The sequence below is a fragment of the Terrilactibacillus tamarindi genome, assembly GCF_009718825.1.
GTDB lineage: Bacteria > Bacillota > Bacilli > Bacillales > Sporolactobacillaceae > Terrilactibacillus > Terrilactibacillus tamarindi.
The window spans coordinates 1-57,671 of sequence record NZ_WNHB01000010.1 but is presented as its reverse complement, the minus strand read 5'-3'; the positions used below and the strand labels follow the sequence as shown (position 1 = coordinate 57,671).

The 57,671-nt window shown below is 37.2% G+C and carries 54 protein-coding genes, 1 tRNA gene and 2 pseudogenes; 16 read left to right on the top strand and 41 right to left on the bottom strand.

The annotated features are described in order from the left end of the window. The first annotated feature begins 71 nt into the window (after nucleotides 1-71). Nucleotides 72-971, top strand: coding sequence for an SDR family oxidoreductase (locus GMB86_RS07745; RefSeq protein ID WP_155218392.1), 900 nt, complete (start codon nucleotides 72-74; stop codon nucleotides 969-971). A 345-nt stretch (nucleotides 972-1,316) separates the two neighbouring features. On the opposite strand, the gene GMB86_RS07740 is transcribed toward GMB86_RS07745, so the two are convergent. After that, entirely contained in the window at nucleotides 1,317-2,504 is a 1,188-nt protein-coding gene (locus GMB86_RS07740) for an aminotransferase class I/II-fold pyridoxal phosphate-dependent enzyme (protein WP_155218391.1), read from the bottom strand. A 301-nt stretch (nucleotides 2,505-2,805) separates the two neighbouring features. Between GMB86_RS07740 and GMB86_RS07735 the strand changes: the two genes are divergently transcribed. Together GMB86_RS07735 and GMB86_RS07730 are read left to right on the top strand one after the other, a co-directional pair. Then, nucleotides 2,806-4,068, top strand: a complete 1,263-nt coding sequence (locus tag GMB86_RS07735) for an MDR family MFS transporter (protein WP_155218389.1) — start codon at nucleotides 2,806-2,808, stop codon at nucleotides 4,066-4,068. Nucleotides 4,069-4,826: 758 nt separating this feature from the next. Next, nucleotides 4,827-5,537, top strand: a complete 711-nt coding sequence (locus tag GMB86_RS07730) for a hypothetical protein (RefSeq protein ID WP_155218388.1) — start codon at nucleotides 4,827-4,829, stop codon at nucleotides 5,535-5,537. A gap of 202 nt (nucleotides 5,538-5,739) precedes the next feature. Here the strand turns inward: GMB86_RS07730 and GMB86_RS07725 are convergent. Continuing rightward, nucleotides 5,740-6,029: pseudogene (locus tag GMB86_RS07725) on the bottom strand (IS3 family transposase); the annotation flags it as partial. Then, nucleotides 6,019-6,905: pseudogene (locus GMB86_RS07720) on the bottom strand (IS256 family transposase); the annotation flags it as partial. The pseudogenes GMB86_RS07725 and GMB86_RS07720, both read right to left, overlap by 11 nt. Nucleotides 6,906-7,074: 169 nt before the next feature. Here GMB86_RS07720 and GMB86_RS07715 point away from each other — a divergent pair. Continuing rightward, the gene (locus GMB86_RS07715) at nucleotides 7,075-7,365 is read left to right on the top strand and encodes a S8 family serine peptidase (protein ID WP_329602823.1); all 291 of its coding nucleotides are present in this window, start codon (nucleotides 7,075-7,077) and stop codon (nucleotides 7,363-7,365) included. A gap of 842 nt (nucleotides 7,366-8,207) precedes the next feature. Here GMB86_RS07715 and GMB86_RS07710 read toward each other — a convergent pair. From GMB86_RS07710 to GMB86_RS07690, 5 genes are read right to left on the bottom strand one after another with little or no spacing between them, the layout of a single operon-like run. Continuing rightward, nucleotides 8,208-8,960, bottom strand: coding sequence for a glycerophosphodiester phosphodiesterase (locus tag GMB86_RS07710; protein WP_329602814.1), 753 nt, complete (start codon nucleotides 8,958-8,960; stop codon nucleotides 8,208-8,210). Between the two features lie 50 nt (nucleotides 8,961-9,010). After that, a complete protein-coding gene (locus tag GMB86_RS07705) occupies nucleotides 9,011-10,330 on the bottom strand; it encodes an ABC transporter substrate-binding protein (RefSeq protein ID WP_230459043.1) in 1,320 nt (439 codons plus the stop codon). Nucleotides 10,331-10,384: 54 nt separating this feature from the next. Continuing rightward, nucleotides 10,385-11,197, bottom strand: a complete 813-nt coding sequence (locus GMB86_RS07700) for a carbohydrate ABC transporter permease (protein WP_155218385.1) — start codon at nucleotides 11,195-11,197, stop codon at nucleotides 10,385-10,387. Beyond that, complete coding sequence (locus tag GMB86_RS07695; protein WP_155218489.1) at nucleotides 11,194-12,129, bottom strand: carbohydrate ABC transporter permease; 936 nt, start codon at nucleotides 12,127-12,129, stop codon at nucleotides 11,194-11,196. The genes GMB86_RS07700 and GMB86_RS07695 overlap by 4 nt, the downstream gene beginning before the upstream one ends. A 5-nt stretch (nucleotides 12,130-12,134) precedes the next feature. Continuing rightward, nucleotides 12,135-13,262, bottom strand: coding sequence for an ABC transporter ATP-binding protein (locus GMB86_RS07690; protein WP_155218383.1), 1,128 nt, complete (start codon nucleotides 13,260-13,262; stop codon nucleotides 12,135-12,137). A gap of 403 nt (nucleotides 13,263-13,665) precedes the next feature. Between GMB86_RS07690 and GMB86_RS07685 the strand changes: the two genes are divergently transcribed. Next, nucleotides 13,666-14,520 (top strand): GRP family sugar transporter, encoded by an 855-nt coding sequence (locus GMB86_RS07685; RefSeq protein WP_155218487.1) that lies wholly within the window; start codon nucleotides 13,666-13,668, stop codon nucleotides 14,518-14,520. A 135-nt stretch (nucleotides 14,521-14,655) separates the two neighbouring features. Here the strand turns inward: GMB86_RS07685 and ssuE are convergent, their stop codons facing one another. Then, on the bottom strand, nucleotides 14,656-15,213 hold the full coding sequence (gene ssuE / locus GMB86_RS07680) for an NADPH-dependent FMN reductase (protein WP_155218381.1): 558 nt from the start codon (nucleotides 15,211-15,213) through the stop codon (nucleotides 14,656-14,658). Nucleotides 15,214-15,883: 670 nt separating this feature from the next. Here ssuE and proC point away from each other — a divergent pair. Beyond that, a complete protein-coding gene (gene proC, locus GMB86_RS07675; protein WP_155218379.1) occupies nucleotides 15,884-16,687 on the top strand; it encodes a pyrroline-5-carboxylate reductase in 804 nt (267 codons plus the stop codon). A gap of 86 nt (nucleotides 16,688-16,773) precedes the next feature. Here proC and GMB86_RS07670 read toward each other — a convergent pair whose 3' ends face one another. Further along, complete coding sequence (locus GMB86_RS07670) at nucleotides 16,774-17,889, bottom strand: acetyl-CoA C-acyltransferase (protein WP_155218377.1); 1,116 nt, start codon at nucleotides 17,887-17,889, stop codon at nucleotides 16,774-16,776. A 169-nt stretch (nucleotides 17,890-18,058) separates the two neighbouring features. On the opposite strand from GMB86_RS07670, the gene GMB86_RS07665 reads away from it, so the two are divergent. Beyond that, nucleotides 18,059-19,456: a class I adenylate-forming enzyme family protein gene (locus GMB86_RS07665; protein WP_155218375.1), complete on the top strand. Its 1,398-nt coding sequence runs from the start codon at nucleotides 18,059-18,061 to the stop codon at nucleotides 19,454-19,456. Nucleotides 19,457-19,967: 511 nt separating this feature from the next. Here the strand turns inward: GMB86_RS07665 and GMB86_RS07660 are convergent. From GMB86_RS07660 to GMB86_RS07635, 6 genes are all read right to left on the bottom strand, one after another. Beyond that, the gene (locus GMB86_RS07660; protein WP_155218373.1) at nucleotides 19,968-20,372 is read right to left on the bottom strand and encodes a GNAT family N-acetyltransferase; all 405 of its coding nucleotides are present in this window, start codon (nucleotides 20,370-20,372) and stop codon (nucleotides 19,968-19,970) included. A gap of 255 nt (nucleotides 20,373-20,627) precedes the next feature. After that, nucleotides 20,628-21,038: a GtrA family protein gene (locus GMB86_RS07655; protein WP_155218371.1), complete on the bottom strand. Its 411-nt coding sequence runs from the start codon at nucleotides 21,036-21,038 to the stop codon at nucleotides 20,628-20,630. A 258-nt stretch (nucleotides 21,039-21,296) separates the two neighbouring features. Further along, on the bottom strand, nucleotides 21,297-21,587 hold the full coding sequence (locus GMB86_RS07650) for a hypothetical protein (RefSeq protein ID WP_155218369.1): 291 nt from the start codon (nucleotides 21,585-21,587) through the stop codon (nucleotides 21,297-21,299). 324 nt (nucleotides 21,588-21,911) lie between these two features. After that, nucleotides 21,912-23,168: a TolB family protein gene (locus GMB86_RS07645; protein WP_155218367.1), complete on the bottom strand. Its 1,257-nt coding sequence runs from the start codon at nucleotides 23,166-23,168 to the stop codon at nucleotides 21,912-21,914. Nucleotides 23,169-23,293: 125 nt separating this feature from the next. Next, complete coding sequence (locus GMB86_RS07640) at nucleotides 23,294-24,112, bottom strand: Cof-type HAD-IIB family hydrolase (protein ID WP_196220158.1); 819 nt, start codon at nucleotides 24,110-24,112, stop codon at nucleotides 23,294-23,296. Between the two features lie 30 nt (nucleotides 24,113-24,142). Beyond that, complete coding sequence (locus GMB86_RS07635) at nucleotides 24,143-24,898, bottom strand: DeoR/GlpR family DNA-binding transcription regulator (RefSeq protein ID WP_155218363.1); 756 nt, start codon at nucleotides 24,896-24,898, stop codon at nucleotides 24,143-24,145. A 351-nt stretch (nucleotides 24,899-25,249) separates the two neighbouring features. Between GMB86_RS07635 and GMB86_RS07630 the strand changes: the two genes are divergently transcribed. From GMB86_RS07630 to GMB86_RS07620, 3 genes are all read left to right on the top strand, one after another. Then, a complete protein-coding gene (locus tag GMB86_RS07630) occupies nucleotides 25,250-25,561 on the top strand; it encodes a hypothetical protein (protein ID WP_155218361.1) in 312 nt (103 codons plus the stop codon). A gap of 94 nt (nucleotides 25,562-25,655) precedes the next feature. Beyond that, a tRNA-Gly gene (locus GMB86_RS07625) sits at nucleotides 25,656-25,726 on the top strand. Between the two features lie 218 nt (nucleotides 25,727-25,944). After that, entirely contained in the window at nucleotides 25,945-26,556 is a 612-nt protein-coding gene (locus tag GMB86_RS07620) for a DedA family protein (protein WP_155218359.1), read from the top strand. Nucleotides 26,557-26,598: 42 nt separating this feature from the next. Here GMB86_RS07620 and GMB86_RS07615 read toward each other — a convergent pair whose 3' ends face one another. Next, entirely contained in the window at nucleotides 26,599-27,810 is a 1,212-nt protein-coding gene (locus GMB86_RS07615) for an MFS transporter (RefSeq protein ID WP_155218357.1), read from the bottom strand. Between the two features lie 427 nt (nucleotides 27,811-28,237). Here GMB86_RS07615 and GMB86_RS07610 point away from each other — a divergent pair, with 427 nt between their 5' ends. The 5 genes from GMB86_RS07610 to GMB86_RS15975 all read left to right on the top strand — a co-directional run bounded on the left by GMB86_RS07610 (nucleotide 28,238) and on the right by GMB86_RS15975 (nucleotide 31,758). Next, a complete protein-coding gene (locus tag GMB86_RS07610; RefSeq protein WP_155218355.1) occupies nucleotides 28,238-28,597 on the top strand; it encodes a winged helix-turn-helix transcriptional regulator in 360 nt (119 codons plus the stop codon). Nucleotides 28,598-28,819: 222 nt separating this feature from the next. Next, complete coding sequence (locus GMB86_RS07605; protein WP_155218485.1) at nucleotides 28,820-29,665, top strand: aldo/keto reductase; 846 nt, start codon at nucleotides 28,820-28,822, stop codon at nucleotides 29,663-29,665. Nucleotides 29,666-29,912: 247 nt separating this feature from the next. Further along, nucleotides 29,913-30,848: a DMT family transporter gene (locus GMB86_RS07600; protein ID WP_155218353.1), complete on the top strand. Its 936-nt coding sequence runs from the start codon at nucleotides 29,913-29,915 to the stop codon at nucleotides 30,846-30,848. Nucleotides 30,849-31,110: 262 nt separating this feature from the next. After that, the gene (locus GMB86_RS07595) at nucleotides 31,111-31,518 is read left to right on the top strand and encodes a pyridoxamine 5'-phosphate oxidase family protein (RefSeq protein ID WP_155218351.1); all 408 of its coding nucleotides are present in this window, start codon (nucleotides 31,111-31,113) and stop codon (nucleotides 31,516-31,518) included. A 111-nt stretch (nucleotides 31,519-31,629) separates the two neighbouring features. After that, nucleotides 31,630-31,758: a hypothetical protein gene (locus GMB86_RS15975; protein ID WP_268987302.1), complete on the top strand. Its 129-nt coding sequence runs from the start codon at nucleotides 31,630-31,632 to the stop codon at nucleotides 31,756-31,758. 153 nt (nucleotides 31,759-31,911) lie between these two features. Here GMB86_RS15975 and GMB86_RS15970 read toward each other — a convergent pair whose 3' ends face one another. Further along, nucleotides 31,912-32,043, bottom strand: coding sequence for a hypothetical protein (locus GMB86_RS15970; RefSeq protein WP_268987301.1), 132 nt, complete (start codon nucleotides 32,041-32,043; stop codon nucleotides 31,912-31,914). A gap of 169 nt (nucleotides 32,044-32,212) precedes the next feature. Between GMB86_RS15970 and GMB86_RS07590 the strand changes: the two genes are divergently transcribed. Then, complete coding sequence (locus GMB86_RS07590) at nucleotides 32,213-33,145, top strand: aldo/keto reductase (RefSeq protein ID WP_155218349.1); 933 nt, start codon at nucleotides 32,213-32,215, stop codon at nucleotides 33,143-33,145. A gap of 75 nt (nucleotides 33,146-33,220) precedes the next feature. On the opposite strand, the gene GMB86_RS07585 is transcribed toward GMB86_RS07590, so the two are convergent. From GMB86_RS07585 to pepV, 23 genes are all read right to left on the bottom strand, one after another. Next, nucleotides 33,221-34,156: a nucleoside hydrolase gene (locus tag GMB86_RS07585; RefSeq protein WP_155218346.1), complete on the bottom strand. Its 936-nt coding sequence runs from the start codon at nucleotides 34,154-34,156 to the stop codon at nucleotides 33,221-33,223. 61 nt (nucleotides 34,157-34,217) lie between these two features. Then, on the bottom strand, nucleotides 34,218-35,123 hold the full coding sequence (locus GMB86_RS07580; RefSeq protein ID WP_155218343.1) for a DMT family transporter: 906 nt from the start codon (nucleotides 35,121-35,123) through the stop codon (nucleotides 34,218-34,220). Between the two features lie 93 nt (nucleotides 35,124-35,216). Next, entirely contained in the window at nucleotides 35,217-35,954 is a 738-nt protein-coding gene (locus GMB86_RS07575) for a YwaF family protein (RefSeq protein WP_155218341.1), read from the bottom strand. Between the two features lie 104 nt (nucleotides 35,955-36,058). Then, the gene (locus GMB86_RS07570) at nucleotides 36,059-36,820 is read right to left on the bottom strand and encodes an IclR family transcriptional regulator (protein ID WP_155218339.1); all 762 of its coding nucleotides are present in this window, start codon (nucleotides 36,818-36,820) and stop codon (nucleotides 36,059-36,061) included. A gap of 69 nt (nucleotides 36,821-36,889) precedes the next feature. Then, complete coding sequence (locus GMB86_RS07565) at nucleotides 36,890-37,888, bottom strand: 5-oxoprolinase subunit C family protein (RefSeq protein ID WP_155218337.1); 999 nt, start codon at nucleotides 37,886-37,888, stop codon at nucleotides 36,890-36,892. Continuing rightward, nucleotides 37,885-38,634: a 5-oxoprolinase subunit PxpB gene (gene pxpB / locus GMB86_RS07560; RefSeq protein WP_230459042.1), complete on the bottom strand. Its 750-nt coding sequence runs from the start codon at nucleotides 38,632-38,634 to the stop codon at nucleotides 37,885-37,887. The genes GMB86_RS07565 and pxpB overlap by 4 nt, the downstream gene beginning before the upstream one ends. A gap of 142 nt (nucleotides 38,635-38,776) precedes the next feature. Then, a complete protein-coding gene (locus tag GMB86_RS07555; protein ID WP_155218334.1) occupies nucleotides 38,777-39,568 on the bottom strand; it encodes a putative hydro-lyase in 792 nt (263 codons plus the stop codon). A gap of 24 nt (nucleotides 39,569-39,592) precedes the next feature. Then, nucleotides 39,593-40,810, bottom strand: a complete 1,218-nt coding sequence (locus GMB86_RS07550; RefSeq protein ID WP_155218332.1) for an NRAMP family divalent metal transporter — start codon at nucleotides 40,808-40,810, stop codon at nucleotides 39,593-39,595. Between the two features lie 26 nt (nucleotides 40,811-40,836). Continuing rightward, on the bottom strand, nucleotides 40,837-41,601 hold the full coding sequence (locus GMB86_RS07545) for a LamB/YcsF family protein (protein WP_329602813.1): 765 nt from the start codon (nucleotides 41,599-41,601) through the stop codon (nucleotides 40,837-40,839). Nucleotides 41,602-41,724: 123 nt separating this feature from the next. Beyond that, nucleotides 41,725-42,129, bottom strand: a complete 405-nt coding sequence (locus GMB86_RS07540; RefSeq protein ID WP_196220157.1) for a hypothetical protein — start codon at nucleotides 42,127-42,129, stop codon at nucleotides 41,725-41,727. Nucleotides 42,130-42,313: 184 nt separating this feature from the next. Continuing rightward, nucleotides 42,314-43,543, bottom strand: a complete 1,230-nt coding sequence (locus GMB86_RS07535; protein ID WP_155218328.1) for a Zn-dependent hydrolase — start codon at nucleotides 43,541-43,543, stop codon at nucleotides 42,314-42,316. Between the two features lie 229 nt (nucleotides 43,544-43,772). Further along, entirely contained in the window at nucleotides 43,773-44,720 is a 948-nt protein-coding gene (locus tag GMB86_RS07530; RefSeq protein ID WP_155218326.1) for a DUF4003 family protein, read from the bottom strand. A 260-nt stretch (nucleotides 44,721-44,980) separates the two neighbouring features. Beyond that, nucleotides 44,981-46,153, bottom strand: coding sequence for a teichuronic acid biosynthesis protein TuaH (tuaH, locus tag GMB86_RS07525; RefSeq protein ID WP_155218324.1), 1,173 nt, complete (start codon nucleotides 46,151-46,153; stop codon nucleotides 44,981-44,983). A gap of 69 nt (nucleotides 46,154-46,222) precedes the next feature. Further along, on the bottom strand, nucleotides 46,223-46,984 hold the full coding sequence (gene tuaG, locus GMB86_RS07520; protein ID WP_155218322.1) for a teichuronic acid biosynthesis protein TuaG: 762 nt from the start codon (nucleotides 46,982-46,984) through the stop codon (nucleotides 46,223-46,225). A 3-nt stretch (nucleotides 46,985-46,987) separates the two neighbouring features. Continuing rightward, a complete protein-coding gene (locus GMB86_RS07515) occupies nucleotides 46,988-47,680 on the bottom strand; it encodes a hypothetical protein (RefSeq protein ID WP_155218320.1) in 693 nt (230 codons plus the stop codon). A gap of 208 nt (nucleotides 47,681-47,888) precedes the next feature. Then, complete coding sequence (tuaE, locus tag GMB86_RS07510) at nucleotides 47,889-49,388, bottom strand: teichuronic acid biosynthesis protein TuaE (RefSeq protein WP_155218318.1); 1,500 nt, start codon at nucleotides 49,386-49,388, stop codon at nucleotides 47,889-47,891. Nucleotides 49,389-49,426: 38 nt separating this feature from the next. After that, complete coding sequence (locus GMB86_RS07505; protein ID WP_155218316.1) at nucleotides 49,427-50,365, bottom strand: NAD-dependent epimerase/dehydratase family protein; 939 nt, start codon at nucleotides 50,363-50,365, stop codon at nucleotides 49,427-49,429. An 11-nt stretch (nucleotides 50,366-50,376) separates the two neighbouring features. Continuing rightward, nucleotides 50,377-51,714: a UDP-glucose 6-dehydrogenase TuaD gene (gene tuaD, locus GMB86_RS07500; RefSeq protein ID WP_329602822.1), complete on the bottom strand. Its 1,338-nt coding sequence runs from the start codon at nucleotides 51,712-51,714 to the stop codon at nucleotides 50,377-50,379. A gap of 49 nt (nucleotides 51,715-51,763) precedes the next feature. Then, a complete protein-coding gene (locus tag GMB86_RS07495; protein ID WP_155218312.1) occupies nucleotides 51,764-52,435 on the bottom strand; it encodes a sugar transferase in 672 nt (223 codons plus the stop codon). A 250-nt stretch (nucleotides 52,436-52,685) separates the two neighbouring features. Continuing rightward, complete coding sequence (locus GMB86_RS07490) at nucleotides 52,686-54,092, bottom strand: lipopolysaccharide biosynthesis protein (protein WP_329602811.1); 1,407 nt, start codon at nucleotides 54,090-54,092, stop codon at nucleotides 52,686-52,688. A gap of 13 nt (nucleotides 54,093-54,105) precedes the next feature. Beyond that, complete coding sequence (locus tag GMB86_RS07485; RefSeq protein WP_329602810.1) at nucleotides 54,106-55,332, bottom strand: glycosyltransferase; 1,227 nt, start codon at nucleotides 55,330-55,332, stop codon at nucleotides 54,106-54,108. A gap of 199 nt (nucleotides 55,333-55,531) precedes the next feature. After that, nucleotides 55,532-55,981 carry a hypothetical protein gene (locus GMB86_RS07480; RefSeq protein WP_155218308.1) on the bottom strand — a complete coding sequence of 150 codons (450 nt, stop codon included), beginning with the start codon at nucleotides 55,979-55,981 and terminating at the stop codon, nucleotides 55,532-55,534. Nucleotides 55,982-56,038: 57 nt separating this feature from the next. Continuing rightward, entirely contained in the window at nucleotides 56,039-57,454 is a 1,416-nt protein-coding gene (gene pepV, locus GMB86_RS07475) for a dipeptidase PepV (RefSeq protein ID WP_155218306.1), read from the bottom strand. Nucleotides 57,455-57,671: the final 217 nt, after the last annotated feature.

Sequence of the window (57,671 nt, the reverse complement as noted above, 5' to 3'; positions counted from 1 at the left end):
AACAATATAAAATCACACTAACAGCCCATATTGAATAGAGTAGTTTTATCCAGACAATGGGAGGTTTAATCATGTATCCAGAGTACCCCTATTACTCATCTACTGAAAAATGCGAAGAAGTTCCTTTGACTTTTCCACCACAACATCAAAATTACCAACCAGGCATGGAATATTTAATGAATCCTAAACCAATTTTTGAAAACCCAAATGTAAAAGGTTCCCAAAAATTGTTAAATAAAGTTGCGGTCATTTCAGGTGGGGATAGCGGCATTGGGCGCGCTGCAGCTGTAGCCTTTGCAAAAGAAGGGGCTGATGTCGCTATTATTTACTTAAATGAGCATGAAGATGCCGCCTTTACAAAACAACGCATAGAGCAACTAGGAAGAAGATGTTTGGCAATCCCTGCTGATCTTCAACGTGAAGCCAACTCTGTTCAATCCATTCAGCATGTTGTATCCACTTTTGGGCGGGTTGATATATTAGTGAATAACTGTGCTGTACAATATCCACAACGCAGTATTTTAAACATCTCAGAAGCCCAATTAGACCATACATTTAGAACGAATATCTATTCATTTTTCTTCTTAACAAAAGCAGCTCTTCCTTACATGGGACCAGGAAGTTCCATTATTAATACAACTTCAGTGAATGCCTATAGAGGACATAAAACCCTTCTCGACTATACATCAACAAAAGGTGCAATCGTTGGCTTTACACGTGCTCTTGCTTTGAATCTTGTTGAGAAAGATATTCGCGTCAATCAAATTGCACCAGGTCCGGTATGGACGCCTTTAATTGTTTCTTCTTTCTCAGCAGAAGAAGCTTCAAGTTTTGGGGCTGATGCTCCTATGAAACGAGCAGCTCAGCCATTCGAACTTGCCGATGCTTATGTCTACTTAGCCTCGGATTCATCGAGATATGTCACCGGTGAGTGCATTCATATTAATGGCGGTGGATTTGTTGGTGGATAATGTAGCGAGTATTTGGGATAGGGGGAGAATTATAATTATTCCCCTTATTTATTTTCTGTCACTTACCTAGTACATATAACAAGTAGCGGAGTATCATATGGATTCTCGCTCTCTTCGATGTAGAGCTTAATTCGTGAAGGGCATTGAGTATAATGGCCATTCATTAGCTTTTTCTCCTTTAAGAGGTTGTTCAAAAAGTCACCAAACCTTCCCCTCCTTAACTTAATATACTAATAAAAAGGGTAAAAACTTTCCAATATATATATGAATTGGATTGAATAGCAGTCGTAAAAAAACGCCCTGATTCAATGTAAATATCAGGACGTTACACATGTTCGTTTATTTTTAAGCAAGGGGGGTTGTGAAAATCCCCGTTTTCTTAATTCGATTGGCAGCTTCCCTTAAACGATCATCGTCTTTTAATAGGCTAAGACGTACATATTGACTGCCATTTTTTCCAAAGCCTTCACCTGGAGCAACAACGACTTGGACTTCATCTAATAAAAATTCAGTGAAGGTTCGTGATGTAAAACCTTCGGGAACTTTAAACCAGGCAAAGAAAGAGCCTTTCGGTGCAGAAACATCCCAACCAATCTCCCGCATACTCTGCACTAATACATTCCGCCTATGTTCATATAACTTAGCCAGTTCTTTAACTGAATCTTGATTCGATAACAAAGCCACAGCTGCTGCATCTTGAACAGCACCAAACACGTTGCTAAATGCATGATCATGAAAACGATCCAACGCATCAATAATAGAGGCATTACCTACGGCAAAACCTAAACGCCAGCCAGCCATGTTATATGTTTTCGAAGCTGTATAGGTTTCAACACCATACTCTTTACCACCTGGCATTTGTATTAAACTTAAAGGCTTATGACCATCAAATCCAAAAGCCCCATAGGCAAAGTCATGCATAATGGGTAGTTGATTTTCCTTCGCAAAGTCGATTGTTTTTTCAAAGAAATCAGGCGTGGCAATGGCTCCTGTCGGGTTATTTGGATAATTAATCATCAAGAGCTTGGCTTTTTCTGCAATGTCTGTTGGAACCAGATTGTAATCAGGCAAGAAATCATCTTTCTCATATACAGGGATATTAAATATTTCTGCTCTTGCAAGTTTCGCGGCTGAATAATAGATGGGATAAGTCGGATCCGTTGTAATCAGATAATCCCCTGGTTCAAGCAAAGCTTGCGGAATTCCTACAATCCCAATGGTCGAACCATTGAAAATCGTCACTTCCGTTTCCGGATCGATATCAACGTTATATTCCCGTTTGTAAAATGTACTGATCGCCTCACGAATATTTTTCTTTGCACGAAATGGTGGATAACCACGATTATCATCCCTATCGATCGCATCTTTTAGTGCTTGAACGATATGCGGTGGCGTCGGTTGATCTGGGCTGCCACTGGCGAGATTGATGACATCGATTCCTTTTTCTTTATAAGCTGTCACTTTATTTTCAATTTTACTAAAATAATTTGGGGGAAGCTGATCAACAATAGAAGATGCTTTAAAGTTCACCATTTATAAATACTCCTTTTGATTCCTTTCATCATACATCCATACGAAGGCATTAACTTTCTAATACTTAATTCAATTAGATAACTAAGGATGTCAACATACGCCACCATGTTTCAAGGAAAATTTTTATTTAATTTCTCTTTATTATGCCCTTCATTTTATCATATTTTATTCATTCATACATTTCTGTTTTTAACGAAGAATCTGTTTTATTGTCTGTGAACAATACCATTTTTACTTTTTTATGGTACAATTTAAAAGCTCTTTTTTATTTGATACGACATAGAAAGAAGGGATTCATCTCTTGCGATTCAGAGACTTCCATAAAAATATCAAAATAAGAATCATTGAAACTTTTACTAGTCGCTTTGTTGGCGGTATGATTTTCCCTTTTATGACGATTTATTTAGCGCACCACTTCGGGACAAAAACAACTGGCCTATTATTGCTTATGACTGTTTTTATTGGCATTGCAAATTCTTTTGTTGGAGGTTATTTATCGGATCAGTTTGGCCGTAAAAAAATGATGCTGATAGCTGAATTAATGCGATTTGGTGCTTTTATCATTATGATGGTATCAAATTCACCGTTTTTTGAATCAGCCATCATGACATATCTCATGATGATCATCAATAGTATCAGTTGGGGACTTGCAGGTCCAGCTAACGAAGCCATGTTGATTGATGTTAGTACCCCTGAGCAAAGAAAATTGATGTATTCGGTGACTTATTGGGCTAATAATCTATCCATAGCGATTGGCGGAATATTAGGAGCTATGCTATTTCAACACTATCTATTTGAATTGTTTATGGCGCTTTGTATTGTTCAAGGTGTCTTGGTTATTCTTGTTGCTTACTTCATTGAAGAAAGTCATTCGCCAAAGAACGACTCGATTAAACCTACCCAGCACATCATGAAGTTATTCACTAATTATAAACTTGTTTTTAAAGACAAGCTCTTTATCATTTTTGTTACGGCTGGGATACTTGTATTCTCAATGGAACTGCAACTCACCAACTATATTGGCATCAGACTCAGCAAATATATGCCGACCCAATCCTTTCTTTTCTGGAACATGGATGGAATCACGATGATGGGTTTCTTACGGAGCGAAAATACCTTTTTGGTAGCCATTCTAGTCCTATTCGTATCTAAAGTGAGTCACCTTTTAAATGATAAAGCAACTTTGATCGTGAGTTGTACTTTATTCTCGATTGGTTATGGTTGTTTATCATTTTTTACAAATGTCTGGTTGCTCATTCTATTCATGTTGATTCTCACTGTAGGTGAAGTTTTTCGTGTCCCTGTGGAACAGTCGTATACTGCAGCCATTCCACCAGATGACGCGAGAAGTACTTACATGGCCATCAATGGACTAAAATACAATATCGCTATGCTCATAACTTCTTTAACTATTACACTAAGTACCTACTTATCTGCTTTATCCATGGCTATCATAATTACAAGTATTGGTTTAATAGGTACTCTTCTTTACTTTATCATCATTCCAAAACTGGAAGCACGGATAGCGGTAAGGACTCACTCTTCTGCTATATCATGGAATTAGGGACTGCATAAATGCAGTCCCTTTTATTATTTCAGTGTTCCTGTTTTCTTGTTCAAGATAGATGATGTCTTTTTTCATTGACTGAACAGATTGACCTTATAAACTTCTTGATGATTTATATGGAAATGATCATTCTATAGCATCATTGGTTGTTTCATATTGAAGACCTTGTGTATCTGTATTCCAAGTAGATCTGTGAATCCAATACGAGGAAGCTGCTTTGAGAAAGGTAACATTAATCTTAACAAGGATTTCAAAGGTAAAAGTGAATTTGATGCAAATGTCACATGCAAAGATAAAACTGAAGCATTCTATTTGAGTTTAAAAAAATCAAAATCCAATACTAAATAGTGTGTTGTTTAAAACAAAGCTTGAGCGTTAAAACATGAATTTGCTGTGTAAACAGGAAAGCAGCGTGTAAAAGATCTGTGGATTTGAAACAAGATGCGAAGTTTGGTATAAAAACAAGAGCCATAAGTATATTGTGTTTCTCAATATAAAAAGATTGCAGAATAGACCTTAGGCCGGGTCAACTTTATTTCAAATCCACACTAAAGTAATATTTTTATGCAACAATAATTTGTAGTGTGATTTTATCAATTGGTCTTTAATGTTAGCACATTTGTAATGTATTTGTTATTTTTTTAATGGTTCGATGTTTTTCGACAACATTTTTGTTTTTATTAGGTTATTATTTGAAACATACCCATAAAGAAGGTATTTTATGAAGAAAATAGTAACAGCTTTTTTTTGCAGTAATGTTAGCCTTTGTCGTAGTAGGAAATTTATCATTTGCAGAAGAAAACTCTAAATCAAATAGTCCTCATGGGGTAACTGATGAAAAAGTTACTCTAAATCATTTAGTTGATTTCTGGAAAAGTTATGGGGTTAGTCAAAGTACAATACAGAAACTAGTTAAAAAGTGGAATAATGGACTAGCCATAGATGCTTTGAAGGGAGATGACTCTCAAGGCACAGCGACTATTCAAACATATGGCAAGTTAGATCCAATTTCCGGTAATAATCAGAAAGTTACTAAGAAAGTATATCCTGATGGATCAATAAGTGTCACTACTGTTGAAGTACCAAAAACTGATAACACAAACCCTAACTTAATTAGTCCATTGTCTGTTACTGGAGGCACGGTTACATCAGGAACAGGATATACAATCCATCATGGAGCAACTGTAGGAACTGGTAATGGTGCTGTAACTTGTTCTTTTAAAGCTGATTTTGAAAACATTAATGGTGCTTACGATCTAATTGACAGAATTTATAGTTATGATATCGTAGTTTGGGGAGGGTCATATTCTGACGTTGAACTTAAACTGGTAAGAAAATACGAAACTAGTACGTACAAAGCACATGGAATGCTAAGATTCCAAGCCATAATTGGCCCAACTGGAGCAACACAACATTTAGACCTTTATGTTGGTAAAAATACTTATTATTCCTCAACTAATATATAATAAAATATAGAATTTAAACGGAGGATTACCAATGTCTCATACACTAGTATCATATACAGGTCTTATTATTGAAATTGTATTAATAGTGTCGGTAATTGTTATTGCAGTTAATTCCACAAAAATTGTAAAAGAAATAAAGAAAAAAAACAAAAATAGTAAGTAATCTGGCACCTATGTCAAGGACACATTAAAAAAAAGAGAATTAAGCTGCTAGAAGATGATTCCTAAATTGAATAGGAGTCATCTTTTTTTAAATTCCATTGATATCGATAGTTGTTATAGTAAACATGTAATGATTTATTTTGTCCTTTAGCTCTCTTAATGATTTAGAAGATTGATAATCTACTTCATCTATTAAATGACCAAAAAAAGACTCCTGCGGGGCATTGTCCCAACATTTTCCTCTTCTAGACATTACTGGCCTAAACCATATTTCTTTAATAACTTTTGAAATTTAAGGATTGTGTAATGGCTACCCTGACCAGAATGGATTAAAGGCATCTAGGGCTGCTTGACCTGATTCAGTGTCTTCTGCTTGTTGAATCGTTTTAAAATCATCGCAGATCTCCTGACGATCTCCTATGCGCACTTTATGTAAAATATTGCGTGCTACGTGTACGAGACACGTTTGGTATCTCGCTTTTGGAAAGACGCTTGAAAGAACATCTACCATGCCTTTTAAGCCATCTGAAATGAATAATAGGACGTCTTCTACACCACGACCTTTGATTTCTTCTAGTAGTTCTTGCCAGTTATACGCCGATTCTGTTGGGGCAATCGTATAGGCAAGGACTTCCTTGGAACCATCTTCACGAATTCCAACGGCGATGTATACAGCTTCTTTGGACACGGTATCACGACGTATCGCAATATAGGTTGCATCTAAATAGACGCACACATAGCGATGATGTAGTTGGCGATGATTGAACGCTTCAACCGTTTCAGAAACTGCTTTTGTCATGTTAGAAATGGTCTGTGGCGTATAATGATGACCATACATCTTTTCAATCAGATTTGCGATTTCAGCCATCGTCATTCCTTTTTGAAAGAGGTGAATAACCGTTGACTCTAATGTGTCGTTGGAGCGTTTATAAGGAGCTATCGTCTGTTGCTTAAACTCGCCATTACGATCACGAGGAATCTGGATATTTAGGTCCCCCTATTCGGTGTGGAGAGTACGTGAATAAGAGCCATTTCGTGAATTACCAGAGTTGAAACCGATACGGTCATATTTTTCATAATCTAGAAAACTCGTAAGTTCGGTTACCAAGAGCGAGTTGATTGCTTTTTCTAAATGAGAACGAAAAACTTCCGTAATATCTTGTTTTTTACTAGTGCATCGACGATTTCTGTTGTAAGCTGGTTCATAGGGAAGACCTCTTTTCTATGGATGAGTTGTGGTGACTTTATTCTACCAGGAAAAGGTCTTCCTTTTTCATTGTTTTATTCATTTACACAAAATATTTTACACTCTCCTCTTATCCGGGTGCATATAAAGAAGCGATTAATGTAGGGATGTTAAATACAATGAGGAAAAATCTATACAAAAGAGTTTAAAGATAAAAAAGTAGATGTATTTGCACCGGGAGAAGATATTATTAGCCTGTATTTTAAGAACAAAATGACATTGGATACAGGGGTATCGTTTGCAACAGCTTATACTTCTGGTTATGCTGCTTTATTAATTCAAGAGAATAGATTGGATCATAAGTGTTGTAATCAAAAACAAATAAAACACCAAATACAAGAAAATTTACAAATAAAAAAAAAAATAAAAAAGTCGATTCTTAAGCGTTACATGATGAATCGACTTTTTTATTTATATTGAGGAGATGGGGAGTTTTAAGACAGCCTTTGACGCATTTCATGCCAATTTACCTAATGTAATTTTTGTCTCAAGTAACCTGAATTATTCATAGTTTAATTTTTTAATAGGGAATCCCTCTACATAAGCGTATTGACTACACGACAGGGCAAAGACGAATATATAGACAGGAATATCTTCATCAGTCAAATTATCTGTCAGACTCATTGTTTGTCAGGCCCAATCCACCTCAAGCTGTTCGCCTGGCTTACGTTTAATTCGTATAGTTGCTTTTGTTTTCCTAGCGTAATCATGATAGAAACGACAAAATTCCCTACAACTCTAGGGGATTTCATCACTTGCCCTACAACTTAAACAATACTCATCCCATAAAAGAGCTACGTTCACTCCTGGCTTAGCTAATTCCTTATGGATGTGTTCACAATCTGGTTTCTCCTGAAATTAGATGCCTCATGCTTTTCAGGAAACAGAAGTTCTTGATGATCACTATCTGTCATATCCACCTCTAACGGCCAAGAAATATTTAACTTTTGAGCCCTTTTAACCACCTCTCTAATCGTATTTCTCGAGTTGGTGCAACTAATGCTACCCCTTTGACTTACTCCTTGGGCATGCAGCCTAAGAATTTCTCGATATTTAACCACAAAAACCCTCCTATATAATAGATTTGCACAACATAGTGCAATTCCATTATATAGGAGGAGTGGTCCTCTGTTTGGCAGAGATGGGTCTAAAATATGTCCTAAATGGTATAAAAACATGGCAAAGGTGGGCCTATTGGGTGGCAATATTTACTAATCGCTAAATATAAAAAATTTCAGCAATAAACATGAAAATTCGTACCTTTATTTCTTTTGTACTTCTAGTTCCTTAAATTCCTCTCTAATCTCCATGGCTTTTTCAGGATAGTCCGTCATAATCCCATCAACGCCTAATGCAAATAAACGTCTCATATCATCCGCATCATTAATGGTCCAAGCTCTAACAGCTAAGCCTTCATCCTGAATAATTGAAGTTGAAGGCGATAATGCTGCAGGTTTATATAGATGAAGGCTAGAAGCCCCAATGTGTCTTGCATAAAGCCAAGGATCATATAACTTTTCGAACAAGAGGATTCCAAAGTCTGCTTCTGGTTCAATGGCTTTTAGTCTAGCGAGTGATTCATGATTAAAAGATGAATAGAGTGTCGGGTGATTTGGGCGCCATTCATGGACTGCATCTATCACTTTCTGCTCAATAAATGGATAGTCAATTCGATCGGTTTTTAGTTCAATATTCAACGTTCCTTCATAATCTTTAAGAAGTATTAAGACTTCTTTTAAGGTTGGGATTCGTTCACTTTTATATTCATCTGAAAACCAGACCCCTGCATCAAACTGTTTAAGTTGTTGCAAAGTGTAATCTTTCACATAGCCTTTTCCGTTTGTTGTACGATCTATTTTCTCATCATGAATAATCACAAGTTCCTGATCTTTCGTTAAGTGAACATCAAGCTCAATTCCATCACTATTAATTCGCATTGCTTCCTTAAATGCAGCGATGGTATTTTCCGGACGATTACCTTTACTCCCTCGGTGGGCAAAAATAGCCGTTTTCACATTTAGCCCCTCCTTCTTATTTTTAAAAGCTTGTTCTAATAACTAGTGTATCACTTTTTATTTGCAAGATTCATTTGTGCAATAGCTTCATTAACATGGTCAGCTGCTGTGTCTAATGATTGTTGTAAATTCTTCCCTTGATATAAATCATCAATCGCACGTGACATAATGACTCGCGATTGAGGCATTAACGTCATCATGGGACCACGAGTGGCATACGTTGATTTTGTATCGTGAAATTGATTAACTGCTACTTTAAATTGAGGTGTTTTCTTATAATTTTTTATAATAATGGGCTCTTTATAAGCACCCGGATTAATCGGAAAATAGCCTGTATGAATATGCCAATCTGCTTGTGCCTTTGGCGAAGCCATATATTTCATAAAAGCAAAGGCGGCTTTTTCTTCTTTAGCACTCTTTCCCTTAGATAACCAAAGTGAAGCGCCTCCAATCACGACTCCTTGCCTTTCAATATTGTCAGGCCTTGGTATGTAAGCTACCCCTACCTTAAATGGTGCATTCTTAAACATTTCAGCCATACTTGCTGAAGATGACATGAACATCCCAACTTTTTGAGTTAGAAATCCAGACGATTCATTATCGCCACTCGTTCCGTAATTAGCCAGTGTTCCATCTTTCTGCATTTCTCTTAACCACTTAAAAATATTTAATCCCTTTTGCGAGTTGAACGTCGCCTTTGTTGCAAGACCTGTTCTCCCATTGTTTTGGTTAATATATTCTCCGCCTTGGACAGCGAGTAATTCCTCAAAAAACCAAGGATAATTAAGAAAAGAAAAACCCTTCATTCCTTTGTTTGCTTGCGTTAGTTTTTTTGCCGCCTCGCGAAATTGTGAATACGTTTCTGGCGGCTTATTTGGATCAAGTCCGGCTTTATTAAAAGCATCTGCGTTATATAGAACAACAGGTGTCGAAGAGTTAAATGGCATCGAATATAACTTTCCATTCACGGTATAATAGTTTCTTATATTTTTTTCCAATTGATTCATATTATAGTGTTCTTCGTCCATTAATTTTTGAACAGGGACGATATCACCGCTTTCCATCATATACTTCGAACCAATGTCTTGAGCTTGATAAATGTTGGGAGCATTGGCTGTTCCTCCTACACGCCTAAATTTGGCCAATGACTCCTCATAAGAACCTTGATATTCTGGTTTAACGTAAATTTCATCTTGTGACTGATTAAAATCATTAACGATTTTATTTAACGCCTCCAGTGGAGGGCCAGCCATGGAATGCCAAAAAACGATTTGAATTCGATTATCGTCTGCATGAGATAGACCCGAACAAGCTGAAAGTAGAACTGAACTCATTAATAAGAAAACGGCAACAATCATTTTCCTCTTCATTCTTTAATTCCTCTCCTGAATATGTTTTATAACAAATGAGAATCACTTTATTCGTTATTTAACAGCCCCATCCATCAGGCCTTTTTGTAAGTGCTTTTGACCTAAGAACAAGACAAGTAAAGTCGGAATGGCTACAATAACCACACCAGCCATAACGACACCCCACTGGGTCACATTTTCCTGTGCATGAAGTTGTCGCAGCCCGATTTGTGCCGTTCTCGAACGTTCATCCGTTGTTACAAGAAGCGGCCAGAGATAAGAATTCCATGTCGTCAAGAAGCAGTAGATCCCTAACGTAACGAGGCTCGTTTTAGAAACAGGCATGACCACTTTTAGAAAAAAAGTCAAATGACCAAGACCAGCCATTCGAGAAGCTTCATGTAATTCCTTTGGTATGGTTTTAAAATGCTGCCTTAAAAGGAAAGTGCCAAACGCAGTTGCAAAGAATGGAATCGTCAATGCTGCATAGTGATTGATCCACCCTAGTTTTTGGACTGTAACAAAATTAGGAATAATCGACGCTTCCCATGGTATCATCATGGTTGAAACAAAGAGAAAAAATAAAAATTGACGTCCCCTAAATTCAATAAATACAAAAGCATAGGCAGCTAGACTACAAACAATGATTTGACCAATTGTGGTGATGATTGAAACCAGCATACTGTTAATCAATGAATGAAGGAGCGGTAATGCTTGAAAGGCATCGATATAATTTGTCAACGAAAACGATTTTGGTATCAAATGACCCATTAAAACCTCTTTTGTTGACATGAAACTGACGAGAAAAGCGTATATGATCGGAAAAAAGAGTAATAGTGCGATAAGGATTAAGACCACATAAAGACTTCCTCTTTTGATAGCCATCATTGGTAGTGCACCTTCTTCTCAACAAATTTAAATTGCAATAGTGTAACAATAAGAATCAGTAGAAAGAGTATAACGACTTCAGCGCTTGCTTTGCCAAAATTGAAATTAACAAAAGCGTCTTTATAGATCGCGTAGACCATTAGATTGGTGGTTTGACCAGGACCCCCGCCTGTAAGTAAGTCAATTTGACCAAAGGTTTGGAACGCATTGATGAGAGAGACGGTCATGATAAAAAACAGTGTTGGCGATAGCATAGGGATCGTAATTCGTCTAAGCTGATAGAAGTAACCTGCTCCATCAATGCTTGAACTTTCATATAGACTTTGATCAATATTTTGCAAGCCTCCAAGAATAATTAAAAAAGAAAAGCCAAGATTCAGCCAAATGGTCGTTATTGATACAGCCAACAATGCCCAGTGGGGATCAGCCAACCAATTTATTTCTGGTATTCCAAAGAATGAAATCATTCGATTTAATACACCCATTGTCGGATTAAATATAAATAGCCATGTGACAGAAGCTGCTGCGACAGATACACCTAAGCTTGAAGCAAATATGGTTCGAAAAAAATGAATTCCCTTAAGTTTTTCATTGGCTAATAGAGCAAGAAAGAGTGAAATTACGACACTTGCTGGGACGGTATACAAAACAAAAAGAAAAGTAGCCTCTATACTTTGCAGAAAATCAGCCGATTGGAATAATTGAATAAAGTTATCAAACCCAACAAAGACGGTTGGAAGACCTTTTTGATTCGTTAAAAAGAAGCTCAGATAGATCGTACGAAATAGTGGATAGAAGACAAATACAGAAAATAAGATCAGTGATGGAAGAAGAAATAAGATAGCAACTTGAATAGGACGTGTCTTCTCCCAAAACGTTCGGTATGGCATATTAAGAGAAGGCACCTTTCCCGTCGACGTAGGATTTTCCATAGCCATTAAGCTAACACCCCTTTTTGTAATTCGTCATGATCTTGCTTGATTGAGCTATGAACGAGCTGACGTGTACCCTTGTCGAATACGCATATGGCATCTGCATCTAGTGCAATAGAAATTTTATCCCCTGGCTCAAATAACCACTGCCCATTCCATTTAGCGGTCCATTGTTGATCATTTACTTGAAAGGAAAAGAGGGTATCATTTCCGAGCAATTCTACATGATTTATTACTACTTGAACGGTCGTTTGATTCGAATTGTTCGGTTGAGGAATATGAATGTACTCTGGCCGTAAACCGATGATATAGGTTGACGTTTTTAATTTAGGAAGAGCCATGGTTAATTTCAAATCATTATTGATTCTTAGTTCTTGAGAGGTTCCATCATAATACGCTTCACACATATTCATTTGCGGTGAACCAATAAATGACGCTACAAAGGTATTTGCAGGGTGATTATAGATATCGATCGGCCGACCTATTTGTTGAATTTCACCTTGGTTAAGAATCATCATACGGTCACCCATTGTCATCGCTTCAACTTGATCATGCGTAACGTAAATCATTGTTGTTCCAAATTGACGTTGTATTTTTCTAATTTCACTACGCATATGTGCCCGTAATTTTGCATCCAAATTAGACAAAGGTTCATCCATTAAACAAATAGGAGATTGACTCACGATGGCACGAGCCAAAGCTACTCTTTGTCTTTGCCCGCCAGATAATTCACGAGGTTTTCTGTTAAGATAGTCTGTGAGGTTTAGCATTTCACAAGCTTCAAGTAATCGTTTTTCTCTTTCTTCGTGTGAGATTTTTTTAACCCGTAAGCCAAAAATGATATTTTCACGGACATTGAGATGAGGATAAAGAGCATAATTTTGGAAGACCATGGAGATGTCACGCTGGCTAGGGGACCAATGATTGGCCATTTCTCCTCCGATACGCAAAACACCTTCAGATATATCTTCTAGACCCGCAATCATTCGTAAAAGGGTACTTTTCCCACATCCTGATGGCCCAACAATAACAAAAAACTCACCAGATTCAATAGTCACACTAAGATTCTTGATAATATAAGGTTGCTTATTGCCATAGAGTTTAGAGACACTTAACAATTCCACTTCACTCATACTTAACACATCCTTTTATCGTTTTAGTTCCTACAATTTATCACAGATGGTGAGGTTTAACGATAGATTATTGGTAATTTTTACATAGTTTACACACTGTTTAGAAAAGCCTTACATTTTTACAAACAATAAATAAAAATGTTTATCGCGTCTTTATCTGAAATTTAACTAATAAATTGGAAGTTCACAGCCGTACAAATATTTGTTTCCTTTTTTATGTAAACGTTTAACTATCAATATTTTTTATTTCTCAAAATCTAGTTTATCTGTTATTATAAATATATAATTTTAATATATATATAAATGTAAACGGTTAATTTATTTAGAACCAAATGAAACCGCTTTTTGTACTCGTTTACATAGCTTTTAGATTAATTTTTTGGATGAAAGTGAGATGGGTATAATGGATTTTCTTTTAGGCATTCTTCCTTCTTTATCTTGGGGAAGTATGATTTTAGTCAGTATGAAAATGGGCGGTGGACCATTTAATCAAACGATGGGGACGACACTAGGAGCTTTAATCTTGTCTATAGCCCAGTTTATTATAGTTAGGCCTGAGTTAACACCTACCATTATTCTTGTCGGTATCATATCTGGACTTTTTTGGTCGGTTGGACAAAGTAATCAATTTAAAAGCGTTCCATATCTCGGCGTATCTAAATCAATGCCGATATCTACTGGTATGCAACTTGTTACGACAGCGCTTTTCGGTGTAATCGTATTCAAAGAGTGGTCAACGCTTCAAACGATCCTACTTGGTTCTTTGGCCATTATCTTTATCATTATCGGCGTCGTCTTAACATCTATTGATGGCAGAAAACAAGAAGTTAATAATCCTGGAGATTTCAAAAAAGGAATTATCACGTTAACTATTTCTTCACTAGGTTTTCTAGGTTATGTTGTCTTTGCTCGAATCTTTCATGTTGACGGTTGGGTAGCCTTATTCCCACAAGCCATTGGGATGCTAATTGGAAGTCTATTTATTACACTGAAACATAAACCATTTAATCTATACACCGTTAAAAATATCTTACCTGGATTAATTTGGGCATCAGGAAACTTGTTCCTTTTCATGTCTCAATCAAGACTTGGTGTAGCGACTAGTTTTTCACTCTCTCAAATGGGTATTATTATATCCATTTTTGGCGGAATTGTTTTTCTTGGGGAAAAGAAAACAAAACGTCAACTTGTCTATATTACGGTTGCCAGCATTCTAATTATCTCTGGCGGGGTTTTCCTTGGTATTGCAAAAGCCTAACTTTATATAAAACAAGCCCTCAGTTTTGTTTTTGAAACAAAACTGAGGGCTTGTTTGTTTTTATATATTTGTCCTTATTACGTTATGTCTAAATGGTTAGCTCTTATCATTCGCCTCTCAAATGATGAGGCACCATCAGCTTATCGTATCTTTAGCTTCGTAGGCACACTTTTTTTCGATAGCGATCGTTAGTTGTTTTATCTGATCTTGAATTCTGTTCATTAATACCGCATCTTGAATAGCTGGCGTTTTAATTTTATCAATTTGCGTGTCGAGTATATATACCCCTTGCAGGAGTTCAGCTTTTAACGTTGCAAGTAACGGTTTAAGAGCAAATTCAATAGCCAATAAATGTTTGCTGCTACCACCAACCATAATCGGTAAGACGGGTGTACCCTTTAATATATCTTCTGGTAATAAATCGATAAGTGCCTTGAAAACTCCCGTGTAAGACGCTTTGTATACCGGAGACCCAATGATAACACCATCTGCTGCACGCAGAGCATCGCCAATCGTAACCACTTCTGGATCATTGAAACGTGTATAGAAAAGAGCTTCTGGCGACACATCTCTAACGGAAAAAAATTGCACGTTATAGCCTTGATCCATCGCGATCTCTTTAAGCTGATCTAAGGCACGATCAGATCTCGAATGTTCCGATGGACTCCCTGATAAAATAACAATTTGACGCATACTACCCCTCCCTCTCTATATAGATCATATCATTCTCGTAACCTTCTTAAATGATGATGAACAATGTCATATATAAGTTCTTTAAAGTTAGTTTAATTCTTACTTTTCCAACCTGTCAACTTGAATTTGATTGTAGTCTTCCATTTTAAGGTGACTTTACCCTATTGTAACCGATTATCATCTAAGAGACAAAAGTCACATTGTACCGATCACGTACACTATTTATATGATAAGGGGGCTGGCAATAAATCTTTAATATTTATCCCACCTTAACGGCAAGTAAAGACCCCCACTGATGGAAGTTTCACTTTATCTATTTCACATATACTAAACCTACGTTAAAAATGACTAAAAACGTTATATACTTAGAGTATTACTTTTTCTAAAGTTATGTGATGCACCTCTATTTCAATTAGGTACTATAAAGGCGTGTTCAAAAAGGTTAAAAACTAGATGCAAGAAGATAAGAGCGGTGCCGTTCCTGAGGACTAGCATTTCACATGATGTGGTAGCTTGTGAGCGATTTTAGTTGAAGATCCTCTTGGCGGGCGCCGAGATTCGCAGCTTATCATTTGGTAAAGACTCGAACTTTTTTATATTATCGTTTCATGTTATAGTTTTTTTAGCCAAATATATCTGACAACAAAGGTCATAAAGGATGAGTTAAACTATGGGAAAAAAAATAGGCTTTATTGGTTCAGGAAATATGGGCGGTGCCATAATTAGAGGACTAATACAAGCCGGCGTCGTTGATAAAGAGGATATTATTGTAAGTAGTGGAAAAAGTGGTCGCAAGGAAAAATTGCAACAAGAGATGGGATTTCAACTTAAAGAAAACAACGTGGTTGTAGCCCAAGAATCGGATATCTTAATTCTTGCTGTAAAACCACATATTATTCCTACTGTTCTAACAGAAATTAAACAAACCATGACAAACGAGACCCTCATTGTTACAGTTGCTGTGGGTTTAACCATACAATCATATAAAGATGCTCTTGGGCAGGAAGCCAAGGTGATTCGTGCGCTTCCAAACACACCATCTGCTGTTGGTGAAGGTATGACATCCATTTCATTTGAATCTCCTGTCACAGAAGAGGACTGGAATACCGTCAATAAACTATTTTCTGCTATAGGAAAAACGGAAGTTATCGATGAGAAGTTGATGAATGCCGCAGCGGCAATTGCAGGTAGCAGCCCTGCATTCGTTGACATGTTTATTGAATCTCTTGCAGATGGAGGCGTCTTAAATGGTCTGCCCCGCGCATCGGCCTACAAACTTGCCGCTCAAGCTGTGCTAGGTTCCGCAAAACTCGTTTTAGAATCTGGGGAACATCCTGGATTATTAAAAGACCAAGTCTGCTCTCCAGGTGGTACAACCATCGAAGCCGTTCGTACCCTTGAAAAACACGGATTTAGACACGCCGTCATCGATGCAGTTGATGCTTGCGTGAAAAAGGCGAATCATATAAATTAGAAAAAAGATCAGCCCATCCGTTATGACGGATGGGCTATTTTTATATAAAAAGTCAACCAAGTCCAAAGCTACCAAATTGTCTTAGATCAATAAGTTGCAATGTCAGTCTCGTTAACCACTTCAAACAAAACAGCAATACCAACCCCTCCGCCGCTTCCTATTGCTGCTACGACATAATTCAGGTCCTTTCTCCTTTGAGCTTCATAAAACAAACGCGTTACCAAAATAGCACCTGAAGCCCCATAAGGATGTCCCATTGTAAGCGCCCCGCCTCTTATATTTATTTTCTCTATTGGAATTTCAAGCTCACGGGAACAAGCTACGATTTTTACTGCAAACGCCTCATTCATTTCAAACAGATCAATATCGGAAATAGCCAAATCGTTTCTTTTTAATAAAGTTTTAATCGCTGGAACCGGCGCTATAGCAGGGTAAAAGGGATGTACACCTGATACACACGAGTCAACAAATCGTAGAACAGGTGTGAACCCTAGTTCTATTGCCATTTGTTCTTCCATGATGGTTGTCACACAGGCTCCATCGTTAATTCCACAGCTATTGGTTGCCGTGACGGTTCCATTTTCCTTAAATACAGGTTTAGCCCGACGAATGAGCCGATCCATAGGTCTTTTTTTAGTAAAACATTCATCTACCGGGAGCTCGGATCTCTTTAAAATTTCACAATCAAAATAGTCTTGTTCAAATGATTCTTGACTTCTTTGATAACTAAGCAAAGCATACTCATCTTGAGCCTCCCTAGAAATATTGTCATGCTCAGCGACATATTCAGCCGCCATCCCCATATCCGGATCGCCCATTTCGAGAGGTGAGAACTGTGCCCGCTCTTTAAAAGGAGATAAGCTTGTACTTTCAACGCCACCTGCTAAATAACACTGACCGGCCCCACCTTGAATAAAGTAGCAGGCGGTTCTAATGGCTTCTAATCCTGCACTGCATTGACGATCAATCGTCATACCGGGGATTGATTCAGGCAACCTAGCCGTTAGAGCGGCTAATCTTGCTAGATTCCCTCCAGGTCCAACAATATTGCCTAGCACAACATCATCTATTCTGTTTTCCAAATCCTGACTACATGTTTTTAGAAGAGGGGCAACTAAATCTTGTGGCTTTACCTTTTTCAAAGCACCATCTTTTCTCCCAATAGGAGACCGTTTTGCGCGTACAATAACCGCTTTATTCATGCTATCACCTCTTTAAATCTATTAATCAAACGTTTGTTTAACTATTTTTCAACAAAAAAGCTTAAAAAGAGACTCATTGGTAAACTTAATCATATAACTAGTTTACATTTTTTAAAAGCTGTTTTACACTTTTAATAGTATTTCATTATGTTTAGAACGGGCGGTTATTATGAGAATTGAACAACGCATTTTTGACCAATCTAAAAAAACACCTCACCACTGGGCACTGTCAAACGGTCAAACCCGTATGTCCTTTTCCACATTACAAACATGCATTCGTCAACGTAAGAAGCAATTTCTTAACGCAGGCGCAAAACCTGGTGATATCTTTGCGATCTGTCTTCCTAACGATATAACCTATGTGATAGATGTTTTAGCTGTTCTCGAATGCAAAGGAATCATCATGCCGCTTCACCATGAATTATCAGATTCCGAACTGGAACGAACGTTTTCTATCCAAATGCCTCATTGGCTTATATCGAATAAAGGAATTCAAAAGATGCCAGTTAAGGAAGAGCATTCTTTTACAACTTTGAATTATACTCTATCCGATCCCTTGTTATTTGGGTTTACATCAGGATCAACGGGTTTCCCGAAAGGTTTTATTAAAAGTCATGATTCATGGTCTTCAGCTTTTGATGAATGGTCGGAAAATTTTCATCTTCGTGCAGGTGACCGGATTTTGATCCCTTTACATCTTTCATATTCCGCACAGTTGTTTGCCGCACTCCAAGCATTATGTGTTGGTATAGAAGTACATATGGTAAACAATTTTTCACCAGAATCATTTTTTAATAGCGAATCAACCTGTGTTACCATCACACCAGCTCTCATTCAGCCTTTAATAAAATATCACCAAGTGCATCCACTTGAAACAAATAAGATGCCTCATACCGTTATTTCTGTCGGGAATACCTTATCTACGAAACTTAGAAGATCTTTTGAAAAGGCTTTTCCTAATAGTCAGTTATACGAATATTATGGTTCTTCTGAAATGGGCTGTGTCAGTATACTAACTCCTGAACAAGCGAAAAAAGGACCAGATACAGTTGGCTTCCCTATTAAAAGTGTCGATGTAACGATACGTAATGATATCGGTGAAGTAGTGCCGTTTGGTGAAATTGGGAAAGTTTTCGTTAAAACAGCTCAAGCGTTTAGTGGCTTTGTCAACAATTCGGTTGAAACAGAACGTTCCTTTTATAAAGGCTATGTGACATCACATGACCTTGGATTGATGAACGAAGACGGAAGTTTGAAAATTATCGGCCGTGATCGTGACATTATTAAAAGTGGTGGAAGCATGATTTTTACTGAGGAAATCGAAGAGCTCCTTTTATCCATTCAAGGCGTTGAAGAAGCAGCCGTATTTGGACAACTGGATGATAGTCGAAGTGAAATCGTCGTTGCTGCGGTTGTTTTGAACGACATTTCCTTAAGTGAAACAAAAAAGGCATTAAATTCTATGCTCGCCTCCTATAAAAAACCAAGAAAATGGATTGTCCTTAAAGAACTTCCAAAACTAAGAAGTGGAAAAGTGGATAAAATTAGTCTAAAAAAGATCAAATGAAGTGGCACGAATACCGAGTCGCTTCGACCTTGTTGAATTGAGGTGCTTTTAGATTTATTGCAGCGCTTGGGCTTGTTATTGAGCCTCTTTTGATTTTATTGCGGCACTTGGATTTGTTATTGAGCCTCTTTTGATTTTATTACGGCGCTTGGATTTGTTATTGAGCCTCTTTTGATTTTATTGCGGCGCTTCGACTTGTTATTGAGCTTCTTTGTGATTTATTGCGGCGCTTGGACTTGCTATTGAGCCTCTTTGTGATTTATTGCGGCGCTTCGGCTTGCAATTGAGCTTCTTTTTGTTTTATTGCGGCGCTTCGGCTTGCAATTGAGCCTCTTTTTGTTTTATTGCGGCGCTTCGGCTTGCAATTGAGCTTCTTTTGATTTTATTGCGGCGCTTGAACTTGTTATTGAGCCTCTTTTAGATCTATTGCACGACTTCTCATTGCCTTAGGGTCCCGACAGATCATATGTAACAAAATCAGGTCCTCGTAATTGCAGGACCTGATAATAACTTAAAACAATTCAGAAATCGCCATAGGGGCAGATCCTTCTTTAATTTCAAATCCGAGTTTTTTATAAAACGAGACAGATTCTGGATAAGAGACAAGCATTTTCGTTGGGAAATCACGGTATTGTTCAAGCATCATGTTCATTAATTTTTTTCCGATCCCCCGGTGCTGATAGTTTGGGTGAATCAAGACATAGTGAAAATAAACATTTAAAATGCCATCTGATAAAGCATTAACAAGCCCTACGAGTTTGTCTCCATCCCAGGCAGTCACAACACTATCCGACTGTTGAATGGCTTTCTCAAGTTTTTCTGGATAATTTCCCGATTTCCATTCTAAGGATTTAAATAACTGCGTTAACTGATGTTTTGTCGCTTTAGAAACATCAAAACTATAATCAATCCCCATATAAACCCACCTTTTCAGGCATTGTTTACTATATTCTATGGCGGGATTAAGAATAGGCAACAACTATTTATTTATTATTGCAAAAGCTGTTAGATATTATTTAGCATTATTATTTAGCATCCTCTTGACTTATATGACTTGGTCATTCAAATACTGCTATTTTAATGCGAAAATGATTAATCACCATAAGAACCGTATCATTGAGTGTACGTTTAGATGCTCTTTAGCTATTAACAATCTCATCGATATCGTTCATTATAATATGTTCTTTTTCTTCGTTCTTTCCGCTTTAAATACCCAAAACCGACTGCCGATAAAGTTAATAGCAACACCAATAATGGTGGCCATGGCTTTACTTACGAGCTGAGGTAATCCAATGACTTGGTAAAAGTAAGCTAATAAGCTCAATGTAATGAGGAGAGTTATCATATTGATTAAAACAAATTTTACAAACTCCTGCGTTTTGTTCGTTTGATTCTTTTGTTCAAACGTCCATGAACGGTTGAGGACATAGCTGTTAAGTACTCCCGCCCCGTAAGAAATACATTGCGAAATAACATAAGGAAGTCCTAGCGCTGTTAATAGTGCAAAAACAATAAAATCAATAAGTGTATTTAAGCATCCTACAATACCAAACTTAATCATTGAAACAATTGAATTAGACATGTTGAGACGTATCTCCTATTTTTTGGTTTAAAGAATGTAGAGCTTGGCCTGTCCCGTGCTTCATCGTAAATTCGTCCAATGTATTCACCGATAATACCGAGATTAAAAAGCTCAATTCCACTAAAAAAAAGTTAAATCACAATTAATGAGACCACCCAGTCACTGTATCTAACTTTAAACATATTTAAATATATAACTAAAAACATATAAATGAAACCGTTGGACGAGAGAACAAGACTCCTGCAAAGCTTTCCATTTTTAATGGCTTATTAAAAAAGAAGTCATTGCATCAATGAGCCCTAACCACCTTGACTCATATGCAAAATTTGGGTCTAAATTGCACACCTCGACACTGAATTGCACCGCTCCGAGATTAATTGCACCACTTCGAGACTGACTTGCATCACTTTGAAACTGAATCGCACTACTCCCAGACTGAATTGCACCACTCCGAGACTGGATTGCACGACTCCGATACTGAATTGCACCACTCCAAGACTGAATTGCACCGCTCCCAGACTGAATTGCACGACCTCTGGCCTGTTGCACAATCCTGAACTGATTTGCACGACCACGCTCTTAAACGAGGTCATCACTCAGCATAAACATTGTACGTGCTTTCTATTCAACTTAATTTTTCATAACCCTGTTTTTTCTGTTATTATCCGTGATAGATGTATAGTGTAGAAGAATGAGCACTGACTAACCCTAAATCCCCCATTTTTATTGTGCTACCTCGTTGCCATTCGCTATGAGACACTTTTTTCTAACAATAAAGAAGCACGATAATCACACTTTAAAAGTGAACTATCATGCAATTAACCGTGACATTTACCTCATTCGTTTCACACGAATACACCAAAACAGGCAGAATTAATTCATATTCATATTATCTGTCTCGTAAACAGCTATATCACTTACATTCGAAATCCATCTTTTAGCTTTTGACCCATCGGCGTGGGCGGTCCATACATCTGCATGCTTAAGATAAATGTTAGGGGATCGTAGCCAAACGAGAGAATGGGATTTATTAAGGTAATGAGGATTGTAGTCACCTTCTGCTTTTGGTGGATGTGTGATCTGTGTTTGCTTTCGACCTGGTAACTTTATATTCACCAATACTGGATTTGGCGAAAGGGTCCAATCCTGTTCATCCACTCGTGATGTCACTAGCGTGCGATGATTAACCCAAGTAAAATTTAAGTCTGCTTTCTTTTTTGGTGTTAGTGTTAATGATCTTGAAGTTTCTTGTACTTTAAGTTTCTTATTTGAATAACCAAAGACCAATCGGCCTCCACCAGCTATAAATCCAAGGGTATCTTTAGAAGGCGCCCATTTAGGTTGACCGATATCACGAATCACTTCATCAAGTACTTTAAATGTCTTACCATCTTTGGAGAGAAGACAAAGCATATTACTATCCATAGACAAAGAGGCCGTAGGATAAACTATGAAGGAAAGCCATTTTGATGATGGTGAAAAAGAAAAACTATCCGCACCGATAGCCAAATTCTCTTCCCCATGAAGGTCTACCGTTTTTGGTATTATAAAAAATCGTTTAGCATCGCTAAGCCTATTCATTTCTGACAATGAATGAAAGTTCTTTTTATATAAAATACTATTTGTCCAACCATCAGGCCGAAGTGTCGCTGAAGATTCAAGTAAAAAGGATCTCCCATCCGGATACCAGATAAAATCGTCCACACCAAGGGCCACATTATTAAACGACTGAAGATTTGATACATTTAATAGACCACTTAATTCATGCCCACCTTGAAAAGCAAGAAGAGGCTTAATTGGATGCCAATGTGGATTTTTAGCATCTTGAAAGATCCGTCTCTTTTGAGTGGTTGTCACGTTATAGACCCATAGATCATTGGTCATCTTAGGTGGTTTAACATCTTCCAAATAAGCGATCCATTGACCATCAGATGACCACTGAGGTGAATGGACATGACCAGATTGGGTTATCCGTTTCTCTTTTCCTTGAATCCTAGTCCATAAATCTCCGTCTCTAATAAACGCTGCTTTTGACGCTTGAAAATCTAAAGTCTGTGCATGAGCAAAACATGGAGCAACCCCAGCTAAGCTGATAAAACATAGCAAGATCAAGTAAAGTTTTCTTAACATGATAGATGAATCATCCTTTTAGGAGAGATTTTAGTCTTATCATGTGAAAGAAATAGATGCAATATGTCATCAACCTATATTGCATCCTTTTTTGTTTTTATTCAATTATAAAAATAGGAGCATAATCACGATACAAAGCAATATTTTTCAAGTGCGACTTTAATGCCTTCTTCATCATTTGTTAACGTAACAGCATCTGAAATCGCTTTTACCTCATCTGGTGCATTCCCCATGGCAACTCCAAGCCCACAAGCTTGTAACATATCTATATCATTATAATTGTCACCAAAAGCAATAACATCTTCCCTATTAATCTGATACCGCTCCAATAGGATGCTAATGGCATTTGACTTAGAAACGTGCTGCGCCATAATTTCTAAATAATTTGGCTTTGATCGGTAAATCGTTAAGTCGGAAAAATTCACATGTAAGTGTTCTTCAAGAGTCTTGATAACTTGGCGTGGACCCATGCATAAGATTTTATTTACCTCAGGATATAAAGAGTCTGACTGAAAGGAAAATACGTTCATCGGTGTTCCAGTGATGTCATGTTCTTGAATAACCCATCCATCTTGGTCAGATGAAACCAACCAATCTGTCTTATTGTATGCTGTAAAGCTGATTTGAGGAAATTTTTCTACACATGTATGATAAATATCCTGCACATCTTTCTGATTTAGGCATGCATTCTTCAAAACTTCCCGTGTCCCATCCAGTCTTTCTTCTCCTAATACAAGAGCTCCACTAAAGCAAATAAGCGGTCCGCTACTTCCTAATTCTTCTTGTAGGGGAATCATTGCTTGAGGCATTCTTGCTGATACGAGAACGAGTGGAATCTTTTTTTGTTGTAAAACTTTTGCAGCCTTTTTTGTTCCTAAGCTTAATTTGTGATCCGAGTTAATGATCGTTCCATCGATATCACTGCATACCAATTTATATCCCACTGTCATCCACTCCCAAATTAGATTAGACGCTTATTCAGCTATAATAAGATCAATCCCAACATCTTGAATTTTATTTACAAAGACTTTTGGTGGCATTTTATCGGTGATGATCACATCAATATCTTGCCAATCTATCCCTTTGTAATAACTAGTTAATTTAAATTTCTTATAATCAGCCAAAACGACATTACGAGAGGCCCGTTTTGTAATGGTCTGTTTCATGTAAGCATCCTCTTTATCTTCGAAAAAAACTCCGTCATCCATAATCGCTGCCGCGCCTAAAAAGGCTAAATCAAAATTAATATTTAAAACCTGTTGAATACTTTCCATATCGAAAAAGAAACGATTGTTGACGTTAAACTTCCCACCAAGAAGGAACAGTGAAATAGGATCTTGATTAGAGAGAATTTCGGCAATATCTAATGAATGTGTAAATACATTGACCTTGTGCTTCAATCGTTCAGCTAAATAGCTCACTGTCGTTGAAACGTCAAAGAAACAGGTTTGATTTTCTTTGATTAAGGTGTTCGCCTTGGCACCGATTCTCATTTTTTCTTTTGAATAGGTATGAACACGCTCACGATAAGCAAGGAGTGTTTCATTTAATTTTGGCAAGGAGACACCACCATGTGTACGAATCACCGCACCTTTCTCGACTAGCTTCACGATATCTCGTCTCGCCGTATCTCTTGAAACGTGAAATCGCTCGCATATTTCATTAACAGACATACTTTGCTGTTCATTCAATTGTTCTAGAATTTTTAGTAGCCGCTCTTCCTGGTACATAGTGATAACCTCCTCCATATAAGTAATTGTAAGTGATTTATTAAGCATTTACAAGTAATAATTTTAACATCTTTAGCGTTATTACGTGCCAGACAAACAAATACGGGTATCTCAAGCGAGTTCAAATAGAAAAAAAATTCAGATCAGATTCCGATACAGAAAATGATCATCAAAACAATAAGACCAGTTGGGAGACGAGCTTCAAAAAATAAAGACGACAATTGGCCAGGAACGATTGACCCATTCACCCTTCTTTCCCTAGTAAAAATCCCACCTCGTACTCATATCAAAATGAAATAAATAAAGTATAATTTGGATAATTACTCGATACGACAAAGCGAGGTGCTCACTATGCAAATACCGCAAGTACCACCAATTATTACAACTCATCAAACACTCAATAATACAGATAATCAGCTTGTAGCTCTTAAGAAGGCAAAGTCGTCGCTACAAAATCAGCTTCAATCCATGCAAAGTAATGATAGAACTGTCTCAAATAACGATAATCTTAGGAAATTGCAGATTGAACTTAAGCAAGTTAACTCCCAAATTCAAGAGATTCAAGTACAAAAGCCCAACAAATTAGCTAGTTTAGAAAATCAGGATCAATTATTGATTAGCCATGGTGCTCTACTATTATTTTCGAAAAGCCAACTCCTATAAAATAATCCCATGCTGTATCACATGGGATCTTTTTTGATCAACTTGACGAATAACATCAATCGTTTTACAATTTAAATATGTTTTCCTCTACTATGCGGGTGTAGTTTAATGGTAAAATGAGAGCTTCCCAAGCTCTAGTCGTGGGTTCGATTCCCATCATCCGCTTCACTTCTCTCGAACAATTGACCTCACACATCTTGTTATCGTAGATTTGGCCTATCTGTGCTAAACCTAAGCCTTTCCTATATTTTCTTCTCTATTTTTCTATTTTGTTATCATCATCACCTTATCACTGCTTTTTACAACCTAATTATTAAAATAAATGAAACTTTAATTATATTCATATCGTAAAATAAGTTCCTAATAAAAAATGGAGGACTTCGATGGAAAACTGGCTAACATCTTTTATTGAAGCTTATGGATACTTGGGTATTTTCTTATTAATTGCTTTTGAAAATGTCTTCCCGCCCATCCCATCAGAGGTAATTTTGACATTTAGTGGCTTCATGACACATCAATCAAACCTATCTTTTATCGGTGTTGTCATTTCAGCAACAGCAGGCTCCGCTATCGGCGCTACTATTTTATATGGGATTGGTAGACTCATTCACATTGATCGCTTGGAACGATTTTTAGATCGATATGGATATATCGTTCGTGTAAAAAAAGAAAGTTTACATAGAGCAAATGGATGGTTTAGAAAATATGGTTACTGGACCATTCTATTTTGCCGAATCATACCTCTCATTCGTAGTCTAATTTCAATTCCAGCAGGCATTACCAAAATGAACTTCAATCTGTTTTTATTATTTACAACAATTGGAACGTTGATTTGGAATATTCTCCTTGTATCGTTAGGAGCCGCTGTAGGTGATAATTGGGAACAGATAGTCGGCTTCTTTGATATCTATTCAAATTTGATGTATGGGATTATTGTATTTTCACTCGTTATTTTGATCATTCTCTTCTATTATAAAAATAAAAAAGCAAGATAACGCCGTATCATCGGTTTATCTTGCTTTTTTAATTACTACGTTTTAAGCCTCTGCATCCTTTTTCTCAAGTCTGCCACTCCAGGCCGTTAATATAACAGCAAGAGCGACAAGTACGCCGCCGACCCATGCTGTATGAATTAAGCCCATCGATTGAGTCACAAGACTGCCAATATATGAGCCCACAGCAATTCCAATATTAAAGGCTGCAATATTGATGGCTGAAGCCACATCAACGGCACCTGGGACAAATCGTTGCGCCAAAATCACACTATAGAGTTGCAATCCTGGTACATTCATAAAGGCAAGAAGTCCCATGAGTAGAATAGTCAACAATCCAAGAATTTTGAATGGCGCAGTAAACGTGAGTACAAATAAGATAATGGCTTGAACAATAAACATATAATATAACGCACGTATTGGCTGGTGATTTGCTACTTTACCACCGTATATATTTCCAATAGCAATAGCAACTCCGTAGAGTAATAAGATAAAACTGACACTTCCTGGACTAAATCCTGTCACTTGCTCCAACAAAGGTGATAAAAAAGTAAAGGTAACGAATGTTCCACCATAACCTAATGCGGTAATCACAAATACTAATAATAATCGACCGTTTGTTATCACTTTCAATTGGTCTTTAAAGGTTGCTTTTGCCCCTTTTTGAAGATGTGATGGAACGAGAATAATATTACCAATAAAAGCGATAATGCCAATGATAACAATCGCTATGAATGAAACTCTCCAGCCAAATTGCTGTCCTATAAACGTACCAATAGGAACGCCAGTCACCGTAGCCACAGTTAATCCTGTGAACATGAATGCAATAGCAGACGCGCGTTTGTCTTTAGGGACGAGATCTGCTGCAATTGTAGAACTAATTGACATGAATACGCCATGGGCGAGTGCTGAAATGACACGTGCTGTTAATAACACAGCTAAACTTGTTGCAAAAGCCGCCACCGTATTACCGATAATAAATAAAACAACAATAGATAACAATAAAGTCTTACGCGACATTTGAGATGTTAACGCTGTTAAGACGGGTGCCCCTACAGCTACGCCTAAGGCATATAGAGAAACCGTCAAACCAGCTGTTGTAATTGAAACATTTAAATCATTTGAAATTAAGGGCAATAACCCAACACTAATAAATTCGGTTGTACCAATGCCAAAAGCACTTATAGCTAAAGCAAGTAAAGCAAATGTACTTTTCTTTTTATTCAATTGGGTCTCTGCTGAAAGCTCCATACTCATTTCAATAAACTCCTTTTATTTTATATTAGAGATAGGAAGGCCTCCCTATCCTTTAGATTCAAGTAGCTATTCCGCGGTAAACCCTATTATGCCCGGATTGTATCTTATTGTGAAGAACGTACTTTTAAGTATCATAGGCACCAAAAAGTAACGTACTATTATTTTTGTACCCATGTGTGTTATGATGGTGTCAATGAGTGAAAAAGTGAAACTTCAATTAGTCAGTGGAATTAATTTATTGTTAGTTAAAAATTGGCTTTTCGGGCCGTTATCCTCCACCTAGGGATTTTCTTAAACTTGAGGTTTGGGTACTTACTACTCTTAAAGTGGGATAAATTAGTCATTTTTATATAATTTTTAAATAAACGTTTACTTTTTTTAAAACAATAAAGGTTGATTAAAAATATTTAAAGGAGTTGTTCTTCATATGAAAACATATAATATCCCAGTTGAAGCGACCCTTGAAGTCATCGGCGGCAAGTGGAAAGTCGTTATCCTTTGTCATTTAACAAAAGGAACGAAGAGAACTAGTGAATTAAAACGATTAATGCCTCAAATTACGCAAAAAATGTTGACACAGCAGCTAAGAGAATTGGAGGCTGACGGTGTTATTGAACGTAAATCATATAACCAAGTTCCTCCAAGAGTGGAATATTCATTAACCGATTATGGTTGGTCTTTGCAAACCATCTTAGATTCACTCTGCGCATGGGGAGAATGTCACCTTGAAAAAAAATATGGTGATCCAAACATTGCGCTCGTCAATAATGTCGTTGAGGTGAACTAACAAAGGTCTTCTAAGCGCCCTCTCTAGTTACTTTCACTCAGAGAGAGCGTTTAATTTTTATGATATAAAAATGACTGATGGAAACTAAAATCTACAAAAGGCACTTTTTTGTACCTATATCACTTTCATGTGCGTACTTTTCATGATATTTCCTAGGGGTTATGATCGAACCAACGGCTGCTCATCACACTCGAGTAGTGAAAAAGGAGGATCATAACGATGATGACTTTAACAAGTTTGCAAGATAGAGTAACTTTAAATAATAACGTTAATATGCCATGGATTGGCCTTGGCGTCTTTCGCGTAGAAGATGGGCTTGCGGTAAGTGATGCCGTAAAGACGGCTATTAAAGCAGGATATCGCAGTATTGATACAGCTGCCATCTACGAAAATGAAGAAGGCGTTGGAAAAGGGCTCAAAGAAGCATTAGCTCAAACAGGACTCTCTAGGAAAGATCTCTTCATTACATCAAAAATATGGAATGCCGATCAAGGCTATGATTCTACCATCAAAGCTTTTCAGGCAAGTTTAGACAAACTCGGCCTTAATTATCTTGATCTCTATCTCATTCACTGGCCAGTTGAAGGTAAATATAAAGACACTTGGAAAGCCCTTGAATATCTTTATAAAGAAGGTAAAATCCGTGCTATCGGTGTCAGCAACTTCCAAATCCATCATTTAGAAGATTTACTAAAAGATGCTGAAGTAACACCCGTCATTAACCAGGTCGAGCGTCATCCACGCCTTACACAAAAACCGCTTCAAGACTTCTGTGAAAAACATGCTATTCGCCTTGAAGCATGGGCACCGCTTATGGTTGGTGGGTTATTAGATAACGAAATAATCTTAAATATAGCTAAAAAACACGAAAAAACCCCAGCTCAAGTGATTTTGCGTTGGCACATCCAAGAAGGCGTTGTGATCATTCCGAAATCAACGAAAGAACACCGTATCATTGAAAATGGCAATCTTTTTGACTTCGAATTAACGGCTGATGAAGTTGCTGAAATAAGCAGCCTGAATCAAGATCACCGAACTGGTCCAGATCCTGATAAGTTTGATTTCTAATAAATCCCATTGTTAAACTTTTAGCCAGCGAAGATTCCCAGTGGATCACTGGGCAAACCATTAGAACAAATGGTGGATTTATTTAATTATCATAATTCCTATTCACCGCTTGGATCGTCCATGCGGTGTTTTTATGCATGGATATTCAAATGAGTTCCTTGACACTTAGAATGTTATTTAATACTATTATTCTATCTATATTTTCTAAATTTTTCTATTTTATGTGTTCTTCCAAAGGGGTCATCTTATGTCACGCTCAAAAATCTTACTCGCCTATTTGTCGATTATTTTATTTGCTCTAATTATCGGTTTTTCCTTCATGTTTACAAAGATCGCTATTCACTATGCCAATCCAATGGATATTCTCGCCCATCGGTTTACCGTTGCTTTTCTTGTTATGTTAATTCCACTGCTATTTGGCTGGATGAAACTCTCACTTCGTCCAAAGGAAATGTTAAAGCTTTTGCCACTCGCGTTGGTAAATCCATTCTTATACTTTTTATTTCAGGTGTTGGGTCTCATCACGATGTCGTCCTCTGAAGCTGGCATTATTCAAGCCCTACTTCCCATTTTAACTCTTTTCTTTGCTTCCATCTTTCTCAAAGAAAAAATGAATATCTGGCAAAAAGGAGCCATTTTTCTATCAGTGTTTGGTGTCATTTTTATTTTTATCATGTCTGGTGCCAATCTAGGACACTTACATATTTCTGGTATACTTCTCCTTTTTCTAAGCACAGCGACTTATGCCACTTATAATGTTTGCGCTCGAAAGTACACGAAAAATTATCACATGGATGATATGACAATTTCTATGATTACCATTGGTTTCGTATCATTTAACGCCCTCTCGCTTGGATGGCATTTGGTTGATCACTCAGTCTCTGACTACGTGAAACCGCTATTCCATCTAAACTATGTCCTACCAGTACTATCTCTGGGCATCTTAGCATCATTTGTTACCTTTATCTTGACTAATTTTTCATTATCGATATTGGAAGCCTCAAAGGTTGGGATCTTCATGAATCTCAATACCATTGTTGCCCTTTTTGCGGGTCATTTCATTTTGAAAGAAAACTTATTCTATTATCATTATATTGGAACCGTTTTGGTTCTTATTGGCGTGATTGGCGTTAATCTATTATCCTCAAATCATAAGAAAAAGCCGGGGAAACTGGCCTCTTAAAAAAGTTTGGAAAGGAATGAAAAAATGGACAAGTTAAAGTGAAACTTCCATAGTGGGGGTTTTCTTGATCCCCCACCTATATTCTTTGAATATTCACAATTTTGGGGTGGGGGTCTTTACTTGCCGTTAAGGCAGGATAAAATATCCAATAGGTCCATCTTCTTTAATCTGTACTAATCAAAATATTAAAAAACTGCATTTTATCATGTCAGATTTATTTTATAATTTCGGTTAAATAATATTCTTCCAGGAGCGATGAAAAATGAGTGCGATACGTTATGCTTTAAGGGAGTGCCAAGATGAAAGTAAGATTGAAAGCTTTTTAGAGAATGCACGAATAGGTTTTCTAGGTCTATCTGACAGTCAAACACCTTATGTCGTCCCTCTTAATTTCATTTGGTTTGATGGGTCCATTTATTTTCATGGTGCGGATTCTGGTAGAAAAACAAGTATTCTAAGAGAGCATTCAGCTACCTGTTTCACCATTTGTGAGGAATATGGTACGATCACCCACCCGGTCCCTGCCCATACAGATACCGCATATATGAGTGTGATGATATTTGGTCAAGCAGAACCAGTCACGGATTTAGACGAAGCCACTCAAGTGATGCAGCATATGTTAGATAAAGTGAAACTTCCATCAGTGGGGGGTTTCTTCATCCCCCACTGATGGTTAGCTGAACCAATCGGACCTTTACGGGCAGTTGATCCCCCACCTATCTTATTTGAATACTCAGAATCTTGAGGTGAGGGTCTTACTGCCCGTTAAGGCGGGATAAATATGTCCCAGGCTATTACGATCGGAAACTATCAAAAAACCATGTTGAAAAATATCGGTCTTCTTTGGGAAGTAAGACGGCTATTTACCGAATTACTGCCGATTCCATTACAGCAAAAGAAAATCCTATGAATAAAGAAAGAGCTTACTATCCTGGTCGTAATGTGAAAGGAGATACGGTTTAAAAAGGTGAATTTTGCTTTACATGTAAGATTTGTGTTTAATAATTTCATTAGTTTGGCGCCATTTGTGAGCAATATCCCTTCTGAACAATCAAATGATCTTTTATTTAAAAAAGATACTATAAATAATTATACCGATAACAATTAGAACGATAATGGCCATACAACCACCAGGTTTTCCGATATAAGTTCGATCAAAGACTTTACGATTATTATCGTTATCAAAATATGGCAAGGTTAGCCTCCTTTTTAATCTAACTTTACCATTTTTTATCTCACTATCCAACTACCTTCATTAAGGCAAATCGTTTGACTATCATCATAGATACGTATATGAATAGAGTGATACATTGATTTTCATAGCTATGGTCTTTGTAAAAACTTTATGAAAGTGAGTGACTAACATGGCAAATAAAGTACAACTTGGAAAATCCGAACTTTATGTTAATCCTATTGGTCTTGGTACAAATGCTGTTGGTGGACATAACCTGTATCCTAACTTAGACGAAGAAGCAGGAAAAGAGCTTGTTCGAACAGCTATCAATAATGGTATTAACTTGTTAGATACTGCCTTTATTTATGGACCGGAACGATCTGAAGAATTAGTAGGTCAAGTGATTAAAGAAACAGGAAAACGCCAAGATGTCGTTATCGCCACGAAAGGTGCTCATAAATTCGTAGGTAATAAAACTGTTTTTGACAACTCTCCAGATTTCTTGAAAAGGTCAGTCGATGAGAGTTTGAAACGACTCCAAACGGATGTTATTGACTTATTTTATATCCATTTCCCTGATGAAGATACTCCAAAAGATGAAGCTGTTGGGGCACTCAAAGAATTGAAAGATGCAGGTAAAATCCGTGCCATTGGTGTCTCAAATTTTTCAATTGATCAATTAAAAGAAGCTAATAAAGACGGTTATGTCGATGTCTATCAAGGCGAGTATAACTTATTAAAACGTGATGCAGAAAAAGAGTTATTTCCTTATGTAAAAGAAAACAATATTTCTTTTGTTCCTTATTTTCCACTTGTTTCTGGGCTCCTTGCGGGTAAATACTCGATAGATACTCGATTCGACGATTTACGAAAAAATAACCCTGAATTTCAAGGGGTAAAATTTGTACAAAACTTAGCCAAGGTGGACAAACTACGTCCAATAGCCGAGAGCAAACAAGTCGATGTTGCTCACATTGTTCTTGCTTGGTATTTAACTCGTCCCGCTATAGATGTTGTCATACCTGGTGCTAAACGATCTGAGCAAGTGTTAAATAACTTGAAGACACTTGATGTTTCATTGACAGAAGAAGAAATTAAAACCATTGATGACCTTTTTAGCTAATTAAATTTCATACAAAAAAGCTCACAGATCGTGAGCTTTTTTGTTTATTTTACCTAATAAAATTCACCCTATACATTATTGAACTCTCTTTGCCAGCTCTGTAATGTAGCCGAAAAAAGCTTCCCCGTCCACGTCATAGACGACATGGACTGGTCTACCACTCTCTTCTTCAATCAATCTTCCTTGACTAGGACGCTCGGTCACAACTTGGCTAGTCACTTGTCTCATTTTTACTAGATCTTTATTTCCCACAGAGGCCGTTGTTAGAACATCCCATAAGTAATATGTCGAGTTTGTTTCAATATGAACAAGCGGTGGACATGCCGCATAACATTGACCAACAAAGTCAACACCTGTATAACGTCTGAGCGATGCCCAGTGGTTTCGAACATCAATGGTTAACGGCACTTGATTCGTACTTTCTAAAGCGACCATTTCGATGGTTAGAGAACTCTTCCATACCCTAGACACCGCTTCAGGATCCCAATAAGCATTCCATTCTGCTGTTCCGTCATGTTCAGGTTCCTGTACATTCCCCACATCTAAAAATGTGCCGCCCATCCACACGAGTTTTTCTATTTTATCTTCAATATCAGGTGCTTCGTCAAGTGCTCTTGCTAGATCAGTTAAAGGACCCGTAAATAATAATGTTGTAGATTCTTCATTTTCTCGAATTTTTTGAATCATGTGCTGATGAGCAGGCAGTGGACTTAATGGAGTCTCCACTTTTCCCGATTCATTCAGAATGGGAAGAGCATCAACGAAAAAAGGATGCATACGCCATTCTTTAGGAAAAGGATGAACACCTCTTGAGTTTGACTCTGCCACCTCAACCTGACTCTTGCCAAAACGGTCGATAATTTTGCGGCTGGCACTAACACCAGGCTCAGCATAACCGTCTGCTGGAATGACTGATACTCCAATGAGATCAACATTTCTCATTTGGAGCAATAGAAATAGAGAAACTAGATCATCGATACCTGCATCGTGGTTAAAGTAAATATGCTTCATGAATATCTCCTTTAATTAGTAGTCTTTTAGTAGCCTGTTTCAACAAACTGAGGCCATATTATTATTTCGCGATCGCTTGATGACTTTCTCCCACCTTTGGTTTAACCTTTTGATTTGAAAGATAGACGCCTAGAAAGACGAGTAAACCACCGATTAGTTGAGCTAACGTCATGCCTTTTCCTAATAAGATGCTAATAATAGCTGTAAACACAGTTATAAGATTCAAATAGATTCCGGCTTTACTTGCCCCAATATGCCTTACTGATGCATTCCAAAAGATAAACGACCCCACAGACGGAAAAAGTCCGATGTAAATAATCCCTGTAATAGCTTGCTTACTAAGATGAAAATCATAACCCTGGATTAAAATAAACGGGAAAAGAATAATGACAGCCATTAATGCCGTGATAGCGGTTGACGTAATCGGCGGAATATGACGCATTCGTTTTCCATAAATCGTATAAAAAGTCCATAACAAAATGACGGCAATCATAATCAGGTCACCTAAGTTATAATGGATGAAAAATAAGTTCAAGAGTTGACCTTTTGTTAAAACAAGTAAAACACCGATTAACGAAATGAAGAGACCAATCCCATTTTTGATTGAGATTCTTTCGTTTAAAAAGAGAACGGAAAATAAAACAATAAGAGCAGGATTCATGGAATTTACAAGAGCAGCATTCATGGATGTTGTAAATCTAAGAGCTTCATATAATAATAAGTTATAACCCATAATTCCTAGGATAGATAAAATCAGAAGGCTCTTCCATTGTTTCCATACGTTCTTCCAGTCTGGATGCTCAACCCAATGGGCAATAGGAAATAGCAAAACAATAGCCATCAACCAACGGGTAAACGTCATTTGGATGGGCGTCATATCACTTACGACATATTTACCAAACACATAGTTGCCCGCCCAAAACAAATTAGCCAGCATAAGCAGGCTAATCACTTGGTACTTTTTCATTAATTCTTACCTCTTTCACTTTTATAATAATGGAATATCATTATCATACTTGAAAAAGGTTTAAATTCATAGAATCAAACTTCGAAAATAGGTTTAAGTACGACTAAAATTAACTTTTCGGTTTGATAGCCAGAAAGGAATAAATAACAAATAAAAACCAACGAGAATGATCATATCTAATGAAAATAGATACTTGGGGTATGCACCGAGTATGTCTAATGCGGAGCCTGCCTTTGGTTTCTTCATTAGGTACATATAATTGGAACCAAGGAGGCGATTAATTAAAAATATTAAACCTCCATAGACATTTATAAAAAGGAAGGCTATACACAAAGAAATGATGGTTGGTCTAAAGCGATAAGCTGCAATCATGAAAATACAACAGAGAAAAACCCCGCCATGAACTGCAAAATATTCGATGTATCGAAAATGTGGAAATGCGTATTGACCAATGGTTGGCGTCAGCATCGCTTGAATGGAACTTCCTAATCCTACAAAATAAAGAAATTGCAATAACTTTTTATTTTTCAAAAGCAACATCACGATCGATAAATAAATCGCTACATCACTTAGATGTAAGGGCAATGACGTTTTCACAGACCAAGCATGATGAATGATTAACCATGAATGGTAACCAATTTCAGCCACAATAAGTAGAGTGAGAAGAGCGATTCTTACTCCGTTTCGCCATTTATATTCTTCTTTAAATTTGTTTCTCATAAGACAAAATGCTATACCAATTAGAATGATAAATGCCAATGTTAACGTATGCATTTGAGAAAATATTTTAAAAGTTGCTTCCGAAGTATGTACTTCAAAATATTTATCCATATTCTATTCACCTCACAGGAAAGTCGTCCTTAGTTTCCCTTGAAGTGTCGGTATTCATACATAAATTTTACCGATCATCGTGTTTGTCTATCATTCAAATGAGTTTACCAAGTTGTATTTTTATACCCTAACTTCATTGAAATTTCTAAAGCTGCTTTCTTTACCTTATCAATTAACTCAGGCAGCCGTTCTTCTGAAAATCGAATATCAGGACCCGCAATACTTAGACCAGCTATTATATTATGACTATGATTTAAGATTGGAGCAGAAATAGCCGTCGTGTAATTTTCTAGTTCTGATTTACTTATGGTATACCCTTGTTCTCTTGTCTTATCTAAGACTTCCCTAAGCTTTTTTTTATCCGTAATCGTCCCTAACCCAAGTGGTTTAAGTTCCGTTTGATCGACATATCGATCGCGTTCTTCCTCTGGTAGATAAGCAAGAATGATCCTCGAGTCACCTGCATATAAAGGGGACTTCCGACCTACTGCTGTATATAAACGTACCGGTTGATTAGTATCTTGTTTTTCAATATACATCGCTTCGTTTCCATATTTGATAATGAGATTTACCGCCTCACCCACATCATCTCTTAGAACCTTCATCACGGGTAGTGCTAATTGTCTTATATCTAACCTTTCAGATACCAACTGACCAAAACGTAAAAACAGCAAACCGAGTGAATACTTTCCATCAGCGTTTTTATCAAGGAAACGCATTTCCTCTAGTGAGGCTAACATGCGATGAACGGATGTTTTTGGTATTTGAGAGAGTTCCACTATCTCGTTTAACGTTAATTGAGGTCTAGTTAAGAATAAGTTTAGTAAGGACATCGATTTGATAACGGTTTTATTTTTACTTTCCATAAGTATCCTTTCCCCATTTCCATCTAGTCTTATTGTTAGTTGAAGAAAAGACATAAGGTCTATAAATATCTATTGCATATAGCATTTGATACTATACTTCAGTTGGTCAATCTCTTTCTCTTGTTCTAAAAGTAGAGCCTCGGCCTCACTAAAATCTATTTTTCTAAAATATACCTGCTCTCCTGGCTTCAATTGAGCAATAATGGGCAAATCAACTGATATCACCTGCGCTATTTTCGGATAACCCCCTGTTGTTTGCCGATCCGCTAGAAGAACAATGGGATCACCGTTTGGTGGTACTTGAACCGTTCCGTGAGAGACTGCCTCAGAAAGAAGCTCCATCGGTTCTTTCAAATTGAGTTTTGGTCCGGTTAACCGATAACCCATCCGATCCGATTTTTGCGAAATATCGAATGGCTTGTCGCAAAAATCATGAATACTTTGCTGTGAAAATTGATCGAATTGCTTACCTTCAACAAAGCGTAAAACAGGTTCAGCTTGCGGAATATAGGAAGAAGGTATACACCATTTTGGCGCAATAAAAGGACCTCTGTCTGCTTCAAACTTTACTTTTTGAACGATCTTTTTAGCAATTGAAGACATTTCATTCACATATAGACGATCATTTTTCTGAAGTGCTCTTCCTTTGTATCCACCTATGTTACCGAGAAGGTATGTACTTTTACTTTCCATCACTTTTTTGATATTAAAACCGCCTGCAACGGCTAAATAAGCCCGACATCCACTTTCACAAACATTCAATGTCAGAACGCTTCCTTTTTTTACATATATCGGGCGCCACATAGGAGCCTTTTCGTCATCTATGGTTGGTGAAAAATTGCCACCAGTCATAGAAATCAGCATGTCTTGTTCGAACTCTATCGAAGGACCAACGAGGGTCATTTCAATCGTTCCTTCGCCTTCTTCGTTTCCAACAAGCATATTGGCGAGCCGCGAAGCATACCGATCCATCGCACCGCCAACAATAACCCCATGTTTTTGAAAGCCTTGACGTCCTAGATCCTGAATAGTCGATAAGAGCCCGGGGCGAATGATTTTAATACTCATTTTTTCTCCTCCTGATAAGCCATATATTCTTCCAATGAAATAGGTTTAAATCGCACCTTATCCCCTGACTGAAGAAGACTTGGAGGATCATTGTTTGGAAGAAATAAATCAAGAGGTGTTCGGCCAATTAGCTGCCAACCACCTGGAGTGGCAATCGGATACACACCGGTCTGAATCCCAGCTATTCCTACAGAGCCTTCAGGTATCGAAGTTCTTGGAGAAGAGCGCCGAGGAGTTGAAATTTTTTCCGACATACCACCAATGAACGGAAAACCAGGACAAAATCCAATCATGTAGACCAGATAATCTCCATTTGAATGTATATCAATCACTTCATCTATTGTTAAATGATTATACGTTGCCACATCCTGTAAATCTGGTCCAAATTCACCGCCATAGCATACAGGTATTTCGACTGTACGTTCAACTTGTTCACCTATGCCTTTTATTTGATCAATGATCGTTTCAAGCGTTTGTCTAACATAGTCATACGAGGTCATAGTGTTAGGGATACTTGTTTTTTCCAACGATTTCCACACTAAATAAGGATTATAATAAATGGTTAAATTAACGTAAGCTGGAACACATTCAATAAACCCATGAAAGGGATGTGTTTCGATATAATCAGCTAGATGTTTAATTTTACGATGAATAGCGCGATCAATCGTTTGACCAAATTGAATCACGATCGCTGAATCACCAAGAGGCGTCATTACGAACTTCTGTTTTGGCGTTCTAGTTGTCATCTCATCACCGCCTTCAAGAATGCATTTAAGTTAGAAAAACTTGGCTTAGCACGAAATCTTGAATGACGAAAGCCGTCATTCAATCCATAATCCAAATAGGAAAAAAGCTAGCAGGTATCGAGGCTAGCTTTATCCATTTACTCTAAAAAACCCCCAATTTTTCATCAATCAAATCTGTTATAAACATGTGGCCGGGTGAATGTGTGATCATTAGTTCTGGTTTCACTTGCATTGCTACTGCCTGAGGCGTCACACCGCAAGCCCAAAAGACAGGCACTTCATTTTCTTTTATAGAAACAGCATCACCAAAGTCGGGTTGACTAAGATCTGAAATTCCAATTGATTGAGGATTACCGACATGAACAGGAGCTCCGTGCACAGAAGGAAAACGGGAGGTAACCTGAACGGCTCGTACCACTTCGTTTTCCGGTATAGGACGCATACTAACAACTGTAAATCCTTCAAAATAGCCAGCTTTCGTGCAAGGAATATTTGTTTTATACATAGGAACATTGCAATCTTCTTCAATATGACGTATGGAGATACCATTTTTTAAAAGGGCGTTCTCAAAGGTAAAACTACATCCAATTAAGAATCCAACCATATCATCTTCCCAGTAGTCGACGATATCTTCTACTTCTTCTACCCATTTTCCTTTTTTATAAATTCGGTATTTGGGAATATCGGTTCGAATATCTCCGGTTGGAGCAACCAGCCTAGGTATAGGTGAACCAGGTTCTGTTACATCTAAAAGCGGACACGATTTAGGATTACGTTGACAGAATAATAGAAAGTCGAAAGCAAGATCTTTTTTAAGAATGACCAGATTGGCTTGTGCATAACCTCTTGACATGCCTGATGTCGGTTTTACAATATGTTTTTTTCTAATTTCCATACGGATGTCTGAAGGTGACATAGTTGCGTACGATGGCATGTGTCGTTCCCCCTCATTAATTACTTATTTTATAAAAACGTTATATACTGTATAAATGCTCATTGCCGCCATAGCTACGGCTACGATAATCCCGAGAACCGTCATCCATAATGGATGTTTATAGTCACCAACTATTCTTTTCTTGTTCGCAGCAATAAGTAATGTTCCAAGAGCGATTGGCAGAATGAAGGCATTGATTGCCCCTACTATTACTAAGACTTTAACCGGTTGCCCAATGATAATAAATGATAGGGTTGATATAATAATAAATCCAATGATGAATTTTCTATAATGCCGGTTGATTGATTCATGAAAGGTTCGAATAAAAGAAACGGACGTATAGGCGGCTCCAATAACAGAAGTAAGTGCTGCAGCCCACATGACTAATCCAAAAATTTTATAACCAACATTTCCTGCAGCAAGTTGAAATACGGATGCTGCCGGATTATCTGCGTTTATTTTTAACCCCTGTGATACAACGCCAAGAACGGCTAGGAAGAGGGCAATACGCATCACACCAGTAACGAGGATACCCGTTACAGAGCTTCTTGTGACTTGAGGCAGGGCTTTTTTCCCTGTAATACCAGCCTCTAATAAGCGGTGTCCACCAGCAAATGTAATGTATCCTCCAACGGACCCTCCAACTAATGTAATAATTGCAAAAATATCAATTTTATCAGGAGCAAACGTTTTTACGAATGCGGTCCCTGCAGGAGGAGCCGTTGAAATCGCTATATAAATCATGAGTACAACCATTACAACACCAGCGATTTGTGCAAAACGGTCCATGGCTTTCCCCGCTTCTTTAACGGAAAAAATAATAACAGCGATAATAGCACTAATAGCAGCGCCCCACTTTGGATCAACGCCAAACAAAACGTTAAAGCCTAATCCTGCTCCAGCGATATTTCCTATATTGAAGGCTAAACCACCTATAACAATTAAAAGCGATAATAAAAAGCCAAGACCCGGCAAGACAAGATTAGCGATATCCTGACCTCTTTTTTCTGTAACTGCAATAATACGCCAAACATTCAACTGAGCCACTATATCAAGAAGGATCGAGATGAGAATGATAAATCCAAAGCTAGTCGTTAAGCTTTGCGTAAAGACTGTTGTTTGCGTTAAAAAGCCTGGACCTATGGATGAGGTTGCCATTAGAAAGGCTGCACCTAGTAGGACGGACCAATTCATTTTCTCTTTATTAGTATCTATGGATTGTGCAGGTTTTTGTAGTCCCATTTTTCTACCCCCTAAAATAATTAATTCTATTTTGTACGTATAGCTTGTACAACGATATTTTCTGCTTGAAATCCTTGCCTAATATCACGAGCAAAGGTGAGTGCTGCCTTGCCATCCCCATGAATACAAATGGTGTCGGCTTTTATAGCAATATCTTTTTCTTGTTCTGTTTTAACTAGGCCTTCTTTAATCATTCTTAAAACTTGTTTAAATGCTTGATCTTTATCTACAATGAGTGCATTGGGCTCTTTACGCGAAGTTAATGAACCATCTATTTGATACGTGCGATCTGAGAATACTTCATGAGCCACTCGTAAACCAATTTTTTCTCCAGCCTTAGTTAATTGACTTCCGGATAGACCAAATAAAATTAATTCTGGATCAATGGCATAAATCGCTTCTGCAATCGCTTCAGAGAGCTTTGGATCTTTCGCAGCCATATTATATAATGCGCCATGCGGTTTAACATGCTGCATTGAAGCACCTTCTGCTTTCACAAAGGCCTGAAGCGCTCCAACTTGATAGATCACCATGTCATAGGCCTCTTGAGGAGAAATGGCCATAGGTCTCCTGCCAAAGCCAACTAAATCAGGTAGTCCCGGATGAGCTCCAATTTGAACACCTTTTCCCAAAGCTAACGTAACCGTTTTTCTCATCACACTAGGATCTCCTGCATGAAAACCGCATGCAATATTTGCCGATGTGACATAATCCAATATCTCATTGTCCATACCTAACTTATAAGCGCCAAAACTTTCTCCTAAATCACAATTTAAATCAACAAATCCCACCTTAGGTATCTCCTTTTCATTAAAAGTATAAAAAATATTATGATAATTTTATGTGTAAAATTCCGTAATTCGGAATATGAATTCCGATTTATAAAATGATTATATCATAAAAGTGACTATTTTCTAATTATTTGTTAGATTTTCTAACATACCTTCTAGGAAAGCCTTTTTTATATTAAAATGGAAGGTCGGCAGTAGTAGGTAGGTTGAGAACATCAAACTGGGTTGTGCCGCTTTGACTTGGGATTGAACTACTTCGGCACAGAATTGCGCCACTTCGAAATGGAATTGCGCCACTTCGGCACAGAATTGCGCCACTTCAACACAGAATTGCGCCACTTCGAAACGGAATTGCGCCACTTCGAAATGGAATTGCGCCACTTCGAAATGGAATTGCGCCACTTCGAAATGAAATTGTGCCACTTCGAAATGGAATTGCGCCACTTCGAAATGGAATTGCGCCACTTCGAAATGGAATTTCGCCACTTCGACACGGAATTGCGCCACCTTGACACGGAATTGCGCCACCTTGACACGGAATTGCACCACCGTCCCATCTTTAATGACATAACTACTTCACTAAGGGTTTATACATAAAAAAAGAGATTCTGCATTTAGATCTACAGAATCTCCAACAATTTTTGAACTCTCTTATTAGTTTTAAAAGCTTCTTTTTAATACGGCTTTTTGATCTTATAACTTGAGTCATAGTTTATTCAGGTAATAGAGACAATACCGTTTCAAGGAGTACATTCACGCCTTTTTCACAATCTTCATAAGGTGTCAATTCATCTTCACAATGGCTTTTGCCGTTGACACTTGGCACAAAGATCATTGCTGATGGAAGATAACTGGCTACGAATTGAGCGTCATGGCCAGCACCGCTTGCCATCTTTTTATATGAATAGCCAAGTGATTTAGTCGCTTCTTCCACAGCATCTACAATTCGTTCTTCAAACCAAACTGTATCTCTGCCCCAGAGCTTAGTCTTTTTGATCGTACATCCCTCATTCGAATCCGGTAAACCTTGAATAATTTCTTCAACTTGACGAATCACATCTTCATCTTTGTGTCTCGCTTCAATGGTGAAGATCACTTTATTTGGAATGACTGTATGGATATTTGGTAAGACGTTCATTCTTCCCATTGTGTAGACAAGCTCACTGTCTAAAGTACTTAATTTACTTCTTAATTCTGTAATACAATCATTCGCCGCAAATAAGGCATCTTTTCGCATCGTCATGGGTGTAGTCCCTGCATGATCCGATTCACCTGTTACTTCGATTTCATAACAAGCCATGCCAACGACACAATCCACGACGCCAATGGAAAGCTCTTCCTTCTCCAAAACAGGTCCTTGCTCAATATGTAACTCTAAGTAGGCAGATGCTTCAGAAATACGATTTTCTACTTCCCCAGCATAGCCGCTTGCATTTAGAGCCTCTTCAAATGTTACGCCTTCTGGGTCTTTTTTCTTGAGCATGACCTCTTTTTCGAATTTGCCTGATAAAACCCCTGAAGCCATCATTGAAGGTTCAAACCTTGCTCCCTCTTCATTTGTAAAATTCATGATGGTAACAGGAATCTTTGGTTTTATTTTATTATCAACGAGTGTCCGAACTACCTCTAGACCCGATATAACGCCTAATACACCATCAAATCTTCCACCTTTTTTAACCGTGTCAAGGTGTGATCCCATTACGATTGGGGCTGCTTCATTATCTTCACCTGGAAGTGTTGCGTACATGCACCCCATGTCATCAACTTTAACGGTCATTCCAAGCTCTTCACAACAGGATGTAAAATAATCACGAACTTTAATATCTTCTTCTGATAGCGATAGACGTGTTACACCATTATTGGGTGTCCGACCAAAATCAGCAAATGTCTCAATCGTTTCTTTCAATCTTTCACCATTAACAAGTAGTTTTTCTCTTTGCATCTTCATCGCTCCTATTTAAAGTTTGATTTTTCATCCAAGTAATAACACCAATGTCCGTTATCTTATACTAACAATTGTCTAAAACGACTACTTTATACTATCTATTTTATCTGAAATTACACTATTTTCACTTTACATTATGTTATTTAATTTCTGTATTTTTTATATATTTTGTCAAATTGTTTAATCTTCAGTTAGTGTTGGCCGATTTCACCACTTCATTAATTTATTAACCTGTCGTACTTGTTGTAGCGATGACTTGATTTGTTGACTGCAAGCGAATGATGACTTGAGCTAACGTCAATAAGATGGGGTTAATCGTTGGCATATTCTTCATTTGCGTTATAAGAAAGAGATTCATAGCTATAGGAAAATGAAATTCTTTTCGTATTTGAGGAAGATAACTTTTTTGTTTTAAAAAAGTCGAATAGTAAGAACGGATCTCATTTGTCTTGATCTGATGGTCAAGAGAAGCTAGTAATCCGATCGTTGTATACTGAGTAGGTTTAATTCTTCCGATCTCACGCTCAAGTTCATCATGATAGTGAATACATTTATCTACGACATGAGGTAATTTTGAGTGGCTGGATATAGATACTAATAAAAAGGCTAACCGATGCCGTTCGGAAGCTTTTCGATAACCATGTTTTTTTAGAATAGGATTGGTCTCTGAAATGACGCTCATCATCGTTTCTAAATCATAACTTGACTCGGCTAGTAACATACAAAATGGCACATCTTCAGCACCGACTAGTATCGGATGTTTTTCCTTTAATGCACGGTAGATCGAACAAACTCTATGAATAAATGGACCTTGCTCAGTTTCATCTTTATAACTTAAGAAAGCTGTTGCTAAGTAAGTTTGTTGAGATTTGGGCAATTTTTCACGTGTTAATCGATCGTAATTTTCTTTAATTTGAACTAATTTACTTTCTCCATCTGGGATGAACATAAACAAGCTAACCAAACAGTGCCTGATGTCCTTCGATAATCGATTAAAAAAACCTAGGCTATGTTTAATCTTGGCATCGTATTGACGAAACTTATGTATATCAATTAATTCATTTTTCATTGTATATTGGCAAGCAATGATGGCACGAACATGCTTATGCATACCTCGAAAGTCTTTCTTTAGTTGCACCATATTTTCTTTAAATAAGGTTAACTCACTATCCATGTAAGCTTCCTCCAAGCTTAAGTCATATAAATAATATTAATTATACCATCTTATTCGTCAAATTAACAGACTATTCTAATTAATAATGATTTACTTACTTATACTTAAGAGTCACCTTAACGTCAAGATTTATTTTATATTTTCTAGTCATATAATGACCTTTAAACCGATTAGTCACTTTTTTGTTTATTTGCTAATTTATGAAGTTCTTCATTCGATTTACGATTAGCTCCATCCTATCCATTTAATTTCACAATGGACTACACCAATTGGAGCATTCCTTCAAATATATCATTCCAATTTTTCCCACTAGCGACCTGTATTCGTCTATCTATATACTCAGGACAATCTTTTTCACACTCTAATTTCTCACACGCTTGAATAAATGCTTGACTATCATTGGTTTCTAAATGATTATAAACCGCTTGTTCCACATATTTTGTTGTTGAAGGCAAATGAACACCAATCGCAGGTTTCCCTGCTGCCAAGAATTCAAAGAGTTTTAAAGGGAAAATAGCTTTATTATAAGATGATGCTTTGTAAGGCATAATGCCTATATCAATCAGTTGCATGTATTTCGGAACATCAAACGGATCAATACTCCCCGTCCATACGACATTTTTGTTATTTAACAATTGATGAAATCCATCATTTTCAGTTGTTTGGTCTGGTCCTACAAATAAAAATAACCAATTTGATTTTTTCGTGGCTACGTCTTGAATAAGTTCAAAATCAAGTTTAGATTTTATCCCTCCAATAAAACCTAAAACGGTTCCATTAAATCTATCCGGCAAAATGGCTTTCATAGGAAGCTTTTTTTCTCTAAATAAGTCAAATTCAACTCCATTTTCAAACGTGTAGATGTGTGATTTAGACGGATGTTCGATCTTTTGAATTACTTGATCATGTAAATATTGAGACGTACAGAAAATTCGATGTGCCTTATCTATAATTCGTTCTTCCGCCTTCTGAATCACCTTTTGTCTAAAATAGGATACGAATGATTTTTTGCCACTTATCGAGTTAGTCCAATTATCACTGCAATCATAAATAATCGTGTCCCAATGAAAACCATTTGCTATATAAGGAAAACCCGGAAAGGTAAACCATACTATTAATCTATTTTTCTTCTTGATTTGATTTATATATTGATTGAATGTTGTAAGTTTATTCTTATAAAACAAATCCATATATCTTCCAAATCGAAAGACTTTTTGGGGGAATAGATCTTGAATAGTCCATTGCTTAATACCATTTTTTAGTGTTGTGAAATTATCTGTCGTCCTTCTAGGGGTTGGGCATAACCAGATGACTTCTTCAGTATCAGATTTTTTTTGCAGGAATTCAGCTAGCCGATGACGACGGTAACGAAGTTGATCTTGATGCCATTCAGCTGTGGCTATTATGACATGTATGTTTTTCATCTTTCTCATCCTTTATAAACAATAATTTTCTATGTACCGTTACTGGGCACGAATCATCAACTGCTGACTAGTTGCAGATTACAACCGTTTTAATACCGCATGCATGGCATAATGAAAAAAGCACCACGACGCTTGGAATCTATTTAACTTTTCGATTTCTCGGTAAACTAACCACGTTTTTTTTGCGGCTTTCCATTTGTTTTTTGAAATAGATGAGCTATTGCCTACACGATATTCCGCTAGATTTTCGTTTAATCCATAAGCTGTTATTCCTTGTTTTAAGATCATGAGCCATGTTGCTAGGTCCTGTCTGGTCCGAATGTTGGGCATTTTGAACATTCCTGTTTGTTGGCGGTCGATCATAACCGTTAAACAGCCCACAATCGTGTTTTTAAGCATGTGATGATAGGTCACTTTTTGGGGAGCTTGTATCACCTTATTCATCGATTGCCCATTATGTGTAATATATTCATACCCCGTAAATGTAAAAGCATAGTGATGCTTTTGCATAAATTGTAGCTGCTTTTCCAATTTATCTTGTTTCCAACGGTCATCACTGTCTAAAAAAGCGATATATCGACCTTTCGCATGATCTAACCCAACATTGCGAGCGACGGCAGCCCCACCATTCACATCTAAAAAAATGACACGAATTCTCTTGTCTGATGCCGACATCATTTTTAACTTCTCTCTTGTTCCATCTGTAGAACAGTCATCTACAATTACGAGTTCCCAGTTCTGATACGTTTGCTTCTTAACCGAATCGACGGTTTCATTAATGGTTCTTAAAGCATTAAAAGATGGTGTAATAATGGAAATTAGGGGGCGTGTGCGATCCATTTCTTATTCCTCCTTTTCCTTTGGCTTTGTTCGAAAAATTTCAGGATAAGTGACCCAGACAAAAACGATGGTTATTCCAATTAAAACTCCCAAAGTGGCCCTGCTTTTTGAATTTAAACCGACACTCGTTACCCTTTGGTCATGATCTACAGACTTCAATATGGCAGCTGATGACATCGTTAATTGGGTGGACTCGAGTTTATACAGGAAGCGCTCTTTATCGACTAAGGCATCGGGTCCTACTTTATTCTTTTTTAATGAATGGATTGTATTTTGAATCACTTTTTCTTTTTGTTTGTATTTTTGGGTATCAAGCGCTAAAAATGCCTTCATTATTCTGTTAACCGTTTCAATAGCTAATGACTTCGGAGTATCTGTGTAGGAAAGTTGAATTGTTTTATCATTTATGATGGTGACTTTCAGTTGATTGATGATTCTATCTTGCTCTTCACTTTTTAAATAAGGTAGATTTTCTTTATAAAAGGGCTCATTGGTTAACAAGGATTCAACGTTTCGGGTATTATTTAAATCAGGATCATGATAATTTCCGAGAGAGATGGATGCTTCAGCAGTATAGCTCGAGGAACTTTTCCCGTTCGGATAAAAATATCCGATTAATCCTAGTAAAATGGGAATAACAATAATCAAAACCATATACTTTTTACTTCTCGTTATAATTCTTTGTCGGCTGTTCATCAGTCTTGCTCCTTGGAATATAGAATTGTCGTTTACTAATAAAGTGAAACTTCCATCAGTGGGGGTTTTCTTCATCCCCCACTGATGGTTAGCTGAACCAATCGGACCTTTACGGGCAGTTGATCCCCCACCTATCTTCTTTGAATACTCAGAGTCTTGAGGTTGGGGTCTTACTGCCCGTTAAGGCGGGATAAACCAAATAATTTTTTTAGTTTTTAAGAGTGATAGATTGACTCTTTTTGCGGCTCTTATCACGCGGTGACCGTCCCGTAAACATTAGGTGATTCTTTCTCTTAAAAACCGAAACGGTAGAAATAGTAAAGGCAAGAAAAACCCAATGGAAATAGAGATTGCTCACGGAGCTCGGGCTAATACTGGAGACAGCAAATCCAACGAGTCCCATCATACCCGCCTCTAATAGCGCTTTATATTGTCTGTTCGTCTGCCGTTTGTATAATTTATACAAAGTAAAAAACAGGTAGCTATACATCGTTATATAGCCTAATAGAATCCCTATACCAAAATTTCCAGCTATTTCAGCTAGCCAATTGTGGACTTCATACACTTGATCTATATCGTAAATGGATCGTTCTTTTAAATAAACAGGAATATTTCCAGCCCCAACACCGAATCCAAAAGAATCTATAAGATAATGAAAGGTATTTTGAAGTAGATGGGCTCTAACCACGTTGGATGGAAGTGGTTGATTCGTAGGATATTGGTGATACGCCGTAAATAAAGTCTGGATTTTATTAAAAATTCCACCCATGTAAAAAGGGCTAAAAAGGGCCAGAATACCAATCACCATCACCGTTATCTTTTTTACTCGAGCCTTTAAATGGATAAATAAATAGACTAAACAACCTAAAATCACACCGAGTAAACTTGCTCTAGATTCTGTTAAATGAATCAAATAAACGGATAAAATAGCAAATAAGATTAACATTGTTTTTGATCCGACATTCCTACTAGCTTTAGCTGCTGTAATAAAGAAGAAAATGGCTATACTTAGAAATGTCGCAAAATCATTTTGATTGAAAAAAACGGCCGTTGGGTAAGAAAGTTTATAGGATGGCCCTCCATACAGTGTTGAGGTTGGAAGCTGAATATGCCCAAAATGATTCACAAACCCAATGAGTATTAGACATATGGACATGATGATCCAAATTTTTTGAAATAATAAGAGTCTCGAAACATGTGTAAACGTAAAACTCGCTAAAAAAATAAATAAAATTCCAATTCCTAATAAGAATAAATATTTTATTCCTTCTAATAGCGACTTAGCCCAAAGGAGCGAGATCACACCATATATCATCCAAAAAAGTAAGAAAAGCAGAATTTCTTTTGTTTGGACCTGATTCCAATAATGTGAAAGTCTTTTCTCACTGACCAAATGAACAATAAAAACCATCAAAGCTGCAATGAGTACAATGCGATATAAAAATAAACTGAAGAAACCGACATGGATACTCAGCGCAGATTGATTTAAAAAAGTGGTCATAACGAGAAAATACATCACACTTCGAAAAAATTGCCCGTTATTTGTAAATGGTTTAAAAAGAATACATAAACAAACCGTTAGCCACACAGCCATGAAAATGATAAAATACTCAAATTTCACCCCTAAAAATAAGCAAGCACCCGTAAGTGAAGATAATAAAATAATTAAGGTGCTCGCTTGCTTAGCCATTATCAAATTCCTTTCCATACCTTTACTCCCTTGTATTCCAATTTCAAAATGTAAACTTATAATTTTTGCAATTTTTTGTATTGATTTGGATCATAAATCGTTTCTCTTAGACCTTGAAATAAATCTACACAAGGTGCCCATCCTAGTAGACGTTTTGTTTCATCATTAGATAGAAGACTGTCTCGAATATCTCCTTGTCGAGCGTCTGCATAATGAACGCTAAGATGGCTATTGGCTGCTTTTTTCATTGTTTCAAAGAGTTGATTAATCGTAATTGAGCCGCCTGAAGAGATATTCACAGAAATATTTTTATCTACCTTTAAGGCTTTGATGTTAGCTGATGCGACGTCCCTTACAAAGATAAAATCTCTTGTCTGCTTGCCATCGCCAAAGATCGTAGGTGCTGTCTCTTTTCTCATGCATTCAGAAAAAATAGCAACAACCCCGCCTTCTCCTTTCGCATCCTGTCTCGGACCATAAACATTGCTATATCTTAATATCCCATAGGAGAGACCGTAAAATTTATAAGCCATCTTTAAATAATGCTCCACGGTTAATTTGGTTAATCCATAAGGAGATTCTGGCCTGGTAGGATGATCGACTGACACGGGCAATGTTATGGGATTCCCGTAAACAGCGGCAGAAGAAGCGAACACGACTTTTTTGACATTCGCTTTTATCGCTGCCTTAATAACATGAAGAGATCCTTTCACATTCACATTTTCATCATTTAAGATATCTTTTACGGAATTAGCCACACTGATCTGTGCTGCTTCATGAATAATGTAGTCTGGATGTAAGGATATGATTAAATCCATGACATCAGGATTTGTAATATCAAATGTATAGACATCGATAGGCAGATGCTCCAAATGACGCCGATGTCCAGTTGAAAAATTATCAATAACCATAACTTTATAATTCTCACGTAATAACGCTTCGACAATGTGAGAACCAATGAATCCCGCTCCGCCAGTTACAATCACTCGATCCATAATAAAACCCCCTAAATGATATTTGAAAATGTAGTTTCTCCATGTACGACGGGTCTTCCGACAGAAACGTAAGTGAACCCAAGGTTTTGCATCATTGTTAAGTCAAAAAGATTCCGTCCGTCGATAACGAATGGGTGATTCATTAATCTTTTTGTTTTTTCTAGATCAAGACTTTTAATTTCTTTCCAACCAGTTAAAATCACACAGGCATCTGTTCCTCGAATCGTTTCATACAGATCATCCGAATATGAGCAGATATAACCTAGTTGTTTTTTTGCCTCTGGAATGGCAATTGGATCAAATGTTTTAACATTTGCTCCTAAATGATTTAGCTGAGGTATGATATCCAATGCAGGCGCATATCTCATGTCATTGGTATTCGGTTTAAACGCTAAACCTAGAATACTGATCGATTTTCCTTCCAATGAACCGAGTATTGATTCCACCTTTTTAATTATCTGAACTCTTTGACCGATATTTGTTTCCATCACGGCTTTAATTAATTTAAAGTCGTACCCAAAGGATTCAGCAATATGTAATAAAGCGGCTGTATCTTTCGGAAAGCAAGACCCGCCAAAACCGACACCAGCTTGAAGAAATTTTTGCCCTATACGACTATCTAATCCAATTCCTTCAGACACTTTTGTGACGTCAGCTCCAGCCCGTTCACAAATATTCGCGATGTCATTCATGAAAGAGATCTTTGTCGCCAAAAAAGCATTAGCTGCATACTTTATCATTTCAGCACTTTCTATTGTTGTTTTTACGACCTTTGTGGTAAATGGTTTATGTAATTGGACCATTACCTCCATCGCCTTTGCACTTGTTGCACCAATCACAGCCCGTTCCATTTGCATCGTATCCTTAACGGCTACTCCTTCACGTAAAAACTCGGGATTAGATACAACATCAAAAGCATATTGATCTCTTGAAATTTCACTGATAAGATTTTTGACCATTTTCCCAGTGCCAACAGGGACCGTACTTTTATTCACGATAATTTTATATCCATTTAAATGTTTCCCTATGGTTTTAGCGACTTGTTTAACGTGGGTTAAGTCCGCTTCACCTGTACGTGACATCGGTGTCCCGACCGCTATAATGATAACCTCTGCCCTTTGTATCGCTTTAGGAATATCACTTGTAAAACACAATCGATTTCTAGCAACATTTTTATCAATAAGCTGGTTTAAACCCGGTTCAAAAATTGGAATGATACCTCTTTTCAGATCATTGATCTTTCCTTGATCAATATCACAGCAAATAACATGATTTCCGGCTTCACTAAAACATACACCTGAGACGAGTCCAACATATCCTGTTCCGATAACCGCTATGTTTTTCAAAATCTATCGATCCCTTCCTGTTAGCTTAAATAGGATGTATCATTTGTCACCATTAACGTGCACCTTCACCTGTAAATAGGACTTTGACTGTTTTTAACATGATTTTCATTTCCAAGAGCATGGATAAATTATCAATGTATATTAAATCGTATTGTAATTTTTCTCTTGGTGAGATATCGTATCCACCGTTGACTTGTGCAAGGCCAGTTAAACCCGGCTTTACAAGTAAGCGATTTTTGAATCCTTCAATTTCACGATTGAACTGTTCTGTGAACATAGGTCTCTCAGGTCTCGGACCTATCATGGACATATCTCCTTTTAAAACACATAGTAACTGAGGCAATTCATCAATCCGCGTTTTTCGAATGATTGCCCCCACTTTTGTGACGCGAGGGTCATTCGCTTCAGCCCATTTTGCTCCAAACTTTTCTGCATCTGTTCGCATGGAACGTAACTTAATCAATTTAAATTTCTTACCATTTTTCCCGACTCTTTCTTGTGTGTAAAAAGGTGAGCCTGGTGTTTCTAAAACAATAAACATTGCCGAAACAAAAATAACTGGAAGCGCCAAGACCATACCTATACTTGCAAGGAAAATATCCGTTATCCTTTTCACATATAAGTATTTTTTTAATCCTTTCGTTGGAAAAACCTTGAATGTTGTTTCTGTAGATTTTTCTGTAGAGTCTTCCATAAAATAGTCCAAACTTTTTTCAGCATTCATTGGTGTTGCACCTCACAGAATTTTGAATTCAACTTGCGCCCTTGTGATTGATTATAAAGAAACAATATAAAGCCTCTGTTGAGATATGATAAATAAATCGTAAATAATTGTTAATTTATTTTAAATTTGCTTTGTTCTAAATGATGGTTGTTTTCCAATATTTAATGCGTCAAAATGAGTTGACGTTCAAAAAAAGGGTTGAATGCGAATAAGTTCTTTCACATTCAACCCTTTTAAATATAGCTATTTGTTAAGTAAAATCCCATTCTGACTTATCACGTTTCGTATAAATCAACTGAAGTTGTCTAACTGTAGGAATTTGCACGGCCACTGTAAGTAATAACATTCCAATGTTTATGATAACAATGTAGTTTAGATGGAAACTGTTTAATAAAGCACCCGTAAACAGGATTAAAATAACCCAGAAATGCTTTGTTAGTGAAAATCCATTCCAATTTCGATTTGAGAAGAAACTTCTTCCCCAAAAAAAGAAGATATAAGAAACTCCTGTAGAGATAGCAGCACCAACGGCACCTAATCTTGGGACCAAAAGAAGATTTAAAAGAAGATTAGGTATGACAGCCACCAAGCTCACCCATATATTTAAATAACTCTTCTTTGAAAAGACAATTCCTAAAGTCGTTGTTTCGCTAATCGTATACATGACAGGCTGCAGACACAAAAAGCCTACTATGTAAATAGCATCATGATAGTTTGGTGATAACAAGATAATAATTCCGTCTTTGAAGATCAGGATGCAGCAAAACAATAGTGACATAACTAGCAACACACCATCACTAATACATTTAAAATGGGTGATTGACTTTTGCTCGTTGTACCAACGATACGCCGTAGGCACCCAAAAATTGGTAAAACTAGATTGAACAACAGATAACACAGCGGCTATTTTCAAAGTGGCCGTAAAGATCCCTATCTCGAAAAAGTTGCTCCATGTTCTTAAGGCTAGTCGATCTATTGAATTTAACAAGCTAGCGACAGAGGCTGCAACAATCAAAGGAACACCAAACTTTAAGAGCTGCTTAATAAGATCTCTATCAATGTGAAAACGATAGAAATTGAATAAATGTCTATACCTTATGATCAGATAAAAATCCCCCGCCATTTGACCAAAAACGGTTGAATAAACCACGGCCAAAAAGTCTTGGCGAATAAAGATGATATAGATTAATGTAAGGATCAATATTGCACATTTGATCAAGATATTAAACACCGAGTATTCAACTGCTTTTTCCTGCATTCGAATGGATAGAAGAATAAATCGTTCAAAAACAACAAAAATGAGCATCAGCCCAAACAAAACAGAAGCTAAGATATAATCCCGCTTATCAAACAATAAAAGAGAAACCGTTTTGGCATTTAAACAAATGAGCAAGAAAACAACTAGCGATAAAATTAAAGGAATCATGAGGGCGTTCTTAAACAAGTGGACACGATTCTTACTCGAGTGAAATTCTCTTGTATAGGCTTGATCAATTCCTAAATATAAGAATGTCCCTATAAGGACTTGAAATAACGCAAACATACTTGCTCTTCCATATTCATTTGGCGAGATAAAATGTGTCGTTAAAGGGATTGTGATAAAAGCGATAAATGCACCACCAATTGGACCTATGGAAAAACCAATGAGTTTTTTCACGAATGGGTTCATACTAATGGATTTTCCTTTCAAAAGTATCGATTAATTGCTTATTTAGCTCACAAATATTAAATTGACGAGATACCGTTTCTCTGGCTTGTTCTATGATCGAGCTATGATCTTCCATATCAAAAATATTTTTTAGGGTATCTACTAATTCTTTGGCATTCTTTTCCTCTACGAGATAACCATTAACCCCGTGTTTAATTAGCTCTGGAATACCACTATGATACGTAGAAACAACAATTTTCCCCATAGCCATCGCTTCCATTAAAATAACCGGAATCCCTTCCATATCACCATCATGACTTGTTACACTTGGAAGTAAAACTACATGTGATTCCTTCATTATCTCTATCACTTGGTCTTGCGTTTTCCAACCAAGCAATTGAATGTGATCTTCGAGTCCTTTATTTGAAATGATTGAACGAAGCTCTTTCTCAAGAGGTCCTCCGCCAATTATTGAGTAGGTAATATTATAGCCTTTCTTGATAAGATTGGAGACAGCTTGTATGCCATAACTCAAGCCTTTTTTTTCTACAAATCTAGCGATTGATATGATTTTTATATCTTGGTTCATTTTGATCGGGAGATATTCAAATTTATCAACATCAATTCCCATATGATGAACAATTGTCCGAGTGGGATTTGCCCCCATTCCTTCTAGTTTACTTTTCCAGAAGTTGCTGATGGGAAGTAGGACCGCCTTCGATTGAAAAAGGTCTTTGTAAACATCGTCGCCTTTTTGTCTAATATACCGAAGCATGTCATAACCATGGAATGTCGTAAATAATCGTCCACTAATAAGACCCATTTGTATCAACTTATGGGCAAGCAGGCCATTTGGACCAAAATGAGCATGAACGATATCCATATCTAGCAGAGGCTGTTTCTTCAATCGGTTGTATAACAATATTAAATTAGGAGAGCTCAACAAAGCTTTCCATGATAAATGTGTGGGGTGTTTTTTGTGGAGTAGTTGACTATAACTAAAGCTGAAGAGTGACTTAACAAATGTCATTCCTTTAGAAAATTTATTATCTCGCCCATTTTCATCATAGTAGATCACATGGTCTAGCAAATGATAGTTAGATACGTCTTCATGTATTTTATAATTGGATTCACTTTTTTTAGCTAATACAGTAACATGATGCCCAGCATCAATTAGACCTGTGATCTGATTTAAGATAAATGTCTGTGACAACTTTGGAAATTCACCAACAACATATAATATATTCACTGTTACGACACGTCCTCATCATTCTCTAACTCTATAAGAGATTTTTATCATAGTAAGGGGCAAATTGATAAACAAAATAATGTGAGTGTGTCAATGCATATTAAATAAGAGGAAATAACTAGACTTATAACATTTGTATCGTATTTTTAGGCAAGAGTCAATGTTGATAAATTTACAATTGAAAGAGGTTCTGAGAAGATCAAACCACGCCAGAGATGAATTGCACCACTTGGAAGCGGAATTGTGCTACTTTGGATTGGGATTGAGCCATTTCATAACGGAATTTCGCTACTTCAAAGAAGAATTGCGCCTCTTCAAAATGGAATTGCACCACTTCAAAATGGAATTGCGCTACTTCAAAGTAGAATTGCGCCACTTCATAACGGAATTGCGCCTCTTCGAAATGTAATTGCGTCTCTTCAAAGCGGTATTGCGCCTCTTCATAACGGAATTGCACCACTTCAAAATGGAATTGCGCTACTTCAAAGCAGAATTGCACCACTTCAAAATGGAATTGCGCCTCTTCAAAGCAGAATTGCGCTACTTCATAACAGAATTGCGCCTCTCCGAAATGTAATTGCGTCTCTTCAAAGCGGTATTGCGCCTCTTCATAACAGAATTGCGCCTCTTCATAACGGAATTGCGCCACTTGAAAACAGAAAATAACCCAATGAAGAGGTATTCATTGGGCATTCATATTGCATTTTTATTTATCCATATTGGCCAGATTATAGATGGCATCTGCATAGATCTGCGTTGCTAGTAATAAATCATCCAATTCAATATACTCATCCACTTGGTGCCCGGTATAAGGTTTACCTGGGAAACAAGCTCCAAAAGCGACTCCGGCATCTAAATATTGAGCATAAGTACCTCCACCGCTTGTTAAGAGCTCAACATCATTCTCCCCTGTATTTTCTTCATAGACCTTTTTTAAAATTTGAACGCCTGGATGTTTTTGATCCACATACAACGGTTCATTTTTTATCAATTCACCGATCTCAAATCCCTGTTTTTTAACTTCCGATGTTAACGTCTCAATTAACTCATCTAATGGAGCCGTAACCGGACATCGGATATCAAGGGATACTGAGCCTCCTTGCGAGTGGTCAAACCTTACAATGCCCGCATTCACGGTTAAACGATCGGTGATGTCATCTTTAAATGGAATACCTAAATTTTCCCCATAAAAATCGTTATTTAACGTATTAGCTAAAAAAGAAATAAATGTTTTTTCAGCTTCTGAGAATGGAGCCTCTTTCAATCCATTAGCAAGTAAAAATGCTGCATTCACGCCGCCATAAGGCTCTGAACCGTGGGCTGACGTCCCTTTGACCGTTAATTTCCAACCATTTTCTACTTGTTCAACGGAATAGACGGTTTTCTCGTTGTCTAATGCTTGTTTTATTTTATCTACAGCATCGTTTGCTCGGGATCCGGAAATGACAGCATAAGCCTGATCGGGAACCATGTTAATTCTTTCGCCAGATGATAATTCAACTAGGACGAGATCTGAATCCTTGTCGTGTTGTTGAACTTTATACTCTAAACGCGTATGTATCCGGCCTTTTTCTGCATATATCAATGGGAACTCAGCGTCAGGTGCAAATCCAAATAAAGCCATAGGTTCTTTCGTGTTATAATACTTCATACAGCTGCAGCCACTTTCTTCATCTGTACCTATAACAAGGCGAATTCGATGCTTGATTGGCAGACCTGAATCTTTGACCGCTTTCAATCCATAGAAGGCAGCCATTGTTGGCCCTTTATCATCAATCGCTCCTCGAGCGAAGATTTTACCGTCTTTTACATAAGGTTCAAATGGAGGGTTTGTCCAGTTACCCGTTGCAGGCACGACGTCGGTATGACCTAATATCGCAATATAATCTTCTGCCTCTTCAGGTCCGTACTCGATATAACCCGCATAGCCGTCTATATTTTTTGTTCGAAAACCTTCCCTTTCTCCTAGTTCCAATAGCTGACCAAGTGCCCGTGCTATCTCAGGACCAAAGGGTTCACCTGGCTTTGCGTGTTCGACATCCTTTACACTTGGAATAGCTAATAAGTCAAAAAGATCCTTTAAAAAGGCATCTTTGTTTAAAGTAAAATTTAATTTATTCATAATATCACTTCTTTCAACTGGTTTTCTTTGGCGATAAAATGGTGATTTAATCCTTTTACCAGTATAGACCTTTTTACGTTAATGAATCAATTTTCAACTTTTTACTGAATGAGAGTAACCCTAAGACTCCTTTTGGTAGTATCGTATAGAAAGGTATAAAGCCATATTTCTCTTCTTTAAAAGCTGACTAAAACGAAGAATAATTAGCAGGTTTTTC

Coding starts and splice junctions, on each gene's coding strand:
- GMB86_RS07605 (WP_155218485.1), top strand. CDS start 28,820: ATGACTTTAACAAGTTTGCAAGATAGAGTAACTTTAAATAATAACGTT.
- GMB86_RS07590 (WP_155218349.1), top strand. CDS start 32,213: ATGGCAAATAAAGTACAACTTGGAAAATCCGAACTTTATGTTAATCCT.
- GMB86_RS07515 (WP_155218320.1), bottom strand. CDS start 47,680: ATGAACAGCCGACAAAGAATTATAACGAGAAGTAAAAAGTATATGGTT.
- GMB86_RS07530 (WP_155218326.1), bottom strand. CDS start 44,720: ATGGATAGTGAGTTAACCTTATTTAAAGAAAATATGGTGCAACTAAAG.
- GMB86_RS07600 (WP_155218353.1), top strand. CDS start 29,913: ATGTCACGCTCAAAAATCTTACTCGCCTATTTGTCGATTATTTTATTT.
- GMB86_RS07550 (WP_155218332.1), bottom strand. CDS start 40,810: ATGGGACTACAAAAACCTGCACAATCCATAGATACTAATAAAGAGAAA.
- GMB86_RS07745 (WP_155218392.1), top strand. CDS start 72: ATGTATCCAGAGTACCCCTATTACTCATCTACTGAAAAATGCGAAGAA.
- GMB86_RS07505 (WP_155218316.1), bottom strand. CDS start 50,365: ATGGATCGAGTGATTGTAACTGGCGGAGCGGGATTCATTGGTTCTCAC.
- GMB86_RS07700 (WP_155218385.1), bottom strand. CDS start 11,197: ATGATGGCTATCAAAAGAGGAAGTCTTTATGTGGTCTTAATCCTTATC.
- GMB86_RS07575 (WP_155218341.1), bottom strand. CDS start 35,954: ATGGATAAATATTTTGAAGTACATACTTCGGAAGCAACTTTTAAAATA.
- GMB86_RS15975 (WP_268987302.1), top strand. CDS start 31,630: ATGTCCCAGGCTATTACGATCGGAAACTATCAAAAAACCATGTTGAAA.
- GMB86_RS07730 (WP_155218388.1), top strand. CDS start 4,827: ATGTTAGCCTTTGTCGTAGTAGGAAATTTATCATTTGCAGAAGAAAAC.
- GMB86_RS07655 (WP_155218371.1), bottom strand. CDS start 21,038: ATGTCTAATTCAATTGTTTCAATGATTAAGTTTGGTATTGTAGGATGC.
- tuaE (WP_155218318.1), bottom strand. CDS start 49,388: ATGGAAAGGAATTTGATAATGGCTAAGCAAGCGAGCACCTTAATTATT.
- GMB86_RS07570 (WP_155218339.1), bottom strand. CDS start 36,820: ATGGAAAGTAAAAATAAAACCGTTATCAAATCGATGTCCTTACTAAAC.
- GMB86_RS07705 (WP_230459043.1), bottom strand. CDS start 10,330: ATGAAGAGGAAAATGATTGTTGCCGTTTTCTTATTAATGAGTTCAGTT.
- GMB86_RS07635 (WP_155218363.1), bottom strand. CDS start 24,898: ATGTACCAGGAAGAGCGGCTACTAAAAATTCTAGAACAATTGAATGAA.
- GMB86_RS07630 (WP_155218361.1), top strand. CDS start 25,250: ATGCAAATACCGCAAGTACCACCAATTATTACAACTCATCAAACACTC.
- tuaG (WP_155218322.1), bottom strand. CDS start 46,984: ATGGATCGCACACGCCCCCTAATTTCCATTATTACACCATCTTTTAAT.
- GMB86_RS07610 (WP_155218355.1), top strand. CDS start 28,238: ATGAAAACATATAATATCCCAGTTGAAGCGACCCTTGAAGTCATCGGC.
- ssuE (WP_155218381.1), bottom strand. CDS start 15,213: ATGCGTCAAATTGTTATTTTATCAGGGAGTCCATCGGAACATTCGAGA.
- GMB86_RS07660 (WP_155218373.1), bottom strand. CDS start 20,372: ATGGGGATTGATTATAGTTTTGATGTTTCTAAAGCGACAAAACATCAG.
- GMB86_RS07620 (WP_155218359.1), top strand. CDS start 25,945: ATGGAAAACTGGCTAACATCTTTTATTGAAGCTTATGGATACTTGGGT.
- GMB86_RS07665 (WP_155218375.1), top strand. CDS start 18,059: ATGAGAATTGAACAACGCATTTTTGACCAATCTAAAAAAACACCTCAC.
- GMB86_RS07615 (WP_155218357.1), bottom strand. CDS start 27,810: ATGAGTATGGAGCTTTCAGCAGAGACCCAATTGAATAAAAAGAAAAGT.
- GMB86_RS07690 (WP_155218383.1), bottom strand. CDS start 13,262: ATGAGTGAAGTGGAATTGTTAAGTGTCTCTAAACTCTATGGCAATAAG.
- GMB86_RS07685 (WP_155218487.1), top strand. CDS start 13,666: ATGGATTTTCTTTTAGGCATTCTTCCTTCTTTATCTTGGGGAAGTATG.
- GMB86_RS07740 (WP_155218391.1), bottom strand. CDS start 2,504: ATGGTGAACTTTAAAGCATCTTCTATTGTTGATCAGCTTCCCCCAAAT.
- GMB86_RS07645 (WP_155218367.1), bottom strand. CDS start 23,168: ATGTTAAGAAAACTTTACTTGATCTTGCTATGTTTTATCAGCTTAGCT.
- proC (WP_155218379.1), top strand. CDS start 15,884: ATGGGAAAAAAAATAGGCTTTATTGGTTCAGGAAATATGGGCGGTGCC.
- GMB86_RS07695 (WP_155218489.1), bottom strand. CDS start 12,129: ATGGAAAATCCTACGTCGACGGGAAAGGTGCCTTCTCTTAATATGCCA.
- GMB86_RS07535 (WP_155218328.1), bottom strand. CDS start 43,543: ATGCAAAGAGAAAAACTACTTGTTAATGGTGAAAGATTGAAAGAAACG.
- tuaH (WP_155218324.1), bottom strand. CDS start 46,153: ATGAGAAAGATGAAAAACATACATGTCATAATAGCCACAGCTGAATGG.
- pepV (WP_155218306.1), bottom strand. CDS start 57,454: ATGAATAAATTAAATTTTACTTTAAACAAAGATGCCTTTTTAAAGGAT.
- pxpB (WP_230459042.1), bottom strand. CDS start 38,634: ATGACAACTAGAACGCCAAAACAGAAGTTCGTAATGACGCCTCTTGGT.
- GMB86_RS07565 (WP_155218337.1), bottom strand. CDS start 37,888: ATGAGTATTAAAATCATTCGCCCCGGGCTCTTATCGACTATTCAGGAT.
- GMB86_RS07670 (WP_155218377.1), bottom strand. CDS start 17,889: ATGAATAAAGCGGTTATTGTACGCGCAAAACGGTCTCCTATTGGGAGA.
- GMB86_RS07580 (WP_155218343.1), bottom strand. CDS start 35,123: ATGAAAAAGTACCAAGTGATTAGCCTGCTTATGCTGGCTAATTTGTTT.
- GMB86_RS07555 (WP_155218334.1), bottom strand. CDS start 39,568: ATGCCATCGTACGCAACTATGTCACCTTCAGACATCCGTATGGAAATT.
- GMB86_RS07495 (WP_155218312.1), bottom strand. CDS start 52,435: ATGAATGCTGAAAAAAGTTTGGACTATTTTATGGAAGACTCTACAGAA.
- GMB86_RS07595 (WP_155218351.1), top strand. CDS start 31,111: ATGAGTGCGATACGTTATGCTTTAAGGGAGTGCCAAGATGAAAGTAAG.
- GMB86_RS07585 (WP_155218346.1), bottom strand. CDS start 34,156: ATGAAGCATATTTACTTTAACCACGATGCAGGTATCGATGATCTAGTT.